Annotated in this window: 40 protein-coding genes and 1 pseudogene; 23 read left to right on the top strand and 18 right to left on the bottom strand. The window is 65.9% G+C overall.

What is annotated here, in order from left to right; all coding sequences use genetic code 11:
• From NFX52_RS10320 to NFX52_RS10305, 4 genes and pseudogenes are all read left to right on the top strand, one after another.
• A partial coding sequence (locus NFX52_RS10320) for a YceH family protein (RefSeq protein WP_252635627.1) occupies positions 1 to 668 on the top strand: 668 nt, incomplete at its 5' end.
• Positions 669 to 713: 45 nt separating this feature from the next.
• On the top strand, positions 714 to 1,895 hold the full coding sequence (locus NFX52_RS10315; RefSeq protein ID WP_008905006.1) for an acyl-CoA dehydrogenase family protein: 1,182 nt from the start codon (positions 714 to 716) through the stop codon (positions 1,893 to 1,895).
• Between the two features lie 12 nt (positions 1,896 to 1,907).
• The gene (locus NFX52_RS10310) at positions 1,908 to 3,023 is read left to right on the top strand and encodes an acyl-CoA dehydrogenase family protein (protein ID WP_055401508.1); all 1,116 of its coding nucleotides are present in this window, start codon (positions 1,908 to 1,910) and stop codon (positions 3,021 to 3,023) included.
• Between the two features lie 88 nt (positions 3,024 to 3,111).
• Positions 3,112 to 4,507, top strand: a pseudogene (locus tag NFX52_RS10305) (alpha/beta fold hydrolase).
• A 413-nt stretch (positions 4,508 to 4,920) separates the two neighbouring features.
• Here the strand turns inward: NFX52_RS10305 and NFX52_RS10300 are convergent.
• Positions 4,921 to 5,478 carry an HNH endonuclease gene (locus tag NFX52_RS10300; RefSeq protein WP_055401504.1) on the bottom strand — a complete coding sequence of 186 codons (558 nt, stop codon included), beginning with the start codon at positions 5,476 to 5,478 and terminating at the stop codon, positions 4,921 to 4,923.
• 167 nt (positions 5,479 to 5,645) lie between these two features.
• Here NFX52_RS10300 and NFX52_RS10295 point away from each other — a divergent pair, with 167 nt between their 5' ends.
• From NFX52_RS10295 to NFX52_RS10250, 10 genes are all read left to right on the top strand, one after another.
• A complete protein-coding gene (locus NFX52_RS10295) occupies positions 5,646 to 6,695 on the top strand; it encodes a bifunctional riboflavin kinase/FAD synthetase (RefSeq protein WP_055401502.1) in 1,050 nt (349 codons plus the stop codon).
• Positions 6,696 to 6,804: 109 nt separating this feature from the next.
• Positions 6,805 to 9,684, top strand: a complete 2,880-nt coding sequence (gene ileS / locus NFX52_RS10290; protein ID WP_055401500.1) for an isoleucine--tRNA ligase — start codon at positions 6,805 to 6,807, stop codon at positions 9,682 to 9,684.
• Complete coding sequence (gene lspA, locus NFX52_RS10285; RefSeq protein WP_055401498.1) at positions 9,684 to 10,187, top strand: signal peptidase II; 504 nt, start codon at positions 9,684 to 9,686, stop codon at positions 10,185 to 10,187. The genes ileS and lspA overlap by 1 nt, the downstream gene beginning before the upstream one ends.
• Positions 10,188 to 10,346: 159 nt before the next feature.
• Entirely contained in the window at positions 10,347 to 11,366 is a 1,020-nt protein-coding gene (locus NFX52_RS10280; RefSeq protein WP_207401973.1) for a LacI family DNA-binding transcriptional regulator, read from the top strand.
• A 17-nt stretch (positions 11,367 to 11,383) separates the two neighbouring features.
• Complete coding sequence (locus tag NFX52_RS10275; protein ID WP_055401494.1) at positions 11,384 to 12,397, top strand: ABC transporter substrate-binding protein; 1,014 nt, start codon at positions 11,384 to 11,386, stop codon at positions 12,395 to 12,397.
• Between the two features lie 18 nt (positions 12,398 to 12,415).
• Positions 12,416 to 13,249, top strand: a complete 834-nt coding sequence (locus tag NFX52_RS10270; protein WP_156358838.1) for an ABC transporter permease — start codon at positions 12,416 to 12,418, stop codon at positions 13,247 to 13,249.
• Between the two features lie 8 nt (positions 13,250 to 13,257).
• A complete protein-coding gene (locus NFX52_RS10265; protein ID WP_055401492.1) occupies positions 13,258 to 14,055 on the top strand; it encodes an ABC transporter permease in 798 nt (265 codons plus the stop codon).
• On the top strand, positions 14,045 to 15,106 hold the full coding sequence (locus NFX52_RS10260) for an ABC transporter ATP-binding protein (RefSeq protein WP_055401490.1): 1,062 nt from the start codon (positions 14,045 to 14,047) through the stop codon (positions 15,104 to 15,106). Before NFX52_RS10265 ends, NFX52_RS10260 begins: the two co-directional genes overlap by 11 nt.
• A gap of 37 nt (positions 15,107 to 15,143) precedes the next feature.
• On the top strand, positions 15,144 to 15,971 hold the full coding sequence (locus NFX52_RS10255; RefSeq protein WP_207401972.1) for a phosphodiesterase: 828 nt from the start codon (positions 15,144 to 15,146) through the stop codon (positions 15,969 to 15,971).
• Positions 15,972 to 16,291: 320 nt separating this feature from the next.
• A complete protein-coding gene (locus NFX52_RS10250; protein ID WP_055401522.1) occupies positions 16,292 to 17,944 on the top strand; it encodes a Na/Pi cotransporter family protein in 1,653 nt (550 codons plus the stop codon).
• Between the two features lie 121 nt (positions 17,945 to 18,065).
• On the opposite strand, the gene NFX52_RS10245 is transcribed toward NFX52_RS10250, so the two are convergent.
• Positions 18,066 to 18,977, bottom strand: coding sequence for a LysR family transcriptional regulator (locus NFX52_RS10245; RefSeq protein WP_055401486.1), 912 nt, complete (start codon positions 18,975 to 18,977; stop codon positions 18,066 to 18,068).
• 95 nt (positions 18,978 to 19,072) lie between these two features.
• On the opposite strand from NFX52_RS10245, the gene NFX52_RS10240 reads away from it, so the two are divergent.
• Entirely contained in the window at positions 19,073 to 20,122 is a 1,050-nt protein-coding gene (locus tag NFX52_RS10240) for an NAD(P)H-binding protein (protein ID WP_055401484.1), read from the top strand.
• Here the strand turns inward: NFX52_RS10240 and NFX52_RS10235 are convergent.
• Together NFX52_RS10235 and NFX52_RS10230 are read right to left on the bottom strand one after the other, a co-directional pair.
• On the bottom strand, positions 20,076 to 20,933 hold the full coding sequence (locus NFX52_RS10235) for an NUDIX hydrolase (RefSeq protein ID WP_252635626.1): 858 nt from the start codon (positions 20,931 to 20,933) through the stop codon (positions 20,076 to 20,078). The two genes, NFX52_RS10240 and NFX52_RS10235, sit on opposite strands and share 47 nt — an antisense overlap.
• Positions 20,930 to 21,913: a quinone oxidoreductase family protein gene (locus NFX52_RS10230; RefSeq protein ID WP_055401481.1), complete on the bottom strand. Its 984-nt coding sequence runs from the start codon at positions 21,911 to 21,913 to the stop codon at positions 20,930 to 20,932. Before NFX52_RS10230 ends, NFX52_RS10235 begins: the two co-directional genes overlap by 4 nt.
• A 140-nt stretch (positions 21,914 to 22,053) precedes the next feature.
• Between NFX52_RS10230 and NFX52_RS10225 the strand changes: the two genes are divergently transcribed.
• Complete coding sequence (locus NFX52_RS10225; RefSeq protein ID WP_055401520.1) at positions 22,054 to 22,953, top strand: DMT family transporter; 900 nt, start codon at positions 22,054 to 22,056, stop codon at positions 22,951 to 22,953.
• Between the two features lie 12 nt (positions 22,954 to 22,965).
• Here NFX52_RS10225 and NFX52_RS10220 read toward each other — a convergent pair whose 3' ends face one another.
• From NFX52_RS10220 to NFX52_RS10210, 3 genes are all read right to left on the bottom strand, one after another.
• On the bottom strand, positions 22,966 to 25,647 hold the full coding sequence (locus NFX52_RS10220; RefSeq protein ID WP_207401971.1) for a bifunctional diguanylate cyclase/phosphodiesterase: 2,682 nt from the start codon (positions 25,645 to 25,647) through the stop codon (positions 22,966 to 22,968).
• Positions 25,644 to 26,753: a TRAP transporter substrate-binding protein gene (locus NFX52_RS10215; protein ID WP_228896551.1), complete on the bottom strand. Its 1,110-nt coding sequence runs from the start codon at positions 26,751 to 26,753 to the stop codon at positions 25,644 to 25,646. Before NFX52_RS10215 ends, NFX52_RS10220 begins: the two co-directional genes overlap by 4 nt.
• 308 nt (positions 26,754 to 27,061) lie before the next feature.
• Positions 27,062 to 27,892, bottom strand: a complete 831-nt coding sequence (locus NFX52_RS10210; RefSeq protein ID WP_207401970.1) for an SDR family oxidoreductase — start codon at positions 27,890 to 27,892, stop codon at positions 27,062 to 27,064.
• A 64-nt stretch (positions 27,893 to 27,956) separates the two neighbouring features.
• On the opposite strand from NFX52_RS10210, the gene NFX52_RS10205 reads away from it, so the two are divergent.
• Together NFX52_RS10205 and NFX52_RS10200 are read left to right on the top strand one after the other, a co-directional pair.
• Complete coding sequence (locus tag NFX52_RS10205) at positions 27,957 to 28,568, top strand: SH3 domain-containing protein (protein ID WP_055401475.1); 612 nt, start codon at positions 27,957 to 27,959, stop codon at positions 28,566 to 28,568.
• A gap of 10 nt (positions 28,569 to 28,578) precedes the next feature.
• Positions 28,579 to 29,556 (top strand): M48 family metalloprotease, encoded by a 978-nt coding sequence (locus NFX52_RS10200; protein ID WP_228896545.1) that lies wholly within the window; start codon positions 28,579 to 28,581, stop codon positions 29,554 to 29,556.
• Between the two features lie 42 nt (positions 29,557 to 29,598).
• Here the strand turns inward: NFX52_RS10200 and NFX52_RS10195 are convergent, their stop codons facing one another.
• The 9 genes from NFX52_RS10195 to NFX52_RS10155 form a co-directional block, all read right to left on the bottom strand.
• Complete coding sequence (locus NFX52_RS10195; RefSeq protein WP_055401473.1) at positions 29,599 to 30,528, bottom strand: DMT family transporter; 930 nt, start codon at positions 30,526 to 30,528, stop codon at positions 29,599 to 29,601.
• Positions 30,529 to 30,707: 179 nt separating this feature from the next.
• Positions 30,708 to 32,330 carry a gamma-glutamyltransferase family protein gene (locus NFX52_RS10190; RefSeq protein ID WP_055401471.1) on the bottom strand — a complete coding sequence of 541 codons (1,623 nt, stop codon included), beginning with the start codon at positions 32,328 to 32,330 and terminating at the stop codon, positions 30,708 to 30,710.
• Between the two features lie 142 nt (positions 32,331 to 32,472).
• Positions 32,473 to 33,729: a DUF3422 family protein gene (locus NFX52_RS10185; RefSeq protein WP_238385737.1), complete on the bottom strand. Its 1,257-nt coding sequence runs from the start codon at positions 33,727 to 33,729 to the stop codon at positions 32,473 to 32,475.
• A 163-nt stretch (positions 33,730 to 33,892) separates the two neighbouring features.
• Positions 33,893 to 35,404, bottom strand: coding sequence for a tripartite tricarboxylate transporter permease (locus tag NFX52_RS10180; protein WP_055401467.1), 1,512 nt, complete (start codon positions 35,402 to 35,404; stop codon positions 33,893 to 33,895).
• Positions 35,405 to 35,419: 15 nt separating this feature from the next.
• A complete protein-coding gene (locus tag NFX52_RS10175; protein WP_055401465.1) occupies positions 35,420 to 35,908 on the bottom strand; it encodes a tripartite tricarboxylate transporter TctB family protein in 489 nt (162 codons plus the stop codon).
• 285 nt (positions 35,909 to 36,193) lie between these two features.
• Complete coding sequence (gene tfpB / locus NFX52_RS10170; protein ID WP_252635625.1) at positions 36,194 to 37,987, bottom strand: type IV pilus assembly ATPase TfpB; 1,794 nt, start codon at positions 37,985 to 37,987, stop codon at positions 36,194 to 36,196.
• Between the two features lie 41 nt (positions 37,988 to 38,028).
• Positions 38,029 to 38,793, bottom strand: a complete 765-nt coding sequence (locus tag NFX52_RS10165) for a class I SAM-dependent methyltransferase (protein ID WP_055401461.1) — start codon at positions 38,791 to 38,793, stop codon at positions 38,029 to 38,031.
• 9 nt (positions 38,794 to 38,802) lie between these two features.
• Positions 38,803 to 39,453 (bottom strand): DNA-deoxyinosine glycosylase, encoded by a 651-nt coding sequence (locus tag NFX52_RS10160; protein WP_055401459.1) that lies wholly within the window; start codon positions 39,451 to 39,453, stop codon positions 38,803 to 38,805.
• 115 nt (positions 39,454 to 39,568) lie between these two features.
• Positions 39,569 to 40,396: a TatD family hydrolase gene (locus tag NFX52_RS10155; protein ID WP_055401514.1), complete on the bottom strand. Its 828-nt coding sequence runs from the start codon at positions 40,394 to 40,396 to the stop codon at positions 39,569 to 39,571.
• A 131-nt stretch (positions 40,397 to 40,527) separates the two neighbouring features.
• Between NFX52_RS10155 and NFX52_RS10150 the strand changes: the two genes are divergently transcribed.
• Genes NFX52_RS10150 through NFX52_RS10135 form a run of 4 tightly spaced genes read left to right on the top strand, consistent with a single transcriptional unit; the run spans position 40,528 to position 44,595 of the window.
• Positions 40,528 to 41,469 (top strand): S1C family serine protease, encoded by a 942-nt coding sequence (locus tag NFX52_RS10150; RefSeq protein WP_055401457.1) that lies wholly within the window; start codon positions 40,528 to 40,530, stop codon positions 41,467 to 41,469.
• A gap of 24 nt (positions 41,470 to 41,493) precedes the next feature.
• Entirely contained in the window at positions 41,494 to 42,513 is a 1,020-nt protein-coding gene (locus NFX52_RS10145; RefSeq protein WP_055401455.1) for an AAA family ATPase, read from the top strand.
• Positions 42,494 to 43,519: a DUF58 domain-containing protein gene (locus NFX52_RS10140; RefSeq protein ID WP_207401969.1), complete on the top strand. Its 1,026-nt coding sequence runs from the start codon at positions 42,494 to 42,496 to the stop codon at positions 43,517 to 43,519. Before NFX52_RS10145 ends, NFX52_RS10140 begins: the two co-directional genes overlap by 20 nt.
• A gap of 32 nt (positions 43,520 to 43,551) precedes the next feature.
• The gene (locus NFX52_RS10135; RefSeq protein ID WP_055401453.1) at positions 43,552 to 44,595 is read left to right on the top strand and encodes a VWA domain-containing protein; all 1,044 of its coding nucleotides are present in this window, start codon (positions 43,552 to 43,554) and stop codon (positions 44,593 to 44,595) included.
• A gap of 210 nt (positions 44,596 to 44,805) precedes the next feature.
• Here the strand turns inward: NFX52_RS10135 and NFX52_RS10130 are convergent, their stop codons facing one another.
• On the bottom strand, positions 44,806 to 46,914 hold the full coding sequence (locus NFX52_RS10130) for a sensor domain-containing diguanylate cyclase (RefSeq protein WP_207401968.1): 2,109 nt from the start codon (positions 46,912 to 46,914) through the stop codon (positions 44,806 to 44,808).
• Positions 46,915 to 47,230: 316 nt separating this feature from the next.
• Positions 47,231 to 47,854 carry a Crp/Fnr family transcriptional regulator gene (locus tag NFX52_RS10125; protein ID WP_055401449.1) on the bottom strand — a complete coding sequence of 208 codons (624 nt, stop codon included), beginning with the start codon at positions 47,852 to 47,854 and terminating at the stop codon, positions 47,231 to 47,233.
• A 264-nt stretch (positions 47,855 to 48,118) separates the two neighbouring features.
• On the opposite strand from NFX52_RS10125, the gene NFX52_RS10120 reads away from it, so the two are divergent.
• Positions 48,119 to 49,963, top strand: coding sequence for an EAL domain-containing protein (locus NFX52_RS10120; RefSeq protein ID WP_055401447.1), 1,845 nt, complete (start codon positions 48,119 to 48,121; stop codon positions 49,961 to 49,963).
• Positions 49,964 to 50,505: the final 542 nt, after the last annotated feature.

Genomic DNA, 50,505 nt, shown 5'->3' with positions numbered 1-50,505 from the left:
CCCGCGTGCTCGCCACCCTGATGGAGAAGGCCCGTACCGTGCCCGACAGCTACCCCATGTCGCTCAACGGCCTGGTCACCGGTTGCAACCAGAAAACCAGCCGCGACCCGGTGATGAACCTGAGTGACGCCGAGGCGCAGGAAGCCCTGGATTCGCTCAAGCTGCTGACGCTGGCGTTTGAGAGCAGCGGCAACCGCACCACACGCTGGGAACACAACTTTCAGCGCGGCGTGGGCGTGCCCGAGCAGTCGGCCGTGCTGCTGGGCCTGCTGATGCTGCGCGGCCCACAGACGGCGGGTGAACTGCGCATCAACGCCGAGCGCTGGTACCGCTTTGCCGACATTTCGTCGGTCGAAGCTTTTCTGGACGAGCTGCAGGAGCGCAGCGCCGAAAAGGGCGGCCCGCTGGTCGTGCAGTTGCCCCGCGCGCCGGGTGCCCGCGAGCAGCGTTGGGCGCATTTGATGTGTGGGCCTGTAGACACCAGCGCCGGTGTGTCAGCCCCCAGCAGTGGCGGCGGTGGCAGCACCGGCACGTCTGCCGCACTGCAAGCGCGGGTGGACGCACTGGAGACAGAGGTGGCCAACCTGCGCACCACGGTGCAGCGGCTGTGTACAGAACTGGGCATTTCCCCAGACTCCGCGCCGATGTCGCCACCCGGACAGGACTAAAACGAACGACCGTGCTACAAATGCGGATCACTTGGAGACAAACCGATGGATCTCGCATTCACCCCCGAAGAACAGGCGTTCCGCGAAGAAATTCGCGCCTGGGTTCAAGCTAATCTACCGAAAGAAATTTCGCACAAGGTCCACAACGCCCTGCGCCTGACCCGCGACGATCTGCAGGGCTGGGCCAAGATCCTGGGCAAGAAAGGCTGGCTGGGCTTCGGCTGGCCCAAGGAGTTTGGCGGCCCCGGCTGGACGGCCGTGCAAAAGCACCTGTTCGAAGAAGAATGCGCCCTGGCCGGTGCGCCCCGTATCGTGCCGTTTGGCCCGGTGATGGTGGCGCCGGTGATCATGGCGTTTGGCAACGCCGAGCAGCAAAAGCGCTTTTTGCCTGGCATCGCCAGCGGCGAAGTCTGGTGGAGCCAGGGCTACAGCGAACCAGGATCGGGTTCGGACCTGGCCAGCGTCAAGACCCGCGCCGAGCGCGTGGGCGACAAATACATCGTCAACGGCCAAAAGACCTGGACCACCCTGGGCCAGCATGGCGACTGGATGTTCAACCTGGTGCGCACCAGCACCGAGGGCAAGCCCCAGACCGGCATCTCCTTCCTGCTGCTCGACATGAAGTCCAAGGGCGTCACCGTGCGCCCCATCAAGCTGCTGGACGGCGAATGCGAGGTGAACGAAGTGTTCTTCGACAACGTCGAAGTGCCTGCCGAAAACCTGATCGGCGAAGAGAACAAGGGCTGGACCTACGCCAAGCACCTGCTGAGCCACGAGCGCACCAACATCGCCGACGTGAACCGCAGCAAGCGCGAGCTGGAGCGCTTGAAGCGCATCGCCAAGACCGAAGGCGTGTGGGATGACCTGCGCTTCCGCGACCAGATCGCACTGCTCGAAGTGGACATCGTCGCGCTGGAAATGCTGGTGCTGCGCGTGCTGTCGGCCGAGAAGTCGGGCAAGAACTCGCTCGACATCGCGGGTCTGCTCAAGATCAAGGGCAGCGAGATCCAGCAGCGCTACGCCGAGCTGATGATGCTGGCCGCAGGCCCCTTTGCCATGCCCTTCATCGAAGAGGCCATGGAAGCTGGCTGGCAGGGCAACTTCCCCGGCGGCGTCACTGCCAACGCGCCGCTGGCGTCCACCTACTTCAACCTGCGCAAAACCACCATCTACGGTGGCAGCAATGAAGTTCAACGCAACATCGTCGCGCAGACGGTTCTGGGCTAAGGAGACAAGAACATGGATTTCGATTTTTCTGACGACCAGGAACAATTGCGCGACGCCGTGCGCAAGTGGGTGGACAAGGGCTACACGTTCGAGCGCCGCCGCGCCGCCGTGGCCGCCGGTGGTTTTGACCGCGCCGCCTGGAACGAACTGGCCGAGCTGGGCCTGACGGCCCTCACCGTGCCCGAAGCCCACGACGGCATGGGCCAGGGCGCGATCGACGCCATGGTGGTGGCCGAGGAACTGGGCCGTGGCATCGTTCTGGAGCCCATCGCTCAAGCCTTCATGGCCAGCAGCGTGCTGTCGCACTACGCACCGGCCAACGTGCAATCGGCCTGGCTGCCCCGCGTGGCCAGTGGTGAAGCCCTGGTGGTACTGGCCCAGCAGGAGCGCAAGGCGCGATACCGCCTGGATGTTTGCGAGGCAAAAGCGACCCCAGCGCAAGATGGATATGCGCTGACAGCTATCAAAAGCGTAGTAGCTGCCGGCGACAAGGCCGATGCGTTCATCGTGCCTGCCCAACTGGACGGCAAGACCGCCCTCTTCCTGGTCGAGCGCACCGCCACTGGCGTGACCACCCAAGGCTACGTCACACAAGACGGCAGCCGCGCCGCCGAGGTGAAGTTCACCAACGCCCCCGCCATGCTCATCACCACCGATGGCCTGGCCGCGCTGGAACTGGCCGTGGACACCGGCATCGCCGCCACCTGCGCCGAAGCCGTGGGCGTGATGGACAAGACCGTGGCCATCACCGTCGAATACATGAACCAGCGCAAGCAGTTTGGCGTGTTCATTGCCAGCTTCCAGGCGCTGCGCCACCGCGTGGCCGACATGAAGATGCAGCTGGAACTGGCCCGCTCGATGAGCTATTACGCCAGCCTCAAGCTGGGCGCCCCTGCCGCAGAGCGCCGCGCCGCCATGGCGCGCGCCAAGGTGCAACTGGGTCAATCGATGCGCTTTGTCGGCCAGCAGGCCGTGCAACTGCATGGTGGCATCGGCGTGACGGACGAGTACATCGTGAGCCACTATTTCAAGAAGCTCACCCAGCTGGAAGTGGCCTTTGGCGACACGCTGCACCATCTGGGCGAAGTGTCCGCCCGCATGCAAGACACCGCAGGCGTGTTTGCCTGATGTGAACTGACGCAGCCATGTAACGCTCGCATGCCATGCTCGTGGATTCACCGATCCACGGGCATTTTTTCTTGTCGGAGACACCTTCATGAACAACAAATTCTGGCTGCAACGCCGATCTCTTCTGCTGGCAACCGCTGCAGCAGCTACCCTGGCCCTGGCCGGTTGCGCCACCAAGGGTCCCAGCCTGGCCGAAGCGCCGCCCATCGTCTTTGTGCACGGCAACGGCGACACCGCCGCACTGTGGCAAACCACCGTATGGCGGTTTGAATCGAACGGCTGGCCGCGCGAACGCCTGCACGCCATTGACGTGCCCTACCCCCTGTCGCGTGATGAGGACGCAAAACCCCAGGCGGGCCGCACCTCGGCCGCAGAGCACATGGCCTACCTCAAGGCCGAAGTGGACAAGGTGCTCAAGGCCACGGGTGCAAGCCAAGTGGTATTGGTGGGCAACTCGCGCGGCGGCAACGCCATCCGCAACTACATCTACAACGGCGGCGGCGACAAGACGGTGAGCCACGCGATCCTCGGCGGCACGCCCAACCACGGCGTGTGGGCGATACCGGGGTTCCGAGAAGGCAACGAGTTCTCGGGCACGGGCCCTTTCCTCAAAGCGCTGAATGCTCCCAAGAACGCGGCGGGCGACGAGGTGAGCGGCCCCGTGAAATGGATGACCATCCGCTCGGACAACAACGACAAGTTCGCCCAGCCCGACGGCCTGTGGATAGGCCAGAAAGGCAAACCCACCTACGTGACCGCCGCAGGCCCCGAACTCAAGGGCGCCACCAACGTGGTGATTCCGCGCATCGACCACCGCGAGACGTCGTACTCCCCCGCTGCGTTTGAAGCCACCTACCGCTTCATCACCGGCAAGGCACCGCAGGTCACCACCATTGCGGCTGAAAAGCAGGTGGTGCTCAACGGCAAGGTCACCGGCCTGGGCGTGGACCCGGCCGACCCCAAAACCGGCAACTTCAGCAACAACCTGCCCCCTGGCGGGCGCGCAGCTGGAGGTGTATGCCACCGACCCCGCCACGGGCGCCCGCGCGGGCAATGCCTTGCTGCGCAAGACCGTGGGTGCGGATGGCCAATGGGGACCGCTGACGGTGCCCAACGGCTCGCCCGTCGAGTTCGTGATCAGCGCACCCGGCTATGCCACCACCCACATCTACCGCAGCGGCTTTCCACGCAGCAGCAACCTCATCCACCTGCGCGCAGAACGCATGGCCGATGCCGACAAAAGCGCCGAGAGCGTGGTGACACTGACCCGTCCGCGCGGCTACCTGGACCCGGCGCGCGACAAGATGCTGCTGGATGGTGCGGTGCCTGCGGGCGTGCCCGCTGGCGCTGGCGTGGCATCTGCCAAGGTCAAGCCCGCGGGCGGCGCGCGCAGTATTGCGGGTGAATTCAATGGCGAACGCGTGGTGGGACAGACCTGGCCCGCTGCCAGCGGCCATCTGGTGTTCCTGGAACTGACTTACTAAAGGAATAGGCGCTGCACCGTGTCTTTGCACCCTGCAGCACGCCCCCAAGAGCGGTCAAGACGGCCCCGATGGCTAGGCGCTCCGTCGCAGACAGTACGAAGGGCCTGTCAACCCTCTTTTCGGGGTCGCGAAGGCCCTTGCGGGCGTGCCAATCTAGGCGCGCGACGCCGCGTGCGCTCTTGCACACGTAAGGAGCGGAACGACGAGTGGCGCGCCCGCAGGGGCCTTCCCTTCGGGTTGCCCGGCCTGGAGGCCGTCTGCGGCGTTGCCCGCGCTTGCAAGGTGCCTACCTTGCCGCGCACAGGCGCCTTGCATCCCACCCCCAGGTCGGGCAACGCGATCCCCGAAAAGAGGGTTGGCAGGCCCTCACGGCAAGACGAAGCAACGACGCCAGTGGGGTCGTATTGGCCGCTCTACGCCAAAAGACGCGAGGACTTGGGGACGTGCGCCATTAGAAACTCCATCTGATCGGCCAGGATGCGCCGGTTACGCAGGATGAAGTCCTCCCACAGACTCGGCACATAGGGCGCATACAGCAGCGGCATGTGTGCCTGCTCTGGAGTGCGGGGGCCCTTGCGGTGGTTGCAGGGGCGGCAGGCCGTGACCACGTTCATCCAGTGGTCCTGGCCGTTGCGTGCAAACGGCACGATGTGCTCGCGCGTCAGGTCTTCCTCATGAAAATGCCCGCCGCAGTAGGCGCACACATTGCGGTCGCGGGCAAAGAGCTTGCTGTTGGTCAGGCTGGGCTTGAGCTCGAACGGGTTGATACTGGGCACGCCCTTGGTGCCGATGATGCTGTTGATGGCGATCACCGACTGCTCACCCGATATGGCGTTGTGCCCGCCCCGGAACCGGGCAATCTGTGCACCAGACTCCCAGCGCACTTCCCCGGCGGCGTAATGAATCACCGCCTGCTCCAGCGAAATCCACGATTGGGGCAGCCCTTGGGCTGACAGCTTCAAGACCTTCAAAACACGCCTCCTGGAACACAAAGTACACAAGGATCGGAACGCAGATGTCTCGCGGGCAGCCCTGCGCGGGGCCAGCCGTGGGTCACAATATACTCCGTTTTCATGACAAATTGGCGTCCTGCGCTTGATGGACTTGCGCATGCTGCTATCAAAAAGATAACAAACCGATGAAGATCTTTCGCGGCTTCCACCACCCTGGCATTGCCAATGCCTGTGCGCTGACCATCGGCAATTTCGATGGTGTGCACCGGGGCCACCAGGCCATGTTGGCCTTGCTGAACAGCGAGGCTGCACACAGGGGCGTGGAAAGCTGCGTGCTGACGTTCGAGCCCCACCCCCGCGACTACTTCGCGGGCGCCAACCACAAGCCCGAGCTGGCGCCCGCACGCATCGGCACCCTGCGCGACAAGCTCACCGAACTGGCCCGCTGCGGTGTGCAGCAGACCGTGGTGCTGCCGTTTGACGCGCGGCTGGCAGCACAGTCGCCCGAGGCCTTCATCGACGAGGTGCTGGTCCGTGGCCTGGGGGCCCGGTATGTGCTGGTGGGCGACGATTTCCGCTTTGGCCGCCAGCGCGCCGGCGACTACGCGATGCTGGACGCCGCCGGGCAAGCCAAGGGTTTTGACGTCGCACGCATGAACAGCTACGAGGTGCATGGGCTGCGCGTGTCCAGTTCCGCCGTGCGCCAGGCGCTGGCCGCAGGCGACATGGAAGCTGCGGCACGCCTGCTGGGACGGCCCTACACCATCAGCGGCCATGTGGTGCATGGCCGCAAGCTCGGGCGCGAACTGGGTGCTACCGCCGCCGGTGCAGGCGACGGCTTTCGCACCCTGAACCTGCGCTTTGCCCACTGGAAGCCTGCCGCCAGCGGCATCTTTGCCGTGCTGGTGCATGGCCTTGCCACCGAGCCATTGCCAGGGGTGGCCAACCTGGGCGTGCGCCCCTCGCTGGACCCGAACGACGTCAACGGCGGGCGCGTGCTGCTGGAAACCCATTGCCTGCATTGGCCCGCCGATCTGGGGCCCGAGGGGGCGTACGGTAAAATCGTGCGCGTGGAACTGCTACACAAACTGCACGACGAGCTGAAATACGACGGTCTGGATGCCTTGACGAAGGGCATCGCCAAAGACTGCGCCGACGCGCGTGCCTACTTCGCCTCGGCCCAGGCACCCAACCACACCGAAACCCGGCGCCAGACCACCCGCGACCGAATTTGAGGGAGCTGCTTCTCGCAGCGCCCGCCTGACGGGCCCGCCATCCTTCGCGCTCCAACCCCGTTCTTGCTCCGGGCCTTGCCCCGGAATGCCCCGTTTTTAAGGCTCCCTCATGTCCGACGACAACGCCAGCACTCCTTCCACGGATTACCGCAGCACCCTCAACCTGCCCGACACCTCCTTCCCCATGCGTGGCGACCTGCCCAAGCGCGAGCCGGGCTGGGTCAAGGACTGGGAAGACCAAGGCATCTACAAGCGCCTGCGGGATGCCCGTCGGGGTGCGCCCAAGTTCATCTTGCACGACGGCCCGCCCTACGCCAACGGCCAGATCCACATGGGCCACGCGGTCAACAAGATCCTGAAGGACATGATCACCAAAGCGCGCCAGCTCGAAGGCTTTGACGCGCTGTACGTGCCTGGCTGGGACTGCCATGGTCTGCCGATCGAGAACGCCATCGAGAAGAAACACGGCCGCAACCTGAGCCGCGATGACATGCAGGCCAAGAGCCGCGCGTTCGCCACCGAGCAGATCGCGCAGCAGATGGTGGACTTCAAGCGCCTGGGCGTGCTGGGCGAATGGGACAACCCCTATAAGACCATGAACCCCGCGAACGAAGCGGGCGAGATCCGCGCCTTCAAGCGCGTGATGGAGCGCGGCTTTGTGTACCGGGGCCTCAAGCCTGTGTACTGGTGTTTTGACTGCGGCTCGTCACTGGCCGAGTTCGAGATCGAGTACCAGGACAAGAAGAGCACCACGCTGGACGTGGCCTTCAAATCGCATGAGCCTGCCAAGCTGGCCGCCGCCTTCGGGCTGCCCGCACTGGCCAAGGACGCGTTTGTGGTCATCTGGACCACCACCGCCTGGACCATCCCTGCCAACCAGGCGCTGAACCTCAACCCCGAGATCAGCTACGCGCTGGTGGACACGGGCGAGCGCATCCTGCTCGTGGCCGAGCCGCTGGTGGCCTCGTGCCTGGAGCGCTACGGCCTCACCGGCAGCGTGCTGGCCACCACCCTGGGCAAGAACCTGGGCGGCCTCGAATTCCAACATCCGCTGTACGACGTGGCCAGCGAAGACGGCAGCTTTGGCTACCGCCGCCTTTCGCCCGTGTACCTGGCCGACTACGCCACGGCCGACGACGGCACGGGTATCGTGCACTCCTCGCCCGCCTACGGCCTGGAAGACTTCAACTCCTGCCGCGCGCATGGCATGGCGCTGGATGAGATCCTGAACCCCGTGCAAGGCAACGGCACTTATGCAGCGGACTTCCCGCTGTTCGGCGGCCAGCACATCTGGAAGGCCGTGCCCGTCATCATCGAGGCCTTGCGCAACGCAGGCCGCCTGATGACCACCAAGGACATCACACACAGCTACCCGCACTGCTGGCGCCACAAGACGCCGGTGATCTACCGCGCCGCCGCACAGTGGTTCGTGCGCATGGACGAGGGCGAAGGCGTGTTCACTAAAGCAGGCATGAAGCCCGCCAAGACGCTGCGCCAGATCGCCCTGGATGCCATCGAGCACACCAGTTTCTACCCCGAGAACGGCAAGGCCCGCCTGCACGACATGATCGCCGGGCGGCCCGACTGGTGCATCTCGCGCCAGCGCAGCTGGGGCGTGCCCATCCCGTTCTTCCTGCACAAGGATTCGGGCGAGCTGCACCCGCGCACCATGGAAATCATGAACCAGGCCGCCGACATCGTGGAAAAGGGCGGTATCGAGGCCTGGAGCCGCGTGACGACCGAAGAAATCCTGGGTGCGGCTGACGCGCCCCACTACACCAAGAGCACCGACATCCTCGAAGTGTGGTTCGACTCCGGCTCCACCTTCAGCCATGTGCTGCGCGGCACGCACCCCGAGGTGCACCACGACACGGGCCCCGAGGCCGACCTGTACCTGGAAGGCCACGACCAGCACCGCGGCTGGTTCCACAGTTCGCTGCTGCTGGCATCGGCGCTGGAAGGCCGCGCGCCCTATCGCGGCCTGCTGACCCATGGCTTCACCGTGGACAGCCAGGGCCGCAAGATGAGCAAGTCGCTGGGCAACGGCATCGACCCGCAGGAAATCAACAAGAAGCTGGGCGCCGAGATCATCCGTCTGTGGGTGGCCGCCAGCGACTACTCCGGCGACATCGCGGGCGACGAGAAGATCCTGGCCCGCGTGGTGGACGCCTACCGCCGCATCCGCAACACACTGCGCTTTCTGCTGGCCAACGTGAGCGACTTCGACCCGGCCAAGGACGCCGTGCCGTTCGACCAGATGCTGGAGATCGACCGCTACGCGCTCACCCGCGCATCCGAGTTCCAGGCCGAGGTGCTGGCGCACTACAAGGTGTACGAGTTCCACCCCGTGGTCGCCAAGCTGCAGCTGTACTGCTCGGAAGACCTGGGCGGGTTCTACCTGGACGTACTCAAGGACCGCTTGTACACCACAGCACCCAAGAGCCTGGCCCGCCGCAGCGCGCAGACCGCGCTCTACAACATCACGCACGCCATGCTGCGCTGGATGGCGCCGTTTTTGTCGTTCACGGCCGAAGAGGCGTGGAAGGTGTTTGGCAACTCCGACTCCATCTTCCTGGAGACTTACGGCAACGTGGCAGGCGTGGGTGCCGGTGCCGACGAAGGCCTGCTGGCCAAGTGGTCGCGCATCCGCGAAATCCGTGATGCGGTGAACAAGGAGATCGAAGCACTGCGCGCCGATGGCAAGGTGGGCTCGTCCCTGCAGGCCACCGTTGCCCTCACGGCGGCGCCCGAAGACCATGCGCTGCTGGCCAGCCTGGGCGATGACCTCAAGTTCGTGTTCATCACATCTGCTATTGAATTGGTAGCTGGTAGCGCATTACAGATAAGCGTCAAGCCCAGTTCTGATGCCAAATGCGAGCGCTGCTGGCACTACCGCAGCGATGTAGGGCAGGACGCCGCCCACCCGACGATCTGCGGCCGCTGCACCAGCAACCTCTACGGCGACGGCGAGAGCCGGGAGCACGCCTGATGGACCGCACATTGCAGGCCGGGCGTTCCGGCGCGAGCATGTGGCCCTGGCTGGCCTGGGCTGTGGTGCTTGTGGTGGTCGACCAGATCACAAAGACCCTGATCCTCAACCACTACCAGTTGGGCGATTCCACGTTCATCACCAGCTTCTTCAACATCGTGCGGGCGCACAACACGGGTGCTGCGTTTTCGTTCCTGTCGGACGCGGGGGGCTGGCAACGGTGGCTGTTCACCGGCATCGGCGTGGCAGCCACGATCTTCATCGTGTGGCAGCTGCGTGCCCACCCGGGGCAAAAGCTCTTCGGCTTTGCGCTGTCGAGCATTCTGGGCGGCGCGGTGGGCAATGTGGTGGACCGGCTGATGCACGGCTATGTCGTGGACTTTCTGGACTTCCATATGAGCGGCTGGCACTTTCCGGCATTTAACGTGGCGGACTCGGCCATCACGCTGGGGGCGGCATGCCTTATTCTGGATGAGCTGCTTCGCGTGCGGCGCGAGCGCTGACGCCACCGGCATCCCCCTGCAACCCTTGCAACAGCCCGCCTCGTGCGGGCTGTTTGCTTTGTAGCGCCAGTTGCTCTTATCGCATGCCGTGTCATGCGCATGTCACGGTCAGCGGTTGCAATGTAAACGTTTACATAAAACGTATTGCACCAAACTGCCATGAGCATTCTGGAAGTCGCCCGCGAGGCCGGTGTGTCAGTTGCCACCGTGTCGCGTGTTTTCAACCTGCCTGACAAAGTGGCCCCGGCCACGCGCGAGCATGTGGAGAACATCGCCCGCACCCTGGGCTATCTGCCCAACGCCAGCGCGCGCACCTTGCGCACCCAGCGCAGCCGCGTGCTGGGCGTGGTGTTGCCCACACTCACCAACCCCGTGTTTGCCGAATGCCTGGAAGGCATTGCCCAGGCCGCCGTAGCGGGTGGCTACGCCATCTCGCCGTTCACCACCGACTACCGCCTGGACCAGGAAGACCGCGCCGTGAACCTGCTGCTGGCGGGCAACGTAGACGGGATGATCCTGGTGGTTTCGAACCCCGCCACTTCCACCGCGTTGCAGCGGCTGGCCGAGGCGGGTCTGCCCTATGTGCTGGCCTACAACCACCACCCCGATCACCCCTGTGTGTCGGTGAACAGCGAGCTGGCTGTGACCGACGTGGTGACCCATCTGGCCACTCTGGGGCACCGCCGCATCGCCATGGTCAGCGGGCTGCTCAGCGCCTCCGACCGCGCGCAACAACGCTGCCGGGGCTACGCGCGCGGCATGGAGCAGGCAGGCCTGCGGGCCCAGCCTGTGTTGCAGGTGCCCTTCGTGGCCGCTGCGCCAGAGGTGTTGGGCGAAGCCCTGAACAGCCAAGTCCGCCCCACGGCCCTGGTGTGTTCCAACGACCTGCTGGCCATCCGCAGCATCCGCGCCGCGCACCTGGCGGGCTTGGCGGTGCCGCGCGACCTGAGCGTGGTGGGCTTCGACGGCATTGCGCTGGGGCAAGACCTCACTCCGCAACTGAGCACCGTGGTGCAATCCAATGCCGACATCGGCCGCCACAGCGTGGAGCTGCTGGCCCAGGCCGTGGCCAGCGGCAGCCCGCTGGGGCCCGACATGGGCCTGACGCTGGCGCACCAATTTCGCACCGGCGAGTCCTGCGCGCCGCCCCCACTTTCCCTTGTTCCTCCCCCCACCTGAACCCAAGGAGCTGATCGATGAAAACCACCCTGAAAAACTTCACCCGCGCCACGCTGCTGGCCTGGGGCCTGGCCGCCGGTGCCACGGCCATGGCGCAAAACGCAATCTGCTACAACTGCCCGCCCGAATGGGCGGACTGGGGCAGCCAGATCAAGGCCATCAAGGCCAAGACCGGCGTCACCGTGCCGCCAGACAACAAGAACTCCGGCCAGTCGCTGGCCCAGCTGGTGGCAGAAAAAGCGAGCCCCGTGGCGGATGTGACCTACCTGGGCGTGACCTTCGCCATCCAGGCGCAAAAGGATGGTGTGGTGGCCGCCTACAAACCCGCAGCATGGGCCGAGATTCCCGACGGTCTGAAGGACCCCGCAGGCCACTGGTTCACCATCCACTCGGGCACCCTGGGCTTCATGGTCAATGTGGATGCACTGAAGGGCAAGCCCGTACCGCAGTCGTGGGCCGACCTGCTCAAGCCCGACTACAAGGGCCTCATCGGCTACCTGGACCCGGCCTCGGCCTTCGTGGGCTATGTGGGCGCTGTGGCCGTGAACCAGGCGCGCGGCGGCACGCTGGATAACTTCGGCCCCGGCATCGACTACTTCAAGGCGCTGCAGAAGAACGAGCCCATCGTTCCCAAGCAAACGTCTTACGCCCGCGTACTGTCGGGCGAGATCGCGATCCTGCTGGACTACGACTTCAACGCCTACCGCGCCAAGTACAAGGACAAAGCCAATGTGCAGTTTGTGATCCCCACCGAAGGCACGGTGGTGGTGCCCTACGTGATGAGCCTGGTGGCCAATGCGCCGCACGCCGACAACGGCAAGAAGGTGCTGGACTTTGTGCTGTCGGACGAAGGCCAGGGGCTGTGGGCCCATGCCTACCTGCGCCCCGTGCGCGCCAGCGCCATGTCCAAGGAGGTGCAGGCCCGCTTCCTGCCTGCCAGCGAATACGCGCGCGCCAAAACGGTGGACTACAGCAAGATGGCCGCAGTGCAAAAGGCCTTCTCGGACCGCTACCTGAAAGAAGCCCAGTAAGCCGGGCGAGCTGGAGAGATGCACATGCGCCACAACAGCTTTGCTCCATCCCGCGCGCTGCTGCTGGCGTGTACCGCACCTGCCGTGGCGTTCTTTGCTGCGTTCTGGCTGCTGCCCATCGTGCAGCTGATTGCGCTGCCCGCCAGCAAGGGCTGGGAGACCTACTTTGTGGTGCTCACCCACCCGCGCTACCTGCAAAGCCTGCTGCAGACACTGGGGCTGTCCCTGGCGGTGACGCTGGCCACCCTGGTGCTGGGCGCGGCCGTGGGCATCACGTTGGCGCGGCACCGTTTTACAGGGCGGCAGCTGCTGCTGTCGCTGCTGACGTTGCCGCTGTCGTTTCCGGGCGTGATCATCGGGTTTTTCATGATCTTGCTCGGTGGCCGCCAAGGCTTGGTGGCCGACCTGACAGACGCCCTGGGCCTGGGTCGCATCACGTTTGCCTACGGCCTGGCCGGGTTGTTCCTGGCCTATCTGTACTTCTCACTGCCACGGGCCATTGCGACCTACACAGCGGCGGCCGGGGCCATGGATGCGGCGCTGGAAGAAGCCGCCCGCTCGCTGGGCGCGCCGCGCTGGCGGGTGGTGCGCGACGTATGGGTGCCCGAACTGGCGCCCACCACGCTGTCGTGCGGGGCCATTGTGTTCGCCACGGCCATGGGCGCGTTTGGCACCGCGTTCACGCTGTCCAGCAAGTTCGAGGTGCTGCCCATCACCATCTACAACGAGTTCACCAACTACGCCAACTTTGCACTGGCCGCCAGCCTGTCGATCACCCTGGGGCTCATCACCTGGGTGGTGCTGTGGCTGTCCCGCCGTGTTGCGGGCCCGGCACCGGCTGCCGGGGCGTAACCACCACCATGCGCACGACCCAACAAGCCTCCTCCCCCCTGCTGGCGCTCACGGCGCTGGTGGCGGCGTTCATGCTCGCCCCCATCGCGCTGTCGGTGATGGCGGGGCTCGTCAACAACTACAGCACTGGCATTTCCAGCGGGCTCACCACACGATGGCTGCACGAGGTGTGGGACCTGTACGGTGGCACCGTGGGCTGGTCGCTGGGCCTTGCGCTGCTGTGTGTGCTGGGCAATCTGCTGCTGGGCGTTCCCTGCGCGTATGCGCTGGCACGCAGCCGCTCGCGCGCCGCACGCCTGTTTGAAGAACTGCTGACCTTGCCAGTGGCCGTGCCCGGCCTGGCCAGCGCGCTGGCCTTGATCCTGGCCTACGGCACGCTGCAAGGCTTTCGCACCAGCTTTGCGTTCATCCTGGTGGGGCACATGGTGTTCACCCTGCCGTTCATGGTGCGCACCGTGGGCGCTGCATTCCAGCGCAAGGAACTGCTCTCGCTTGAAGAAGCGGCACGCTCGCTGGGTACCAGCTTCGGGCAGCGCTTTTTGGGTGTGCTGGTGCCCGCCGTGTTGCCCGCCATCGTGGCAGGCAGCCTGATGGTGTTCACGCTGTCGGTGGGCGAATTCAACCTCACATGGATGCTGCACACCCCGCTGACCCGCACCCTGCCCGTAGGTCTGGCCGATAGCTATGCGTCCATGCGCATCGAAATCGGCTCCGCTTACACGCTGGTCTTTCTTATCGTCATCCTGCCCGTGCTGTGGGGCCTGCAGGCCGTCGGCACCCTGATCGAAAAACACCATGGAACTTGAACGCACGCGCGTGGAGATAAACCAATGCGCCAAAACCTACCCTGATGGCACGCGGGGCCTGCGGCCGACCGACCTCACTGTGGAGCCCGGCGAGGTCGTCGCCTTGCTGGGGCCATCGGGCTGCGGCAAGACCACACTGCTGCGCCTGATTGCCGGGCTGGAGGCGCCCGATGAAGGCAGCCGCATTGCCTTTGGCGGCACCGACGTGACGCGCCTGCCCATCGAGCAGCGTGGCATCGGCATGGTGTTCCAGCACTACGCCTTGTTCCCGCAAATGACGGTGGCAGCCAACATCGGCTACGGCCTCAAGATCCGCAACGTGCCCGAGGCCGAGCGCCGCCGCACCGTGGGCGAGCTGGTGGACCTGGTGCGCCTGCAAGGGTTGGAGCACAAGCGCCCCACTGAACTCTCCGGTGGGCAACGCCAGCGTGTGGCCCTGGCCCGCGCCGTGGCGGTGCGCCCCCGCGTGCTGCTGCTGGACGAGCCCTTGACCGCGCTGGATGCCAAGCTCAAGGAGTCTCTGCGCGACGAGCTGGCCGACCTGCTGCGGCGCCTGCACATCACCGCCATCCATGTCACCCACGACCAGCAGGAAGCCCTGGCCATTGCCGACCGCCTGGCGGTGATGCACGCGGGCCAGATCGTGCAGGTGGGCGATGGCGAGACGCTGTACCGCGCGCCCACCCACCCCTTTGTGGCGCAGTTTCTGGGCCGCGTGAACCGGCTCCAGCGGGACGCCGCCGCAAGCGCCCAGGCCGTGTTGATGCTGGGTGGGCTGCCTCTGCCCTGCCCTGCCGCCGTGCAGGCCCACACGGCCTTGCTCGTGCGGCCTGAAGACATCGAGGTGTCGGCCCTTCAAACTGGCTGGGGTCAGGCCGAAGTCACGCGCCGCAGCTTTCTGGGCGACCGCGTGCAACTGGTTCTGGCCCTGGCCGACCAGCCCCCGCTGATGGCCGATGTGCCGCGCGACCACCCCGCCCGCACGGGCGACACCGTGGGCGTGCGCATCGCCCCCGAGCGCCTCATGCCCTGCCACGAAACCAGCGACTGACCCAGCCAGCCCTACCCCGCCTGCACGCCTTTTAGCCATGACCACCACACTGCTGCTCCAACTGTCTGACCCCCACATCCGCGAGCCCGGCCGCCTGGCCTATGGCCGCATCAATACCGCGCCCTATCTGGCCGAGGCCGTGGCCAGCGTGAACCGGCTGCCGCAGGCGCCCCATGCCGCCGTCATCACTGGCGACCTGACAGACTTTGGCCGCGCCGCCGAATACGAGCACCTGCGCGCCCTGCTCACGCCGCTGAACATGCCGGTGTACCTGCTGCCCGGCAACCACGACAGCCGCGAGCAGATGCGCGCGAGCTTTCCGCAGCACCACTACCTGGGGTCCGAGGGCTTCATCCAGTACAGCGTGCCGGTGGGCGGCATGCAGCTCATCGCGCTCGATACCGTGGTGCCCGGCGCCAGCGAGGGCAGCCTGTGCACAGAGCGCCTGCAATGGCTGGAGGAAGAGCTGGCACGCCACACCAGCCGCCCGGTGGTGATCGCCATGCACCACCCACCGTTTCGCACGCTGATTGGCCACATGGACGACATCGGCCTGCGCGAAGGCGCCGATGCGCTCGAAGCCATCGTGGCCCGCCACCCGCAGGTGGAGCGTGTGATCTGCGGGCACCTGCACCGGGCCATCCAGGTGCGGTTTGGCGGCACCATCGCGGCCACCGTGCCATCGCCCGCGCACCAGGTGCGGCTGGACCTGGCGCCCAACGCCGCGTCGGCCTGGATGCTGGAGCCGCCCGGCTTTGCGCTGCACGCCCTGCCTGCGGGGGGGTGGCTGGTCAGCCACACCGTGGCCAGCGGCCAATACGCGGGGCCCTACCCGTTTCATGACGGCGGGCAGCTGATCGACTGAAAAAACGGGCCCTGGCGACAAGACCTCCACCGCCGAGCACCCAGCCGCGACAGGGTCATCGCTGCACAACTCCTCAATCAGGAGTATGCTTATATGTCAGTTTTGTGACAAATGGTCCGGGTGCCGCAGTATTTTCTGCGCGCTCTTCATCCCGGAAGCCGAGCAGCCAGGCTCATGCCTCCCCGCCTGCCGCCGCCTACGGGCACAGAAATGAATGAAACCGCTTCCCTGCACGGGCGCCAGCTTTAACGCTTGCGTCTGCGCAGTGCATGGCGCATGCTCGTTTGGGTGGACACAAGAAGAAGAAACAACGGTTTTTCATGAAGCATCTCTTGAATCTGTTGGCAGCGGTGTCGCTGCTGATCTGGGGCACCCACCTGGTGCGCACCGGCATCCTGCGTGTCTTTGGCGCCAATTTGCGCCAGTTGATCGCGCACAGCGTCAGCAACCGGTTCACGGCCGTGCTGTCGGGCATCGGGGTGACCGCCGTGGTGCAGTCGAGCACGGCCACGGCGCTCATCGTGTCCTCCTTCGTGGGCCAGGGCCTGGTGGGCCTGCCCGCCGCGCTGGCCGTGATGCTGGGCGCCGACGTGGGCACGAGCGTGATGGCGGTGGTGTTCTCGATGGATTTGTCCTGGCTGTCGCCCCTGTTCATCTTCGCGGGTGTGGTGCTGTTCATCTCGCGCAAGGACACGGCCGTGGGCCGTGTGGGCAGGGTGCTGATCGGCCTGGGGCTGATGCTGCTGGCGCTGCGCCTCATCACCGAATCGACCACGGTGCTCACCCAGTCACCCACGGTGCGTACGCTGCTCGGGGCGCTGACCAGCGACCTGCTGCTGGAGATCTTCACCGGCGCCATCCTGGCCATCGTGGCGTATTCGAGCCTCGCCACCGTGCTGCTCACCGCCGCGCTGGCAGGCTCCGGCGGCATCCCGCCCGACGTGGCGCTGGGCCTGGTGCTGGGTGCCAACCTCGGCAGCGGCGTACTGGCGGTGCTGACCACGATGAAGGCCAACGTGCAAACGCGCCAGGTGCCACTGGGCAACCTGTTCTTCAAGATCATTGGCGTCATCATCATGACCCCGCTCACCGGGCTGTGGCTGCAGCATGTGCGCCCCTACGTGCCCGAAATCGCAGCACTGGTGGTGCTGTTCCACCTGGCATTCAACGTGGTGGTGGGCATCATCTGCATCGGCCTGACGGGCACAGTGGCGCGCGTGGTGCAACGCCTGCTGCCGCAGGAAAAGGCGCAGGCTGCGGGCACCCGCCCCCAGCATCTGGACCCCTCCGCCCTGGCCACGCCCTCGCTGGCCATCTCGTGCGCCGCGCGCGAGGCCCTGCACCAGGCCGACGTGGTCGAATCCATGCTGCTGGGCCTGCACAAGGTGATCCGCACCGACGACCTGCAGCTGGCGCAGGACCTGCGCAAACTGGACGACGAGGTGGACGGCCTGTACTCGGCCATCAAGTACTACATGACCAAGATCTCGCGCGAGGCGCTGGATGAACGCGAGGGCCGCCGCTGGGCCGACATCATCAGCTTCACGATCAACATGGAGCAGATCGGCGACATCATCGAGCGCGTGCTGATCGACATCGAGGACAAGAAGATCAAGAAGGGTCGCCAGTTCTCCGAAGCGGGCATGGAAGAAATCAACGAACTGCACGCCCGCCTGATCGACAACCTGCGCCTGGCGATGAGCGTGTTCCTCAACGGCAGCGTGCGCGATGCGCAAAAGCTGCTCGAAGAAAAAGCCCGCTTTCGCGACCTGGAACACGCGTATTCCGCCACCCACCTGGCGCGCCTGTCGGACAACACGGTGCAAAGCATCGAGACCAGTTCGCTGCACATCGACCTGATCAGCGAACTCAAGCGCATCAACTCGCTGCTGTGCTCGGTGGCCTACCCGATTCTGGAATCGGCCGGAGCACTGGCGCCCAGCCGGCTAAGGGCGATGGCGGACCAGGCTTGAGAAGCGCCTTCAGCAGAAATTCAAGCCTTTTCTGGTCTCTAGCGCTTTATCCATAAGCGCTAAAAGCTATTATTTTTATAGCAACACCTCACCACCGCCGCTGTGCGGCGTTGTCTCGCCGTCACTGCACGTCCGCCACGTAGCGCTGCAGCCCCGTCCACAACGCATCCAGCGTGACCTTGCAGCGCGGGCTGGCGCGCAGGTCCTCGTGCATCACCACCCAGGTTTCCAGCCCGTACACAAACTGCTGTGGCAACACATGCACCAGCGCCGGGGTGCTACGGCGCGCCAGTGCCACCTGGCAAACGCCAATGCCGCCCCCGGCGCGCATGAAAGCCAGTTGCGCCACATCGCTGTCGCTGCGCACTGCAAACTGATCGCGCCGCCACGCGGGCACCGCCTTTTGTGCGGCGCGCAAAAAGGGCGTTTCTGCGTCAAAACCAATCAGGCGGTGGTGCGCGAGGTCGGCCAGCGTCTCAGGCACTCCGTGCGCCTGCAAGTAGCTGGGGTGGGCGTGCAGTCCCAAGGGAATGCTGCCGACGCGGCGGGCGATCAACGCGTCCTGGCGGGGCTCGGTCATGCGGATGGCGATGTCGGCCTCGTGCTGCAGCAGGTCCTGCACGCGGTTGCTGAGCACCAGTTCCACCGTCAGCGCCGGGTGCTCGGCCTGCAGTTGCGCCAGAATGGGCGGCAGCACCTCCACGCCGATCACCTCGCTGGCCGTCACCCGCACCGTGCCCCGCACACCGCCGCCATGGCTGTCGGCTGCGCGCACCAGGGCAGCGGCGGTGTGGCCCATGGCTTGCGCGTAGGGGCGCAGCGCCAGCGCCGCCTCGGTCGGCAGCAGGCCCTGCTGCGAGCGGGTGAACAGCACCAGTCCCAGCGCCTGCTCCAGCGCCGCAATGTGGCGCCCCACCGTGGGTTGTGTCACCCCCAGCGCGCGGGCTGCGCCCGAGAGCGATCCCTCTTGCACCACGCCCAGGTACGAGCGGTACAGCTCCCAGCCAATGTCTTTGTGTGCAGGTTGTGCCATACATAAATGTATAGCCATGCGCCGATTTTCGGTAATTCCATTTCACAACACCCACGACCACACTGCATTCATCACCACTTTTTTTGGAGCAAAACATGGCAAACGCAGGCAATACGGTTCTGGTTCTCGGCGCGACCGGGGGCATCGGTGGCGAAGTGGCGCGGCAGCTGCGCGACCGGGGATGGCAGGTGCGCGCGCTGCACCGGGGCGTGGCGCAGGCCGGGGAGCAACGCGACGGCATGGCATGGATTCGCGGCGACGCGATGCGGCGCGAGGACGTGGTAGCCGCTGCCGCAGGCTGCGACGTGATCGTGCACGCGGTCAACCCGCCCGGCTACCGGCGCTGGAGCGAGCTGGTGCTGCCGATGATCGACAACACCATTGCGGCGGCCACCGCAGTGGGTGCCACCGTGGTGCTGCCCGGCACGATCTACAACTACGGGCCCGACGCCTTCCCGGTGCTGCGCGAGTACTCACCGCAGCGCCCCCACACCCGCAAGGGCACTGTGCGCGTGGAGCTGGAGCGGCGCCTGCAGCAGGCGACCCAGCCCCACCCGCTGAGTGCGGGCACCTGCCGCGTGCTCATCGTGCGGGCGGGGGACTACTTTGGCCCCCAGGTGGGCAACAGCTGGTTCTCGCAAGGCCTCGTCAAGCCCGGCCAACCCGTGAAGGCGGTGAACCTGCCCGGCGCACCCGGCGTGGGCCACCAATGGTCATACCTGCCCGACGTGGCGCGCACCATGGTGCAGTTGCTGGAGCGCCGCGCCACACTGCCCGCGTTTGCACGCTTTCACATGGCCGGGCACTGGGACGCCGACGGCACGCAGATGGCCGCCGCGATTGGCCGCACCGTGGTGGCACATGGTGGTGCGGCCCCGCACGTGCGGGCCTTTCCGTGGTGGCTGGTCACACTCGCCTCGCCGTTTGTGGCCACGCTGCGCGAACTGCGGGAGATGCGCTACCTGTGGAGGCAACCGGTGCGCATGGCCAACGACCCGCTGCGCGCCGTGCTGGGCGAAGAGCCCCACACGCCGCTGGACGCGGCGGTGCAGGCCACGCTGTTGGGTCTGGGCTGCCTGCCAGGGGCCAAAGCGCCGCTCACAGCCCCAGGAAACCCGCAATCACCAGCCCGGCTTCCAGCGTGAACCGGCCCTGGGCAACCTGCGCGCGCACCTCTTCCAAGGGCAGCAGTGCAAACTCGTCCACCTCGCCGTCCTGGTTGTCGGGCGCCATGCCCTCTGGCACCACGGCGCGGAACCAGTCGATGCGCTCGACCATGTACCCCGCGCCGCCCCCCTCGCTGCTGGGGCGGCTGAACAGCACATGGCCACCGTGCGCCACGCCGGCAAGGGTGTGCACATGCAGCCCGGCTTCTTCCCAGGTCTCGCGCACCAGAGCTTGGGGCAACGAGTCGGCGGCCGAGATCATGCCGCCCATCAGCGTGTCCCACAGGCCTGGGTCGTTGGGTTTGTTCAGCGAACGCTTTTGCACCCACATGCGCCCATCGGGCGCCAGGCCCACCAGGTGCACGGCGCAGGTGGTGATGCCCAGCACACGCACGGCACCCCGCTCCACGGTGCCCACGACTTCGCCGCTGGGGTTGGTCACCGCCAGTTGTTCGTTGCGCCACGGGCCACACAGGTTGGCGTCGCGCAGCGCTTCGGCCAAGGTGTTCAGGGCGTCGGTGGTGGCGTTGACGTTGGCATCAGAGGCCGCTTGGGGCGGCAGATGCAGACTCCATGCAGGGGCGCCGCCATGCTCACCCATTGATAGCTGGTAGCGCTTATCCAATAAGCGCTGGAGGCTTATTTTGCTTAGAAATCCTTCCGCCACCGACCCTACCACCTGCCCCGCCACCCGCAGGGGTTGGCATGGCTGGCGGGCGGGCTGGTGCGCCAGTTGCCGCGCGCCCACCAGCCACTGGTCGAACGATGCGCCGGGGGAGGAGGCTGTCACAGCGTGAGGATGGTGCAGCCCGTGGTCTTGCGTGCTTCCAGGTCGCGGTGCGCCTGCTGCACGTCGGCCAGCGGGTAGCGCTGGTCGATGTGGATCTTCACCTGCCCACTGGCCACCACGGCAAACAGGTCGTCGGCCATGGCCTGCGTGCTTTCCCGCGTGGCGATGTGGGTGAACAGCGTCTGGCGCGTGACGTAGAGCGAGCCCTTGGCGCCCAGCGAACCCGGCGCAAACGGTGCCACGGGGCCCGAGGCATTGCCGAAGCTGGCCATCAGGCCAAAGGGACGCAGGCATTCGAGTGACTTGTCCCAGGTGTCCTTGCCCACCGAGTCGTACACCACCTTCACGCCCTTGCCGCCGGTGATCTCTTTGACCCGGGCTGCGAAATCTTCTTTTTGATAGTTGATGGCGTGCGCCGCGCCGTTGGCCAGGGCCAGCTGGCACTTGGCATCGGTGCCTGCCGTGCCGATGAGCTGCAGGCCCAGCGCCTTGGCCCACTGGCTGGCGATCAGGCCTACCCCACCCGCAGCGGCGTGGAACAGCACATGGTCGCCGGGCTGCAGGCCTTCCACGGGCAGCGTCTTCTTGAGCAGGTACTGCGCCGTCAGGCCCTTGAGCATCATGGCCGCGCCCGTCTCAAAGCTGATGGCATCGGGCAGCTTGCACACACACTTGGCGGGCATCACCCGCACTTCGCAATAAGCGCCGGGGGGCTGGCTGGCGTAGGCAGCGCGGTCGCCCACCTTCAGGTGCGCAACGCCCTCGCCCACGGCTTCGACAACGCCCGCGCCTTCCATGCCGATGGTAGCGGGCATGTTCAGGGGGTACAACCCCGTGCGGTGGTACACGTCGATGAAGTTCAGGCCGATGGCGTGGTGGCGGATGCGGATCTCGCCGGGGCCGGGCTCGCCCACGGCGACGTCAACGATGTGAAGTTCTTCGGGACCACCGTGCTGGCGGATCTGGACGGCAAGGCTCATGGCAAAACGCTCCTGGATAACGGGTGTTGAACGGGTCCCCAACGGGCATGGATGGGGCCTGTAACGGGCGAGACAAACGGAGGCCATCCTGCCATGAATCTGAAAGCCTTGTCCTGCCCTGCACCGTTACAGTGCAGCCCATGACTCAAAGACTCACGCCCGGTACGGCGGCGCTGCTGGTGATACCGCCGCTGCTGTGGGCTGGCAACGCCGTCACAGGCCGGCTGGTGCACGACCTGATCCCGCCCATCACGCTCAATTTCATCCGCTGGGTGCTGGCTTTCTTCATCCTGCTGCCGCTCGCGTACAACGTGCTGCGCAAGGACAGCCTGCTGTGGCCCCACTGGCGCCGCTATGCACTGCTGGGGCTGCTCGGCATTGGCCTGTACAACGCGCTGCAGTACATGGCGCTGCAGACTTCCACGCCCATCAACGTGACGCTGGTGGGCTCCAGCATGCCGGTGTGGATGCTGGCCGTGGGGGCGCTGTTCTTTGGCGCGACGGTCACGCGGCGGCAACTGCTGGGCGCGCTGCTGTCGATGTGTGGCGTGCTGCTGGTGCTCAGCCGGGGCGAGTGGTCGCAGCTGCTGGCTTTTCGCCTCGTGCCAGGCGATGTGTTCATGCTGCTGGCCACCATCTCGTGGGCGTTCTACAGCTGGCTGCTGTCGCGCACCAGCGAGCCCGCCCGCATCCGGGGCGACTGGGCCGCTTTTTTGATGGCGCAGATGGTGTTTGGCCTGGCATGGTCGGGCAGCTTCGCGGGCGTGGAATGGGCGATGGGCCACACCCACATCGCATGGGGCTGGCCGCTGATCGCAGCGCTGGCTTTCATCGCCGTGGGCCCCGCCGTGCTGGCCTATCGCTGCTGGGGCGTGGGGGTGGAGCGCGCCGGGCCTGCGGTGGCGGGCTTCTTCGTAAACCTCACCCCGCTGTTTGCGGGCATCCTGTCGGCCGCCTTTTTAGGGGAAACCCCACAGCTTTTCCACGGTGTGGCATTCGCACTGATCGTGGGCGGGATCGTGGTGTCGTCGCGGCGATAGCGGCAGGCGGGATCAGCCTGCTGCGCCTTCGGCCGAGGCTTGTGTTGCGGCCTGCTGCAACAAGACTTCGAGCTCCGATACCGGCCCGGGCATGCCCAGCAAATAGCCCTGAAAGAGCTGGCAGCCATAGTCTGCCAGCAGGGCTTTCTGCTGTGCGGTTTCCACACCTTCGGCAATCACATCCAGCTCCAGGTTGCGCGCCATGCCGATGATGGTCTGCACGATCACGTCGTCGGTGTGCCGCACACCCAGGTTGCGCACAAACGACTGGTCGATCTTGAGCTGGTCCAGCGGCAGCCGCGTGAGGTAGGCCAGCGACGAGTAGCCCGTGCCGAAGTCGTCCACCGAAAAGCGCACACCCTTGGTCTTGAGCAGGCCCATCTTGGCAATGGTGTCGTCCACGTTGTCCAGCACCAGCGACTCGGTCAGCTCCAGCTTGAGCAGGTGGGGCCGCGCGCCGGTCTCGCGCAGCACCTCGACCACGCGGGCCACGAAGTCGCGCTGGCGGAACTGCCGGGCGCTCACGTTGACCGACAGCGGCACATGCCGGTAGCGGGCATCGTTCTCCCACGCCGCCAGCTGCTCGCACGCGGTGCGCAGCACCCAGTGGCCCATGGGCACGATGAGTTCGCTTTCTTCTGCCACGCCAATGAAGGCGCTCGGCGCAATAAGGCCGCGCTCGGGATGGATCCAGCGGATCAGCGCCTCGGCGCCCACGATGCGCCCGTCCAGATGGAACTGGGGCTGGTAGTGCAGCGCGAACTGCCGCGCGGCCAGCGCGGCCTGCAGATCCCCCTCCAGCTGCGCGCGCACGCTGATGGCAATCTGCATCTGCGGATCGAAAAAACACAGCGCATTGCGGCCCTGCGACTTGACCTGGTACATGGCGATGTCGGCCTGTTTGAGCAGATCGACCGAGGGCTGCAGCGCCCCGCCCATGAGCGTGGCCCCGATGCTGGGCGTGCTGTGGTGGCTGAGCCCGGCCAGCGAGTACGGCATGTTGAGCGTGCGCAGGATCTTTTCGCCCACGCGGCGCGCATAGGCAGCCGCCTCTTCGCTGTGCAGCGACAGCTCGTGCAGCATGACCACGAACTCGTCTCCCCCCAGGCGCGCCACGGTGTCCTCGCGGCGCACGCAGGTCTTCAGGCGCTCTGCCACCTGGCGCAGCAGCATGTCGCCCACCTCGTGGCCCATGGTGTCGTTCAGCGTCTTGAAGTGGTCCAGATCCAGGAACAGCAAGGCCCCGTACTGCCCGCTGCGCACACTGGCCGCAATCACCTGCTGCATGCGGTCCATCAGCAGCCGGCGGTTGGGCAGATTGGTCAGAGGGTCGTAGAAGGCCAGGCTCTCAATCTCGGCGCTGGCGCGGCGCAGGGCCGTCACGTCGTGGTAGGTGATGACCAGCCCGCCCTCGGGTGTGGGCCGTTCGGTGATCTGGATCGTGCGGCCATTGGGCAGCACCTGCTCATGGGGCTCATGGTGCTGGTTCTGCTTGAGCAGCCGCAGCTCCACCCAGCGCATGCGTTCTTCCTCGCTGGCGCGCGGCAGATGGTGCCGGGCGGTCTCTTCCATCACGCGCCGAAACGGCACCATGGGCGCCATCACGGCGCGCAGCCAGGGGAAAATTTCCTCAAACCGGCTGTTCCATTGCACCACGCGCTGCTCGCCGTCGAGCAGAACAAAACCACTCACCATCGACTCCAGTGCCTGGTCGAGGGTGGCCTTGGACTGCGCAATGGCAAGCCGCGCCTGGGACATGCGGTCCAGGTAGCGCAGCGCCAGGTTGCCCGCTGCCACGATCATGGCCACAAACAACAGCCCCGTCAGTGCAATGGCGTTGCGCTGGTCGCGCCAGCCTGCCAGCGCATCGCGCAGCGGAATGCTCGCCGAGATGCGCAGGTCCTGGTACAGGATGGGTCGGTAGACCACCAGCGCCGGCTCGCCACTCAAGCGGGCGGGTGCCTTCCACGCCTGCCCCAGGGCGGCCACCTCCTGCAGTGGCGGGGACAGCACGGGCGTGATCGCCTCTTCGCGGTTGGGCGCACTCAGCAGCAGCAGCCCTCCGGCACGCTCCAGCGTCACTTGCAGGCCTGTGATGTCCACACCCTGGACCAGCACCGAGCTGAGCGCCCCCACCGGCAATTCGGCAATGGCCACCACAAGGGAACTGTCGGCCATGCGCAGGTGGCGCGCAAAATACAGCACGCGCTCGGCAGTCGCAAAGCTCACCACCGGCGGGCTGATCATCAGGGTGGAAACGGGCTGCTCCAGCACAGACGCCAGAAAACCGGGAGGCAGCTGCAGCGGCAGCGCACTGCCAGCCGCATCGGAAGAGGCGATGGTCTTGCCGTTCGCGTCCAGCAGCGCCACATAGCGCACCATCAGGTTCTGCCGAGCGGAGCTGCGCAGGCGCTGGCTTGCAAGGTCAGGGTCCACCCATTCGCTCATCGAACCCGACAGGCCCAGCAGTTCGTCCATGCTGGCCAGCAGCACGTCCACCGCCAGCAGGGAACGATTGAGCGCCGCTTCGGCACCCGCCACAAAACGGGTGGCCTGGGCTTCGTAATCGTCCAGCGCCACCTTGCGAGCGTTCCATACCAGTGCGGCAGACACCATCACCACCGCCGCAATGAACACCGCCGCCCCGGCCCATACAAAGGCCCTGATGCGCAGTGGGGTCGTGGTATCCCTCATTTCGCCGGGGCCGCAGCCAGGCCACGGACGGGACCGATCGTCTGGTTCCACACCTGGGCGCAACGCGGCCCGCAGCGCTGCACCCAGCGCGGCAGCACGGTGGAGGCAAGGATCTCCTGGCGGCTGCGTTCATCCTGCGCAGACACCGGCACCACCACCATGCTGCCCTTGCGTCCCCCCACACAGGCGGGGATGCCACGGTTGCAGGCCATGCCATCGGAGGTTTCGCGCTCGGACTCCTCCCAGATGGCGGCCTCCAGCCGGGGCAGCTCGCGCCGGAGCAGGGCACGCAGATCGGGCGGCAGCGCCTCCCAGGCGGCCTTGTTGGCGCTGAACACAGCCAGCCCCCAAGTCACGGGCAGCGCATGCACATGGGAGGTCATGGTATGCAGCCCCAGCGTGTTGCCCGACATGGTGCCGGTGATGGCGCACTCGGTATTGCCCGCCGTGAGGCTGGGCACGATCTGCGCGAAGCCAGTCAGCACGGGGATGCCGCCGAGCGCCCCGACAAAATCCGCCTGGGTGGATGACGACACGCGCGTGCGGCGCCCGGCCAGATCGGCCAGCCCGCGCAGGGGCTTCTTGCAAAACACCACCTGGGCCGGATACACATACATCGCCAGCGCCTCCACGCCGTGCTGGTCACGCAGACTCTTCTCCAGGTAAGGGCGAAACGCCGCCAGCGTGGTCTTGAGCGTGGCAATGTCGGGGTTCAGCCCCGCCAGATCGGGTGCGGTGTACTCGGGGTACTGGGCCGTGAACGAGCTCATGAGCGTGGTGCCAAAAGGCACCACACCCAGCTGCAGCAGGCGCAGCATTTCGGCGCCAGGCACACCGGCGCGGTCAAAGGGCACGATTTCAGCGTCGAACCGGCCACCGCTCAAGCGGAGCAGTTCCTTGCTCCAGAAGGGCTCTTCCTGCCGGGTGTACTGGTTGATACCTGCCAGCCCCCCCACGATGCGCAGCTTGTAGGGCGCAGTGGCCGCTGCCGGGGTGGCCGCAGGCTGGCCCACAGCCTGTGGCGAACAACCCAGCGCGGCCCATGCCACGCACAGTGCAGCGATGCGGTGCAGAAGGCGGGAAGTCACAGCGGGTTTGGGCTGCATGGCAACTTCTGGCTCGTCAACCGGGGGGCAGTGGACGGCCACCGCCGCGCACCCTTCATGCCCAGGGCCATGCCAGCGCCCCAGCGGCATCCATGGATCGCATAGAGGTCTGGAAGGCCGCCCTGGGGAGGGATGCGCGGTGTCATGTTCCGGTACTTTCGGGTTGGAATGCTGGGGCACCATTCTTCACCAAGTTTTCCCCCTCGGCGGGCAAAGCTGTCTGCAAAACGCCACGCCCTGCCGCCAGGGAATCTCCTTCGCCCGCCAGTGACCACAGACGACGGGTTGACCTTCTGTCTCAACCCGGGTCAGAAGGTCCCAGGATAAGCGCCGCCGTCCGCCAGCACGTTCTGCCCGGTCATATAACCCGCCTGCTGGCTGCACAGGAAAGCGCAGATGGCACCAAACTCCTGCGCCGTGCCATACCGCCCTGCCGGAATCTGGGCCTGCTGTTGCGCGCGAACATCGTCCACGCTCTTGCCAGCCTTACCGGCAGCAGCGGTCACGGTGGCGGCCAGTCGGTCGGTGTCGAACTTGCCGGGCAAGAGGTTGTTGATGGTGACGCCCCGTGCAGCGATCTTGCTGCGCGAGACCCCCGCCACAAAGCCCGTGAGCCCGCTGCGCGCGCCGTTGGACAGACCCAGGATGTCAATGGGCGCCTTCACCGCGCTGGAGGTGATGTTGACGATGCGGCCAAAGCCTCGCGCAGCCATGCCGTCCACTGTGGCCTTGATCAGTTCGATGGGGGTGAGCATGTTGGCGTCCACGGCCTTGATCCATGCATCGCGGTCCCAGTCGCGGAAGTCGCCCGTTGGCGGGCCGCCGGCATTTGTCACCACGATGTCAAAGTCACGGCCCGGGCCACCTGTCACGGAGAACACGGCAGCACGGCCCTCGGCGGTGGTGATGTCAGCAGCTACCGCCAGCACCGTCGGTTTGGAGCTTTTTTGGCCGCTAGCGCTTTCCTGCATTGCGCCTTCAGCTACCAATTGTGTAGCAGCCTGCTCCAGCGCCTGGGCATTGCGGGCGTTGATGACCACGTTGACGCCCTCACGCACCAGGGCCAGCGCACAGCCATAGCCCAAACCCTTGCTCGCGCCACACACCAGCGCCCATTTGCCTGCGATACCCAAATCCATAACAATCTCCGGTTCTGCTGCAAGCCGCAGCATTCACAGATCATCATAAGTGGAGAGCTGCAACATGAATTGGCTGCACCGCGGAGCCCTGGCCACCTGGCTGGCATGGGCCGCATTGGCACCCCTGGCAGGTAGCGCGCATGCGCAGGAGGCGGCCGTGGTCAAGCGAGCCACCCAGTTGCGCGACACCCCCGCCGACAGCGGTGCGAGCGTGGCCCCGCTGGAGGCCAACACCGTGGTCACGCGCAGCAACGAGCGCAAGGGCCCCTGGACCAAGGTGAGCACACAGCAAGGCGCCACCGGCTGGGTGCACATGTTCGACCTGGGACCGCAGTCGGGGTCGGCCACGCCCACCAACAACGCCGCCACCAGCGGCCTGCGAGGCCTGGGCGGGCTGTTTGGCGGCAACAGCGGCTCCACCACCACGGCCACGTCCACGGTGGGCATTCGTGGCCTGGATGCTGAAGACATCGCCAATGCGCAGCCCAATCCTGCTGCCGTCGGCCGGGCAGAAAGCCTGCGGGTGAATGCCGACCAGGCGCGCCAGTTCGCCAGCTCGGCGTCCCTGCAATCCCGGGATGTGCCCGCCCTGGCGCAGCCCGCACTGCCCACATCCAGTCGGGACTCCGGCAGCGGGTCCAGCAACCCCTCCGACCCCAACTACAGCCCTAACTGAGGAAATGGCCATGAACCGGAATTCCACCTGGAAACGCCGCGCGCAGACGGCAGCCTTGTGCGCGCTGCTCGCCGCAGCGCCCCTGGCCGCCCACAGCCAGAACGTGATGAACATCCTCAACTCCCTGGGGGGCGGGCTGGGCTCGGCCATCACGGGGGGCAAAGCCGCTCCGGCGGCGCAGGGTGACGATCTGATCAGCCTGCTCACGCAGTCGATGGAGAACATCGACGAGGCCAAGGAAATCGAGATCGGCCGCCAGCTGGCCGCCCTGCTGCTGGGCGCCAAGCCCGCCCACCCGGACATGGCACTGCAGCGCTATGTGAACCGCCTGGGCCGGTGGGTGAGCCTGCAGTCGTCGCGCCCCGGACTGCCCTGGACCTTTGTGGTGCTGGATGACGCGGGCTACAACGCCTTTGCCGCGCCGGGCGGCTATGTGTTCGTGACCAAGGGGCTCATTGACCGCTGCGCCGACGAGTCCGAGCTGGCGGGCATCCTGGCGCACGAGATCACGCATGTGACCTCCAAACACCACCTCCAGGCCATCCGGCAAAGCGCCATGGCGGGGGTCGGCACGCAACTGCTGGCTTCGCAGATCCGCACCAGCAACATCGCAGGGCAGCTCGTCAAGGACCAGCTGCTGTCGCTGTTCCGCACCGTCTACACCAAGGGGCTGAGCCAGTCCGACGAATTCGAGGCGGACCGCACCGGGGTGTCGCTGGCGGCCAAAGCGGGTTTTGACCCCTACGGTCTGGTCTCGGTGCTGCAGCAGCTGCGCACCGTCACGCCGGACAACCCCATGTTCACGCTGACGATGTCCACCCATCCCGCCGCACAGGCCCGTCTGGATTACCTGGAGCAATCCATGGGCCGCCAGCTCGATGGGCTGGGCGGGTCGCGCGCATCGATTGCACAGCGCCTGGGCGGCAGTGCGCCTGCCAATGCGCCAGCACCCTCTGCCCGGCCTGCAGCGGCAAAGAAGGCGGGATAAGTCACCCCCAAGGAGAGCGCGCACCCGCTCTCTGCTGCCAGGTCAGGGCGCTTGGCGGCGCGCCAATTGGGTGAACACAAAAATACCCGTGATCACCAGTGCCGTGCCCGCAGCCACCCACACCGTGAACGGCTCACCCAGAATCCAGACCCCCATGAGGATGGTGGACAGCGGCCCCACCATGCCGGTCTGCGCGGTCATTCCAGCGCCCACGCGCTCAATGGCCATCATCACCATGAGCACGGGCGCAGCCGTGCAGAGCGTGGCGTTGAGCACGGACAGCCAGATCACCTCGGGTGCCACCACGGCAGCACTGAAGGGCCGCAGCACCACAAACTGCAGCAGGCATAGCAGGCACGCCACGGTGGTGGCCAGTCCCACCAGCCGCAGCGAACCCAGGCGCCGCACCATCTCGCCGCTGTAGACCAGATAGATGGCATAGCTCACCGCACTCAGGAACACCAGCAGGGTGCCCCAGGCTGCGTTGGTGCCCTGCAGGTTGGCTTCGTGGCCGAACACCAGCACCACGCCGCAGTAGCTGATCAGCATGCCCACCGCCTGCCCCCAGGTGATGCTGCGCCGGTACAGCACCCAGCCCAGCATTACCACCAGCGTGGGGTTGAGATACAGGATCAGGCGCTCCAGGCTGGCACTGATGTAGGCCAGCCCTGCAAAGTCCAGAAAGCTCGCCAGGTAGTAGCCCGTGAGCCCCAGGCCCAGCACGCCCAGCCAGTCCTTGCGGGTCAGGGGGGGCTTGCCCCGGCTGGCCCACCAAGCCATCACGGCAAAGATGGGCAGCGCAAACAGCATGCGGTACATGATGAGCGTGACCGCATCAACACCATGGCGGTACGCCAGCTTGACGATGATGGCCTTGCCGCTGAAGGCGATGGAGCCCAGCAGGGCCAGGGCGAGACCAGTTGCTACGTTTTTTGTAGCTGCTTGCGCTTGTTCAGATTGCGATGGATCCACTTTTTTCTATATTCAGTTATTCATTGCGCTGCGCGACAGCACAGCCCATGAAACTGGCACGTCCTGACGCGAGGTGGCCGCGGAACTGGCTTTGCCCGGCCGCTGTTCGCGTCCCCCTCCCGTAGCGCGCAGCGCGTAGAGAGAGGGGGAAGGCGCGAAGCGACTCAGGGGGTGTTCCATCAATACCCCGCCACTTGGCCGTCGCGACGCGGATCGCTGGCGGCCACGTAGCCCTGTACTTTGGGATCGCCCATGCGCCAGATGAACTGGCCGGCGCCAAAGTCCTGGTAGGAATCCTGGATCACCTCCATGCGGTGCCCCAGGCCCATCAGGCCCTGCACCGTCCCGGCGGGCATGGCGGCCTCGACGTTGATCGACAGCCCTTCATTGAAGCGCCAGCGCGGTGCGTCGCAAGCCACCTGCGGGTTCTGGCCGTAGTCCAGCATGCGCACCAGGGTTTGCATGTGGCCCTGTGGCTGCATGTTGGCGCCCATCACGCCGTAGCTCATCACGGGCTGGCCGTTTTGCGTGAGGAAGGCGGGGATGATGGTGTGAAACGGTCGCTTGCCGGGTGCCACCAGGTTGGCTGGGTTGGGGCCCGCCGGGTCGGTGCTGAAAGCCTGGCCCCGGTTCTGCAGGCTGATGCCAAAGGTGGGCTCCACACAACCCGAGCCGAAGCCCATGTAGTTGCTCTGGATGAAGCTCACCATCATGCCGTTTTCGTCGGCCGCAGTGAGGTAGATCGTGCCACCCTTGACCGGATTGCCAGCCCCGAAATCCTGCGCCTTGTCCATGTCGATGAGTTTGGCACGGGAGGCCAGGTACGCGTCATCGAGCATTTGCGCGGGGGTCACCTCCATGGACGATGGCTCGGCCACATAGCGGTACACATCGGCAAATGCGAGCTTCATGGCCTCGATCTGCAGATGCTGGGACGCTGCGCCATCCACGGGATGGCTCGCCAGATCGAATCGGTCCAGTATGCCCAGCGCAATCAGCGCTGCGATGCCCTGCCCGTTGGGCGGGATCTCGTGCAGGGTATAGCCTCGGTAGTTGCGGGCAATGGGCGTAACCCATTCAGGGCGGTGCGCTGCCAGATCCGCCAGCGTCAGGCTGCCGCCCTGGGCCTGCGAGAAGGCGACCAGCGCCTGGGCAATTTCGCCCGTGTAGAACGCCTGGCCTTGTGTGGCTCCGATGGCGCGCAGCGCTCGGGCTGCGGCGGCAAACTGGAACAGCTCCCCCACCTGCGGCGCGCGGCCCCAGGGCATGAAGCTTTGCGCAAACCCCGGCTGCGACTGCAGCTCAGGCACTGCAGCAGCCCATTTTTGCTGCACCACCACCGGCACCAGGTAGCCGCGCTCGGCAATCTCGGCGGCGGGCTCCATCAGCGCGGCAAAGGGCAGCTTGCCGAAACGCTCGGACAGAGCGACCCACGCGCTGACGGCACCCGGCACGGTGACGGAATCGATCCCGCGTTTGGGAGGGCTTGCCGGGCTCTTGCCGTAGCGGCTGTGAAAGTACCCGGGTGTCCAGGCCGCAGGGGCGCGGCCCGAGGCATTGAGCCCGTGCAGGGCCTGTCCGTCCCACAGGATGCAGAACGCGTCGCTGCCCAGCCCATTGCTCACGGGCTCGCAGATCGTCATGGCCGCTGCCGCCGCCACAGCAGCATCAACGGCATTGCCACCCTGCTGCAGCATGCGCAGGCCCGCCTGGGCGGCCAACGGGTGCGAAGTGGAAACAACATTGCGCGCAAACACCGGCAGGCGGGTGCTGGCATAGGAGGGGGTGTAGCTGAAGTGCATCGGTTCATTATGGGCCGCGTGCCCTGCCGTCGCAGGGGCATACCGCCGGTCCAACCCTGTGGCCGGGACTCCACTGGACGCGCTGACCGGGGCGTTCACGCTTTGAAGTGCGGGGCGCCCTTTTTCCTTTTTTTCCTTCTCTTTAACCGTGCTTGCGGAACACCCGGTGGTGCAATCGCCTCAGCGACCACCATACCGCCCCCGCCACCACCGGAATGGCGATGGCCGCCGTGGTTTCCGGCGACAGGGGCCAACCGAGCTTCTGCGCCCCCTTGGCCAGGTAGCTCACCAGGCCCACGATGTAGTACGTGATGGCCGCCACCGACAGCCCTTCCACCGTGGACTGCATCTGCAGCTGCAAATCCTGCCGGTGGTTCATGGTGGTCAGCAGCGCCTGGCTGCTTTGCTGCTGCTCGATCTCCACGCGGGTGCGCAGCAGGTTGCTCATGCGCGAGACACGTTGCGACAGCGCATCCTGGCGCCGCGCCGCCCATTCGCAGGTGCTGCGTGCAGGCGTAAGGCGCCGGTCCATGAATTCCCGAATCGTCTGCATCCCGGCCAGGCGCGATTCGGCAATGTCCTGAATGCGCTTGTCCAGCAGTTCGAAGTACGCGCTGCTGGCCGAAAAACGCGAGTGGGTGGCCGCATACTGGCTCTCCACCTGCCCGGCCAGACGGGTCAGGCGGTCCAGCAGCGCAGGCTCTGCGTCGCGATTGGCGGTGCGGATGGCGTCGGCCAGTTCGGCCAGTTCGCGCTCGGCAAAAGCCAGCACACTGGCGGCCTCGCGCGCGGCAGGCAGGCCCAGCAGGGCGGCCATGCGGTAGGTCTCGATTTCGAGCAGGCGCTGCACCAGGCGGCCCAGGCGGCGCTGCGTCATGCCGCCCGCGAGCAGCACCATGCGCGAGAACCCATCGGCGTGGATCGCAAAATCGGTGTAGACCTCGCCATGCCCGTCGGCCACCGTGGAGGCCACCAGCGTGTCCTCATGCAGCACATGCTTGACCAGCGACCCCGAACCAAAGGTGTGGGTGGGCAGTACCCACAGGTTCAGGCTGCACAGACAATGCCCGGGCAAAGCCGCCAGCCACCCGCGGGGCACCGCGTCTGCGGCGCTGGCCGGCTCCCGCTCGCCAAAGGCGTCGGACGCCATGGGCACCATGAAGGTCCAGGACACAAACTCGGTGTGCAGCTCCCAGCGCATGCGGTAAGCCCCCAGGTCCATGCGCAGGTGCGTGGTGTCCGCATCGGGCAATGCCAAGTGGTGGTCGCGCAACAGAGCCGCCACATGGGCCCGGCTCGCTTCACGCCCTGCGGCATCGGCCAGCATCACGATGTGTGCAATGGCCAGCGGGGCCGTCATGGCCTCGGGCGGACGGGCGTGGATTTCGTTGTGCAGCATCGCCCGGTGGGGATGCTGTGGCAGATGGAATGGAGTGGACATGCGGGCCTCTTGCCCGCCATTGTGTACTGGCGCTGAGGGCGTGCTGCGGCTGCAGATCACCAAAAAACAACGGCACCCGAAGGTGCCGTTGTTCTGGAGTCGGATGGAAAAGGCCGTGCCGTCAGTCTTCGACGAAGGCTTCCTCGCGCTTGCTCTTCACCGAAGGCAGCAGCACGATGATGAGCAGCAGTGCCGCAGCAGCCAGCAGGCCTGCCGACAGCGGACGCGTGACGAACACGCTCCAGTCGCCACGCGACAGCAGCAGCGCGCGGCGCAGGTTCTCTTCCATCATCGGGCCCAGGATGAAGCCCAGCAGCAGAGGTGCGGGTTCGGTGCCCAGCTTGTGGAAGATGTAGCCCACCAGACCAAACGCACCCACCATCCAGATGTCCCAGGTGTTGTTGTTGGTCGAATACACACCCACGGCGCAGAACAGCACGATGGACGGGAACAGCCAGCGGTAGGGCACCGTGAGCAGCTTGATCCAGATGCCGATCAGCGGCAGGTTCAAGATGATCAGCATGGCATTGCCCAGCCACATCGAGGCGATCAGGCCCCAGAACAGCTCGGGATTGCTCGTCATCACCTGGGGACCAGGCTGGATGTTGTGGATCGTCATGGCCCCCACCATCAGCGCCATCACAGCGTTGGGGGGGATACCCAGCGTCAGCAGCGGGATGAAGGAAGTCTGCGAACCGGCATTGTTGGCCGACTCGGGCGCTGCCACACCACGGATGTTGCCCTGGCCAAAAGGCACTTCACCGGGCTGGAGCTTGGTCTTCTTCTCCACGGTGTAGGCCGCAAACGCAGCCAGCAATGCCCCACCACCGGGCAGGATACCGAGGGCGGCACCCAGCGCCGTGCCCCGCAGCACGGCAGGAATCATGCGCTTGAAGTCGTCCTTGGTGGGGAACAGGCCTTCCACCTTGGCAGTGAACACTTCGCGCTCATCGTCAGGGCGCGAGAGGTTGGCAATGATCTCGCCGTAGCCGAAAACACCCATGGCGATGGTCACAAAGCCGATGCCGTCGGTCAGTTCAGGAATGTCGAAGCTGAAACGGGCCACACCCGAGTTCACGTCGGTACCCACCAGGCCCATCAGCAGGCCCAGCACGATCATGGCCACGGCCTTGAGCAGCGAGCCCGAAGCCAGCACCACGGCGCCAATGAGGCCCAGCACCATCAGCGAGAAGTACTCGGCAGGGCCGAACTTGAACGCCACTTCGGTCAACGGAGGTGCGAAGGCCGCCAGGATCAGCGTACCCACGCAGCCGGCAAAGAACGAGCCCAGGCCCGCCGCCGCCAACGCAGGGCCCGCACGGCCCTTGCGAGCCATCTGGTAGCCGTCGATCACGGTCACCACCGACGAGGACTCGCCCGGCAGGTTCACCAGAATGGCAGTGGTCGAGCCACCGTACTGTGCACCGTAATAGATACCGGCCAGCATGATCAGCGCAGCCACGGGTGGCAGCGCGTAGGTGGCGGGGAGCAGCATGGCGATGGTTGCCACCGGGCCGATGCCGGGCAACACACCAATGAGCGTGCCCAGCAAGCAGCCCACAAAGCAGTAAATGAGGTTTTGGAACGTGAACGCGACGCCAAAACCCATCGCGAGGTTGTCAAATAATTCCATGGTCGGTGCTCCTGCTCAACCCGTGATGAAACTCGGCCACACAGGGAACTGCAGCTTGAGCGCCCAGACGAATGCTACGTAACTGCCAATGGCCAACACGGTGGCCAGGATGAACACGGACTTCGCGTGGAACTCCTGGCCCGCCAGGCTTGCGATGAAGGTCAGTGCATAGATGCCCACGATGAGGCCCATCGCCGGGACACCTATGCTGGGCAAGCCGCCCAGCAGGATACCGAACGCAAAGTTGGCAGCCAGGATGAAGAACAGCGGCTTCCAGGCCCACTTTCCAATCTTGTCACCGTCCTGGGTTTCGACCGTGGTGGCCTTGAAGGTGATCGCGCCGCCGATGATGGCCAGCAAGATACCCAGCAGCAGCGGGAAGTAACCCGGGCCCATGCGGGCCCCGTTTCCGACGTTGTACGTGGTGGCTCCCCACGCAAACGCAACACCAACCCCCATGAACATGAGGCCGGCAAAGAAGTCTTTTTGACTTTTGATTTTCACGAATTGTCTCCTTGGCGGGAAATCTCGACTGCGCGATTGTGCGTGCAACCAAGGCCCGCGCGGATGTGGATTCCACCTACATCCGGTAACGCTTGGGATGTCCTGCATAACCCTCGCGCGTCGGTGGTAGTGCGGATCGGGAAAGGCCGCAAGGCGTCTTTTTGCGGCCAATAGCATGGCTATTGGCAAGAAAAGCAACGCAGCGGACTGCCCGAGGCCGCGCTATCACAGACCGCAGGGAGTTATGCAGGACATCCCTTGCTCCTGCGGAGCTGGTTCAAGGTCTTACTCCAGCGGCAGTGTCGCAGCAATCACCTCGTCCAGCGTGGTCAGGCCCTCTGCCACCCGCAGAGCGCCTGCCAGACGCAAGGGCCGCATGCCATCCTGCACGGCCTGGCGGCGCAGCTGGTCGATCGAGGGCGCCTGGTTGATCTTCTCCTTGAGTGCCTCGGTCACGGTGAGCAATTCATACAGGCCCATGCGCCCCCGAAATCCACCCATGCGGCAGTCCACGCAGCCCACGGGCTTGTAGGGGTGGTAGCCGCCACTGAGCTTCCAGGGCTTGACCACCTCCACCAGCGTTTCGCGCTGCGCCGTTTCGTCCTTTTGTTTGCACTGCTTGCACAGCGTGCGCACCAGCCGCTGGGCCAGCACCCCCAGCAGCGTGGCATTGAGCAGATAGGGGGGCACCCCCAGTTCCATCATGCGGGTGATGGCCGACGGGGCGTCGTTGGTGTGCAGTGTGGAGAACACCAGATGCCCGGTCAGCGCGGCCTGGATGGCCATCTCGGCCGTCTCCAGATCGCGGATTTCGCCCACCATGATGATGTCCGGGTCCTGGCGCATGAGGGCACGCAGGCCCTCGGCAAAGTTGAAGTCGAGCTGGGGCTGCACCTGGGTCTGGTTGAAGCTGGGCTCGATCATTTCGATCGGGTCTTCCACCGTGCTCACGTTCACCTCTTCGGTCGCCACCCGCTTCAAGGTGGAATACAGCGTGGTGGTCTTGCCCGAGCCCGTCGGCCCCGTCACGAGAATGATGCCGTGCGGGCGCTTGACCAGCGCCTCCCAGCGCTCGGCATCGTGCTGGGCAAAGCCCAGGGCGTCCAGATCCTTGACGGCATTGTCCGGGTCAAAGATCCGCATGACCATCTTCTCGCCAAACGCCGTGGGCAGAGTGGACAGGCGCATTTCCACCTCGTCCCCGCGCTGGTTGCGCGTCTTGATGCGGCCGTCCTGCGGACGGCGCTTTTCCACCACGTCGATGCGGCCCAGGAGCTTGATGCGCGAGACCATGGCGTTGTGCACGCCCATCGGCATCTGGTAGACCGGGTGCAGCACGCCGTCGATGCGAAAACGGATCACGCCCTGGTCGCGCCGTGGTTCCAGATGGATGTCGCTCGCGCGCTGGTCAAAGGCGTATTGCCAGAGCCAGTCCACCACCTTGACCACGCCCTGGTCGTTGGCGTCGAGCTGCTTGTTGCTCTTGCCCAGTTCCACCAGCTGCTCGAAGCTGCTGCCCCCGGAGTTGCCCCCTGCCTTCTGCGCGGCGCGCACGGACTTGGCCAGGGCAAAAAACTCTGCTGTAAACCGGTGAATGTCCAGCGGGCTGGCCACCACGCGGCGCACCGTGCGCCGGGACTGGCGCTCCACCTCCGCCACCCAGTCCTCGATGAAGGGCTCGGCCGTAGCCACCACCACTTCCTTGGGGGTGACCTGCACGGGCAGCACCTTGTGGCGCTCTGCATAGGTGGCGCTCATGGTTTCGGCCACGCGCCCCACGTCCACCTTGAGCGGATCGATCCGCAAATAAGGCAGGCCTGCCCGCTTGGCCAGGTATTCAGACAACGCCTCGATGTCCAGCGGCTTGCCATCGCTGGCACGTTCCATGGCCACGTTGGCCAGGCGCACCAGCGCATGCTGAGAGCTTTCCGCCTGCGAGCAGCGGGCGATGGTGCGTTGAGCTTCTTCCTGGGAGATGACTTCGTCATCGCTGAGCCACTGCACCATGCGTCGCCAGTCCACCGGACCGACGTAGGGTCGCGCCGCAGTGCTGGCCAGGGAAGCGGAGATTGTTTTCATCAGATACCTTTCCGAAACGGGACTGGGGGCGGCCCGGGGGCTCAGGCCGCGACGGGCTTGAATGCCCGCAGCCATTTGGTGGTCGGCAGGTCCCAGCGCGCCTGGATGGCCTGCGCCTGCACGTCGAGTTCCGCCCGCTTGGGGCGCGTTGGCGTCTTCTGGGCCAGCACCACGGTGTTGCCTTCTCGCGTGGGCTTGAAGGCCCAGAGTGCCTTGTCACCAAAGGCCGCCGCCATGCTCTGCAGGCTGCGCTCAAAGCTGGACGCCCGCCCGAACAGGTTGACCGTCATGCACCCCGTGTCGGTCAGCAAGGCGCGGCAGTCGGCGTAGAAGTCTGCGCTGTCGAGCACCGGCGCTGCGGCCTCATGGTCGTACAGGTCCACCGCCAGCGCATCCACCGTGCCCTGCCACATGGGGTTCTTGATCTCTTGCGCCGCATCGGCCAGCACCACCCGCAGCTTGGGGCCATCGGGCGGCAGCTTGAACCACTGCCGGCACACCGCCAAGACCTGTGGGTTGAGCTCGATGGCCGTGGTGCAGATGCGCAGCTTCTTGTGGCAGAACTTGGTGATGGCACCGGCCCCCAGCCCGAGCTGCATGGCGTGCCCCTTGGACACCTGGGGCAGGTCGGCAAACAACAGCCACGCCATCATGCGCTGCACGTACTCCAGTTCCAGTTCAAAAGGCTCTGCAACGCGCATGGACCCCTGAATCCACGGGGTGCCCAGGTGCAGGTGGCGCACTTCGCCGTCATCAGAGACGCTGACTTCGGGCAGTTCTTGTGATTTTTCTTTTTTGCGGGTCATTCACAACAATCAAAGCAGGCGGTGGGCCGCCATCAGGTCCGCCCAGGCAGCCAATTTACGTTCAAAACTCCAGGAGGCATTGGCCGGGCTGGTCGAGGGCAGACGGTGCGATGCGATAGAGCGGGCGGAACCAGGCCCGGAACCCGTGCCCACGCGCTGATCGGAAAGCACATCATCATGCGCCGCAGCGCGGGGGGGCCGGAAGCTGCTGAGCACCGCCGGGGCATGCTTGAAGCTCTCACCCCCATTGTGGGCGACGGCGGCGAGCTGCGGACACACCGCCTGCAGGCGCGCAAAGTCGTTGACCTGCGCATTGCGGATGCTGGTGTCCAGGCTGCCCTCCCGCTCGCAGCTCTCATACACATCCCACAGGCCAAGCCCCCTTGCCAGCAACCAGTCGCAACGTGCGGCATACCCTTCGGCCCCTGCGGGCGGCAAGGGATGCTGCGGCCACAGCGCTTGCAAGATCTTCCAGAAATGGTTTTGCGGGTGTGCGTAGTACTGGCGCAGCCGCAAGGAGGCAGCCCCCGGAAAACTTCCGAGGACCAGCACCACCGTGCCTGCAGACACCACCGGCGGCAGCCCCTGGAGGCGCACCGGCGGGGCTGGCGCCGGAGCATCAGGGAGCGGAGGGGGCTGCGTCAGAGCGGCGTCGGGCATCCGCCGATTCTGAACCGAAACCCGTCAGCAACCCCGCGACATCCTCAAAAAAAACGATAGCTGTAAACCCTTTACCACAAAGCGCTGGCCTCCTAAAAACCTACCAATTGGTGGATCAGACGGAGACCAGAGCCTGCAACCGGGGCAGCGCAACCAGCGCATTGGCACAGGTGATACCCGCCAAATCCTCCAGCGGCTGACTGCGCAGCTCGGCCAATGCGCTAGCAATGCGCGGGAGTTCGCCGGGTGCATTGCGCCCTTGGGGCAGGCCTTCGAGCCGCTGGGCGGCGGTGGCATACGACCAATGGGGCGGGATGTCCGGCGCATCGGTCTCCACCACCAGGGTCTCTGCGGGCAGTTCTGCCGCCAGGCGACGCAGCTGCAGCGCCCGGTCGTAGGTCATCGCGCCGCCAAACCCCAGCTTGAAGCCCAGGGCGATGAACGCCTGCGCCTGCTGCAGGCTGCCGTTGAAGGCATGGGCGATACCGCCTTGTACCGGCAGCTCCCGCAAGCCCTTGAGCAATTTGTCGGACGAGCGGCGCACATGCAGGATCACCGGCAGATCAAACCGGCGCGCCAGCTGAAGCTGCGTGCGATAGAACTGCTCCTGCCGGGCTGGGTCCAGGCCGGGCACGAAGTAATCCAGGCCAATCTCTCCGATGGCCACCAGACGCTGGTCAGCCCGGTGTTGCTCCAGTTCCTGCGCCAGCAGCTCCAGATCTGCGTCGTGCGCGCGCCCTGTGTACAGGGGGTGAATGCCCAGCGCATAGCTGTCGCCATGCCGATGGGCCAGGGCGCGCACCGTGGCCCAGTTGCTGCGCTCCACCGCCGGAATCACACAATGGGCCACGCCCTGGGCCCGCGCCTGGGCACGCACGGCATCACGGTCGGGGTCAAATTCGGGCGCATCCAGGTGGCAATGGGTATCGATCCAGACAGTCATGGAGTGATGATGCCCCATCAGCCCCGACCGCTCCCTCGGCGTGAAACCTTGCAAGTGCACTCTGCAGCGATCCGTGCTAACGTGAAAACCGTGCGCCGTCTCGCGGCGTCTTCCGTAGAAAAGGTGACAGGATGCCCCGGCCCGCCCTCTACAGCAGCTCCCGCCACACCCGCCGCTCCCCACCCGAGCCGGTTGAAAAAGTGCCTGCGCCCACCGAACAACCAGCGGCCAGTGTGATGGAGCCCTCTCCAAACCCTGCCACCAAGCCTGTGGCGGGCACGGCTCTGTCGCGGCGCCATCTGTACGCCCTGTGGGCACTGATCGCGCTGCTGACCACATTGCTGCTCTACAGCCTGTGGCTGCACCAACGCCCCGCCGCCCAGCGGATCACCCAGGAAGACATTGACGCCGCCGTGCTGCGCACGCTGGAGACGACCACCCCGCCCTCCGCCGCCGCCCGCGCTGTGGAATCGATCTCTCCCTCGATCGTGCGCGTGGTGGGCTACGGCCGCAGCAAAAACGGCAAGGAAGAGGTGGAACGCGGCATTGGCACGGGCGTGGTGATTGTGGACAAAGGCATCATCCTGACCAACCTGCACGTGGTGGCGGGCGCGGACCGCATTGCCATCACCTTCCACGATGGCCTGGAAACCACCGCCAGCATCACGGGCGCCCAGCCCGAAAACGACCTGGCCGTGCTGCAAGCCCACAAAGTACCCGATGACCTCTTCGCAGCCCCGCTGCGCTCCACCCAGGACCTGCGCCCCGGCGACCACGTGGTGGCCGTGGGCTTCCCGTTCGGCATCGGGCCTTCGGCCTCAGCGGGCGTGGTCTCGGGCCTCCAGCGCGAATTCACCTCGCCCGAAGGCAAGCGCCAGCTCAGCAACCTGATCCAGTTCGATGCTGCGGCCAACCCCGGCAACTCCGGTGGCCCACTGGTCACGCTCGATGGCGAGGTGGTGGGCATCGTCACCGCCATCCTGAACCCCACGTCGGCACGCACCTTCATCGGCATCGGGTTTGCGGTGCCCATCGAGAACGCCGCTTCCGCCGTTGGCATGCCCCCCTTCTGATCCCGAACCTTCACAAGGAGCACCATGGAAACCACCCCATCGCCCTCTGCCATGAACAACGCCGCCACCGCCACCCTGATGGAGCAGGTGCTCTACGAAGTCAAGCGCGTGGTGGTGGGCCAGGACCGCTTTCTCGAGCGGGTCATGGTGGCCATGCTCGCCCAGGGCCATCTGCTGGTCGAAGGTGTGCCGGGCCTGGCCAAGACGCTCACCGTGAAGACGCTGGCCAGCACCATCCAGGGCAGCTTCAAGCGCATCCAGTTCACGCCCGATCTGGTGCCCGCCGATCTGGTGGGCACGCGCATGTACAACCAGAAGACCGGCGAGTTCAGCACCACGCTGGGCCCGGTCTTCACCCACCTGCTGCTGGCCGACGAGATCAACCGCGCACCCGCCAAGGTGCAAAGCGCCCTGCTGGAGGTGATGCAGGAACGCCAGGTGACGATTGCAGGCGAGACCCACAAGGTGCCCGAGCCTTTCCTGGTGATGGCCACCCAGAACCCCATTGAGACCGAAGGCACTTACGCGCTGCCCGAAGCCCAGGTGGACCGCTTCATGATGAAAGTGCTGCTGGGCTACCCCACCGAGGAGGAAGAGTTCGTGATCGCCCAGCGCGCGCTCGATGTGCCCGTGCAGGTGCTGCCCGTGGCCACCACCGCGCAGCTGGCGGCGCTGCAGGCCGAATGCCGCACCGTCTATGTAGACCCGTCGATGCTGCAATACGCCGTGAAGCTGGTGGCCGCCACCCGCGAGCCCACGCGGCATGGCCTCAAGGACCTGACCGGCTACATCAGCTGCGGCGCCAGCCCGCGCGCCACCATTGCCCTCGCAGAGGGCGCCCAGGCCCTGGCCATGCTGCGCGGGCGCAACTACGTGCTGCCCGAAGACATGACCGACCTGGCGGCCGACGTGCTGCGCCACCGCATCGCGCTGTCGTACGAGGCGCTGTCCGAGGGGCTGGATGCCGATGCCCTCGTCAAGCGCATCATGGCCAAGATACCGGCGCCTGCCCGGCCTCTGCATCATGAGCAAAAAGTTGCCTGACACCACTTCAGCCACGGTCCACACGCTGCCCACCCTGCCGGGGCAGGCGGACCGGTTGCTGCGCGAGCTGGAGTGGAAGGTGATCCGCCGCCTGGACGGCCTGCTGCAGGGCGACTACCGCACGCTGATGCGCGGCAGCGGCCTGGACCTGGCCGACCTGCGCGAGTACCAGCCGCATGACGACGTGCGCCACATCGACTGGAACGTCACTGCACGCCTGAACATCCCCCACGTGCGCGTGTTCACCGAAGACCGCGAGATGTCCGCCTGGTTTCTGCTGGACCTCAGTCCGTCCATCAACTTCGGCCCGCAGGGCAACGCCAAGCGCGACATCCTGACCGGCTTTGTGGCCGTGCTGTCGCGCCTGCTGACGCGCCACGGCAACCGCGTGGGCGCCATGCTCTACGGCGCAGGCAATGCACCCGCCCGCGCTGTGGATGCGGTGTTACCGCCCCGCAACAGCCGCGCCCATGTACTGCATCTGGTGCACCGGCTGTTGACGCCGCCCGCCCCTGCCACCGGCACATCCAAACCCGGCGGAGGCGCCACAGAACTGCACCGTTTGCTGCAAACGGGCCTGGCCAACCTGCGCCGCCGCTCCACGGTGTTTGTGGTGTCCGACTTCATCAGCGCACCCGGCTGGGAAAAGCCCCTGGCCCAACTCGCCCAGCGGCACGACGTGGTGGCCGTGCGCCTGCTCGACCCGCTGGAGCTGGAACTGCCCGATGTGGGCCTCATCACGCTGCGCGATGCCGAAAGCGGCGAGCAGCTGCAGGTGGACACCCACGACGCGGGCTTTCGCCGCCGCTTCGCCCGCCTGGCGGCCGAGCGCGAGGCCGTGCTACGCGAAGGCCTGACCCGCGCGGGCGCCGACACACTGGAGCTGTGCACCGACGACGATCTGGTCGATGCCCTGCTGCGTTTCATGGACCTGCGCCAGCACCGGGTACGCACCTCCCGAGCCGCGCCCTCCCGCGCTGCAGATCCGGCGCAGCACGCCGCCTGAACGAACCACGTCCCCGCCCGAAGGAACACACCATGGTTTTTCTCTGGCCCACCCTGCTCTGGCTGTTGCTGCTCGTGCCCCTGCTGGTGCTGATGTACTGGTGGCTGCTGCACCGGCGCAAGAAAACGGCGCTGAGCTATTCGAGCCTGTCGCTGGTGCGCGAGGCCATGGGCCCCGGCCAGAACCTGCGCCGCCACATCCCGCCCGCACTCTTTCTGCTGGCGCTGGTGGCACTGCTGCTGGCCACCGCACGCCCGCTGGCCGTCATCACCCTGCCCTCGCAGGACCAGACCATCATGCTGGCCATGGATGTCTCGGGCAGCATGCGCGCCGCCGATGTGGAGCCCGACCGCCTCACCGCTGCGCAGAACGCCGCCAAGGCCTTCATCGCCGAGCTGCCCCGCCATGTGCGTGTGGGCATCGTGGCGTTTGCCGGCAGCGCCCAGCTGGCCCAGCTGCCCACGCAAAGCCGCGAAGACCTCGTCAAAGCCATCGACAGTTTTCAGCTCCAGCGCGGCACGGCCACGGGCAACGGCATCATGCTGTCGCTGGCCACCATCTTCCCCGACGCGGGCATCGACATCTCCGCCCTGGGTGGCCGCCAGGCCATGCGCCCCAAGCCCATTGACGAAATTGGCAAACAAGACCCGGCCAAGGTGTTCACGCCCGTGGCGCCCGGCTCCTACACCTCGGCCGCCATCATCATGCTGACCGACGGCCAGCGCACCACTGGCGTGGACCCGCTGGAGGCCGCCAAATGGGCGGCCGACCGGGGGGTGCGGGTGTACACCGTGGGCGTGGGTACGGTGGCGGGGGAGACCATCGGCTTTGAAGGCTGGTCCATGCGGGTGCGGCTGGACGAAGAAACCCTGAAGGCCGTGGCCACGCGCACCAACGCCGAGTACTTCCACGCGGCCACCGCCGCGGATTTGAAGAAGGTGTACGAGACGCTCAGCTCACGGCTGACGGTGGAGAAGCGGGAAACCGAAATCTCGTCATTGCTGGCGTTGCTGGGAGCGACGTTGGCATTGCTGGCAGCCGGGCTGTCGGTGTGGTGGTACGGGCGGATTTTGTAATGTTTTTTTTGGCTCTAGCGCTTACCAGACAAGCGCTAATAGCTACTATTTTTATAGCATATAGCCTGTAGTGCATGTTTCGGGCGTGCTTGGGATGCGAGTAAGCGCTACCGTGCACTCCTCAGCATTCTCCAAACGATAGACTTCAAAAAAGATAGCTGTTAGCGCAATACCAGCAAGCGCTACACCCCGAAATCTTTTGAAATCTGCTCACGCCGCTCCCAGCGCCATCCGCCCCGACGCCGTCGCCTGGCTCGCATGGCGCGTCTCCACCCGGTTGCGCCCCGCGCGCTTGGCGTCGTAGCACGCCATGTCGGCCGCATACAGCACCGACGGCACATCCTGCAGACTCGCATCGAGCACCACCAACCCGATGCTCACCCCCAGCGTGAAGCTGCGCCCCTGGTACGAAGGCTCCCACGCCTGTACCGAGGCGCGCAGCTGCTCCGCCACCGCCTGGCCGCGTGCCAGCGCACAGCCGGGCAGCACCACCGCAAACTCGTCGCCGCCCAGCCGCGCGGCCCAGCCGATCTGGCGCACCTGGGATTCAAGCAAGCGGGCCACATGGCGCAGCACATCGTCGCCCGCGTCATGCCCGGCAATGTCATTGACCACGGTGAAGTGGTCCAGGTCCAGAAACAGCACCACGCCGTCCCCGGCTGCCTCGCTGCTGTTTGCATCCGGTGCGCGCGGGCGCATCGAGCGTTCGGCCAGCAGCAGGCCCAGGCGCTCGTCAAACGCATTGCGGTTGTAGAGCTGGGTCAGGGCATCGTGCGTGCGCTCCCACGCCTGCTGCATCTGTGCCTCGCGTGCAGCGGTGATGTCCTCCAGAATCCAGACGGTGCCTCCCGCCATCTCGTCGGGCCGCACGCCACGGCCCTGCACGCGGGCCCACACGGGGGTGCCGTCCTTGCGCATGAAGCAGACATCGCCATCGAAGGCGCCATGTGCGGCGAACTCGGCCTGCACACGCTCGCCAATGCGGCCGTATTCGGCATCGTTGGCATACAGGGTGCGCGCCGGATGGCCCTGCAGTTCGCCCTCGGTGTAGCCCAGCATCAAGCAGGCTTGCCGGCTCACCACTTCCAGGATGCCGTGGCGCGAGATGACGATGCCCACGGAGGCACTGTCCAGCACGGCCTGGAACTGCCCATCCAACGTGGCCTTGTGCTGCTGCTGCAGGCTGCCCTGCTGCACCATGCCCTGGAACATTTGCACCAGTTCGCCCACTTCACCCCCCGCACGCGGCCAGGCGACGGTGCCTTGCGGCGGGCCAGCGCGCGTGCTGCGCCGCAGCAGCTGGCGGGCACTGTGCGTGAGCTGCGCCAGCGGCTGCGCCATCCAGGCCATCAGCCCGGCCACGAGCAGCATGCACAGCGCCATGCTGGCGGCGGCCAGCCACCAGGCTTCGCGCTGCGCGCCCTGCAGGGGCGCCAGCAGCGCCTGCGAGGGGCTGACCCGCGCCACGATCCATTGCGGCAGCGGCATGCCCGCCATGCTGACGATGTGCTGGTCTTCAAGATGGGTCGTGCCCCGCCCTACCACTGGCTGGGCCTGCTCCAGCCAGCGGCTGTAGACGGGCGCCAGGCCCGTCTCGTCGCTCACCTTGCCCATGATGCGGGTCGGGTCCGAGTGCGAGAGGATGGTGCCGTCGCGCGTAAACACCAGCAGCCGAGAATCATCGCGCGCGGGCAGTGTCATGGACGGCGGCAGCAGGCCCTGCGATTGCAGGCGCAACGCACCTGCCACCACACCCAGCACAGTGCCGTCTTCGCGGTGCAGCGGCATGGTGAACATCACACGCGCGTCGCTGGTGCGCCCGGCAATCAGCTCGGACACCAGCGGCTTGCCGTCAATGAGCGTGCGGCGCAGCGCATCGCGCTCGGCGGGGTCCAGGTTGGAGGCCTTGTCCAACCGCCCCCCACGCAGGTTCAGCCGCAGTTCGCCGTTGTCGCGGGCGACCTGCATCGCATCAAAGAACTGCACGGCGGGCAGCCCCTGCTGGAGCAGCCATTCGAGGGCCGAGGGTGATTCGAGCATGGCGGGCGTAATACCAGCAGCCACCGTGCGCAACACCTTTTGGCTTTGCTCGATCTTGCTGGCCAGCAGGCGGGCCACCACCTCGACCTCATCGGTCTGCTGGCTCACCACCCGCCGCATGGCCTCCTGCCCGGAGGCCCGCGTGACCAGCCACGCCGACACCACCCCCGACAACCCCACAGCCAGCACCGCCACCAGCACCAGCCGCAACACCAGCGGACCGGGCATTGACCAGCCCGGCGCGTCCTGTGGCGGCGCAGGGTGGGTCGGGGGCGTCATGGACACTCCGCGCAGGGAGCGCCCGATGGGCGCAAAGGGGTGGCGTTGGGCATGGGGACAGGTCAAACCGGACAGGTCCCAACAAATATACGCAGCCCCTGCAGCCCAGGGCTTGGGTAGAACCCTCAGTGAAACCCAAGGACAAACCCTGACGAGGAAGCCCCCTGAGCCGCCGCGCGGCTTCCCCCGGAGGGGGACGCACCCAGGGGCCTGGCAAAGCCAGTTCCACGGGTGCGCTGGCGGGCGGCGCGCCAGTAGCAGAGGCGGTGCGCGCTATTTTTCGCGCGGCGCCGAAGCCATCCACACTTGGTTCAGTTCAGCAACCGGCCATCGACTGCAGCGCCCGGGGCTGAGGCAGGTTCAGCACATTGCCCGTGCCATGGATCAGGCCCAGTTCCCGCAGATGGCGCAGCACGCGCGAGAAGGTTTCGGGGGCGATACCCAACTGCGCCGCAATCAGGCGCTTGCGCTGGTGCAGCGTGACCTGCATGGTGCCGCTGTGGTCGGGCTGGGCGTGGTTGAGCAACCACTGCGCGCAGCGCGATTCGGCATCCTGCGCGAGGCGGCTCACGGCCAACTCGGACTGCTGGCGGTAGCCCTGCGCCATGTCGAGCAACAGGCCCCGTGCACCCGCCGGCATTTCTGCAAGGCTGCGGCGAAACTCCTCGATGGGAAGGCGGCGCACCTGCACACGGGTATCGGCCACCATGTCCACCGGCAGCGGCATGCCCATCAGGGCCGACGCGGCATCGAGCCAGAACGGCCCTTCCACGGCCCCCAGCTGGTGGCGCAGGTAGCCATCGTCGAGCACACCGCGCAGCACGCGGCCACTTTCGAGGTGCAGCACAGACGTCAGCACCTCGTTGCGCCTGCGCAGCACTTCACCGGCGGCAATCACCTCGGTTTCGGCGGGCAGTGAGAAATAGGTAGAGGGCAGCATGGGACGGACTGTGCCGCGCCCCGGACCGCTGGGCATTGAGCAAGATCAAACCGAACCCTCGCGGCAGCCCTGCCGCTGCGCCAGGGTTGAGCCAACGCATGAACAACCTGCATGCCCCCCGAACGTCCACCCCAGGGAATGGCCTGTCACCTCACGGAAACAGTGTGTAACAAGGTTGTCACACCCGGCCGATATCGTGGGCACCTTGCTCAGAGCCCCCCATCTACCGTGACGCACAACCCCCTTTGGAGCCGACTGGAGGCGATGATGGCCTTGCTGTCCCCGGCTGCGCGCCATGGCAAGGGCCCTCTGGCACAACTCATGCGCGAAGGGGGCCTGCACTGCGTGTTCCAGCCCCTGGCCGACCTGCGCGAGGGCAGCGTGTATGCCCACGAAGCCCTGATCCGAGGCCCCGAGGGCACCCCTTTGCACACGCCCGATGCCTTGCTGGAGCTGGCGCGGCGCGAGCACATCCTTCAGGACTTCGAGCTGCTGTGCGTGTTCACCGCCTTGCAGCAGTGGGGCGTTCAGAAGGCGCCGGGCCGCCTGTTTGTGAACATCAGCGCCGACGCGCTGGTGCACGGGGTGGCCCTGGTGGGCGCGCCGATGCTGGGCGAGGCCGTGCGCAGCTTTGGCGTGAGCGCCCGCCTTCTGGTGCTGGAAATCACCGAGCACGAGCGCGTGACCGACATGCCCCAGCTGCGCCAGGCCATCAAGGCGGTGCACGCCTGCGGCGCGCGGCTGGCGCTGGACGACTTTGGCGACGGCCGCTCCAGCCTGCGGCTGTGGTCCGAGGTGAAGCCCGACTTCGTGAAGATCGACAAATACTTCATCCGCGACATCAGCAACCAGCCCGAAAACCTGCAGATGCTGCAGGCCATCAAGGGCATAGCCCATATGTTTGGCACCAAGCTGATAGCCGAAGGCATCGAGACACGCGACGACCTGCGCGCACTGCGGGACCTGGACGTCCCTTACGGACAGGGCTGGCTGCTGGGCCGCCCCGCCAAGGCCCCGCGCGAGGCCGTGGAGAGCCCGGCACAGGAAGTGATGCAGGACCGCCGCGTGGCCGTGCTGCCGCACCTGGGCCAGACCGCACGCCCGGGCATCCTGCGCAGCCTGCTGGTGGTGCAGGCGCCCACCGCTGCGCCCGCCACCAGCAACGATGCAGTGGCCGCCATGTTCCATGAGCGCACCGACCTGCACGCGCTGGCCGTGGTGGACGGCACGCGCCCCGTGGCGCTCATCAACCGCCAGCAGTTCATGAACCACTACGCCACGCTGTACTTTCGCGAGGTGCATGGCCGCAAATCGTGCCTGGCGTTTGCCAACCAGGCACCGCGTGTGGTCGAGCTGGACTGTGACGTAGACCAGCTCGTGGGCATCCTCACCTCGCAGGACCAGCGGTATCTGAACGACGGCTACATCGTCACCGACAACGGCCGCTACCTGGGCCTGGGCACGGGCGACCAACTGGTGAGGGCCGTGACCGAGACCCGCATCGAAGCCGCGCGCCACGCCAACCCGCTGACCTTTCTGCCCGGCAACATCCCCATCAGCCTGCACATGCAGCGCCTGCTGGACCACCACACCGAGTTTGTGGCCTGTTATGCCGACCTGAACAACTTCAAGCCCTTCAACGACCACTACGGCTACTGGCGCGGCGACCAGATGATCCGCCTCGTCGCCCGCCTGGCCACAGCGCACTGCGACGCGCGGCGCGACTTTGTGGGCCATGTGGGTGGGGACGATTTCATGCTGATCTTTCAGAGCAGTAACTGGCTGCAGCGCTGCAAGAACATCGTGGACGCCTTTGCCCGCGAAGCGCTCACGCTGTTTGACGACGAGGCCCGGCGCGCCGGTGGCATCCAGGCCGAAGACCGGCATGGGGTGCCACGGTTCTTTCCGTGCACCACGCTGGCCATTGGTGCGGTGCGCATCACCCCCGGGCGTTTTCGGCATGCCGAGGAAGTGGCCAACCTGGCAGCCGTGGCTAAACATGAGGCCAAGCAGGCAGCGACCGGGGTGGTGCTGCATGGGGGCTTTACCGAATCAAGCCTGGGCGCGCTGGCGGCGACGCGGGCGTTGCAGGATGTGCTGGCGGCGTAGGGAGTGGATGGGACAGCGGGGTCGGTGGCTTGCGAGGCGACTTCACCGCAGTACGCATGGACACACATGGCGCAAAGGCCCGAGCCCGCAGCTTGATTTCAGTCAGCCAATGGGGTTGGGCGACTCACGCTGCAAGCCAGTCTGCGTCGGCCTCTGGCGCACCTGTGAGCGCCGCGCTCCTACCCGGTCATTGATTCTGTTCACGGCTCAAATCTGAGTCTCGGTCCCCCTGCCTTGCGACTTCGCAGGCTATAGTTTGCTCAGCGGAGGCATGCCGGGTTTCGCGGAATTTGTATACCTGGATATTTCACAGCATATTGACCGCAATCCCAGGCGGAAATCCGCTTTCAGGAGGAATCCGTATCCAGAATCTCCCGCACAGTCCAGCTTATTTGGAAAGGTGTAGGGGATACATCTAGGGACCCTCTGCACAAATCCCTGCGTAATGTGCTTACGAAGGCTTGAAGCCGAGACAATAAGGCCATGAAGCAAAGCAGCCTGGGCCTGAGCAATACCACCAAGCGCACCCGCAAGCGCGAGTT

This window comes from Acidovorax facilis (genome assembly GCF_023913775.1).
In the GTDB taxonomy this organism is placed as follows: Bacteria; Pseudomonadota; Gammaproteobacteria; order Burkholderiales; family Burkholderiaceae_C; genus Acidovorax; species Acidovorax facilis.
The sequence above is the reverse complement of the archived record's forward strand: the minus strand, read 5'-3'. Positions and strand labels throughout refer to the sequence as shown.

Coding starts and splice junctions, on each gene's coding strand:
- NFX52_RS10140 (WP_207401969.1), top strand. CDS start 42,494: ATGAGCAAAAAGTTGCCTGACACCACTTCAGCCACGGTCCACACGCTG.
- NFX52_RS10260 (WP_055401490.1), top strand. CDS start 14,045: ATGGAACTTGAACGCACGCGCGTGGAGATAAACCAATGCGCCAAAACC.
- NFX52_RS10230 (WP_055401481.1), bottom strand. CDS start 21,913: ATGAGCCTTGCCGTCCAGATCCGCCAGCACGGTGGTCCCGAAGAACTT.
- NFX52_RS10190 (WP_055401471.1), bottom strand. CDS start 32,330: ATGCACTTCAGCTACACCCCCTCCTATGCCAGCACCCGCCTGCCGGTG.
- NFX52_RS10255 (WP_207401972.1), top strand. CDS start 15,144: ATGACCACCACACTGCTGCTCCAACTGTCTGACCCCCACATCCGCGAG.
- NFX52_RS10250 (WP_055401522.1), top strand. CDS start 16,292: ATGAAGCATCTCTTGAATCTGTTGGCAGCGGTGTCGCTGCTGATCTGG.
- NFX52_RS10205 (WP_055401475.1), top strand. CDS start 27,957: ATGAATTGGCTGCACCGCGGAGCCCTGGCCACCTGGCTGGCATGGGCC.
- NFX52_RS10130 (WP_207401968.1), bottom strand. CDS start 46,914: ATGACGCCCCCGACCCACCCTGCGCCGCCACAGGACGCGCCGGGCTGG.
- NFX52_RS10220 (WP_207401971.1), bottom strand. CDS start 25,647: ATGAGGGATACCACGACCCCACTGCGCATCAGGGCCTTTGTATGGGCC.
- NFX52_RS10270 (WP_156358838.1), top strand. CDS start 12,416: ATGCACATGCGCCACAACAGCTTTGCTCCATCCCGCGCGCTGCTGCTG.
- tfpB (WP_252635625.1), bottom strand. CDS start 37,987: ATGAAAACAATCTCCGCTTCCCTGGCCAGCACTGCGGCGCGACCCTAC.
- NFX52_RS10150 (WP_055401457.1), top strand. CDS start 40,528: ATGCCCCGGCCCGCCCTCTACAGCAGCTCCCGCCACACCCGCCGCTCC.
- NFX52_RS10135 (WP_055401453.1), top strand. CDS start 43,552: ATGGTTTTTCTCTGGCCCACCCTGCTCTGGCTGTTGCTGCTCGTGCCC.
- NFX52_RS10315 (WP_008905006.1), top strand. CDS start 714: ATGGATCTCGCATTCACCCCCGAAGAACAGGCGTTCCGCGAAGAAATT.
- NFX52_RS10245 (WP_055401486.1), bottom strand. CDS start 18,977: ATGGCACAACCTGCACACAAAGACATTGGCTGGGAGCTGTACCGCTCG.
- NFX52_RS10265 (WP_055401492.1), top strand. CDS start 13,258: ATGCGCACGACCCAACAAGCCTCCTCCCCCCTGCTGGCGCTCACGGCG.
- NFX52_RS10210 (WP_207401970.1), bottom strand. CDS start 27,892: ATGGATTTGGGTATCGCAGGCAAATGGGCGCTGGTGTGTGGCGCGAGC.
- lspA (WP_055401498.1), top strand. CDS start 9,684: ATGGACCGCACATTGCAGGCCGGGCGTTCCGGCGCGAGCATGTGGCCC.
- NFX52_RS10275 (WP_055401494.1), top strand. CDS start 11,384: ATGAAAACCACCCTGAAAAACTTCACCCGCGCCACGCTGCTGGCCTGG.
- NFX52_RS10215 (WP_228896551.1), bottom strand. CDS start 26,753: ATGCAGCCCAAACCCGCTGTGACTTCCCGCCTTCTGCACCGCATCGCT.
- NFX52_RS10225 (WP_055401520.1), top strand. CDS start 22,054: ATGACTCAAAGACTCACGCCCGGTACGGCGGCGCTGCTGGTGATACCG.
- NFX52_RS10160 (WP_055401459.1), bottom strand. CDS start 39,453: ATGCCCGACGCCGCTCTGACGCAGCCCCCTCCGCTCCCTGATGCTCCG.
- NFX52_RS10120 (WP_055401447.1), top strand. CDS start 48,119: ATGATGGCCTTGCTGTCCCCGGCTGCGCGCCATGGCAAGGGCCCTCTG.
- NFX52_RS10310 (WP_055401508.1), top strand. CDS start 1,908: ATGGATTTCGATTTTTCTGACGACCAGGAACAATTGCGCGACGCCGTG.
- NFX52_RS10200 (WP_228896545.1), top strand. CDS start 28,579: ATGAACCGGAATTCCACCTGGAAACGCCGCGCGCAGACGGCAGCCTTG.
- NFX52_RS10295 (WP_055401502.1), top strand. CDS start 5,646: ATGAAGATCTTTCGCGGCTTCCACCACCCTGGCATTGCCAATGCCTGT.
- NFX52_RS10145 (WP_055401455.1), top strand. CDS start 41,494: ATGGAAACCACCCCATCGCCCTCTGCCATGAACAACGCCGCCACCGCC.
- NFX52_RS10155 (WP_055401514.1), bottom strand. CDS start 40,396: ATGACTGTCTGGATCGATACCCATTGCCACCTGGATGCGCCCGAATTT.
- NFX52_RS10240 (WP_055401484.1), top strand. CDS start 19,073: ATGGCAAACGCAGGCAATACGGTTCTGGTTCTCGGCGCGACCGGGGGC.
- ileS (WP_055401500.1), top strand. CDS start 6,805: ATGTCCGACGACAACGCCAGCACTCCTTCCACGGATTACCGCAGCACC.
- NFX52_RS10165 (WP_055401461.1), bottom strand. CDS start 38,793: ATGACCCGCAAAAAAGAAAAATCACAAGAACTGCCCGAAGTCAGCGTC.
- NFX52_RS10125 (WP_055401449.1), bottom strand. CDS start 47,854: ATGCTGCCCTCTACCTATTTCTCACTGCCCGCCGAAACCGAGGTGATT.
- NFX52_RS10280 (WP_207401973.1), top strand. CDS start 10,347: ATGAGCATTCTGGAAGTCGCCCGCGAGGCCGGTGTGTCAGTTGCCACC.
- NFX52_RS10180 (WP_055401467.1), bottom strand. CDS start 35,404: ATGGAATTATTTGACAACCTCGCGATGGGTTTTGGCGTCGCGTTCACG.
- NFX52_RS10185 (WP_238385737.1), bottom strand. CDS start 33,729: ATGCTGCACAACGAAATCCACGCCCGTCCGCCCGAGGCCATGACGGCC.